Origin of the sequence: Acidovorax sp. BoFeN1 (genome assembly GCF_003345135.1) — a bacterium.
GTDB classification, from domain to species: Bacteria; Pseudomonadota; Gammaproteobacteria; order Burkholderiales; family Burkholderiaceae_C; genus Acidovorax; species Acidovorax defluvii.
In genome coordinates this window covers 1-57,082 of record NZ_QOZT01000014.1, presented here as the reverse complement: position 1 = coordinate 57,082, position 57,082 = coordinate 1, and the positions used below count along the sequence as shown (strand labels likewise).

Sequence of the window (57,082 nt, the reverse complement as noted above, 5' to 3'; positions counted from 1 at the left end):
GCGGCTTGTCTTCGGGCTGGCCCACCTCGATCCACACGCGCTTGCGGCCGGTGAAGTCGGTCAGCGAGGCATCGGGGTCATCGGGGTCGGACAGCCCCGCGCCAAAGGCCAGAGTGGCGTCGCCGTTGCACAGGCCATTGAGCTGGTGCGCGGCAATGGCCAGCGCCGCCAGCCGCACCATCATGCGCTCGTCGGTCTCGCTGGGGTGGCGGGCCAGCGTGAGCGCGTGGTCGGCGTAGTAGCCATGGTCGATGTCGGCGATTTGCAGGTTCGCCTTGAAGATGGTGGATTTGATGGCCATGGGCAGTACCAGTGAAATGGGGGGCGGGCGCAGACCCGAAAAAAGCAATGCCCTGGGGGCGCCAGGGCATCAAAACAATAGCTGCTCGCGCTTATCGGGTAAGCGCTAGAGGCCCAAAAGACTGCAAACTATTCGATTCACACCCGGCGCGCCAGCTCAGCCGCCTTGCCGGTGTAGCTGCCGGGCGTCATGGCCAGCAGGCGGTCTTTTTCGGCCTGCGGGATGTCGAGCGAGCGGATCAGGCCGTGCAGCGCCTCGGCCGTCACGGTCTTGCCACGGGTCACTTCCTTGAGCTTTTCGTAGGCGCCCTGCACGCCATAGCGGCGCATCACGGTCTGGATGGGCTCGGCCAGCACTTCCCAGGCGGCGTCCAGGTCTTCGGCCAGGGCTTCTTCGTTGAGTTCGAGCTTGTTCAGGCCGGTGAGCAGCGAGGCATAGGCCAGCGCGGCATAGCCCAGGGCCACGCCCATGTTGCGCAGCACGGTGCTGTCGGTCAGGTCGCGCTGCCAGCGGCTGATGGGCAGTTTTTCCGAGAGGTGGCGCAGCAGTGCGTTGGCCAGGCCCAGGTTGCCTTCGGCGTTTTCAAAGTCGATCGGGTTGACCTTGTGCGGCATGGTGCTGGAGCCAATCTCGCCGGCCTTCAGGCGCTGCTTGAAGTAGCCCAGGCTGACATAGCCCCAGATGTCGCGCGAGAGGTCTACCAAAATGGTGTTGGCGCGCGCCACGGCATCAAACAGCTCGGCCATGTAGTCGTGCGGCTCGATCTGGATGCTGTAGGGCTGGAACGTGAGGCCCAGGCCCAGGGGCTCGGGCGTTTCGATGACCTTCTTGCTGAAGGCTTCCCAGTCAAAGTCGGGCCAGGCCGAGAGGTGGGCGTTGTAGTTGCCCACGGCGCCGTTCATCTTGCCCAGGATCTTGACGGCGGCAATGCGCTCGCTGGCGGCCTGCAGGCGCATGAGCACGTTGGCCATTTCCTTGCCCACGGTGGTGGGGCTGGCGGTCTGGCCGTGCGTGCGGCTGAGCATGGGCACGTCGGCAAAGGCGTGGGACATTTCGCGCAGTTTGAGGATGATGCGGTCCAGCCCCGGCAGCACCACCTGGTCGCGGCCCGAGCGCAGTTGCAGGGCGTGGCTGGTGTTGTTGATGTCTTCGCTGGTGCAGGCAAAGTGCACGAATTCCGATGCTTTTTCGAGCTCGGGGCGCGCTTCAAACTTGGCCTTGATCCAGTATTCGACGGCTTTCACGTCGTGGTTGGTGGTTTTCTCGATCTCCTTGATGGCAGCCGAATCGGCCTCGGAGAAGTTCTTGATCAAGCCCAGCAAATAGGCGCGGGCGCCCGTGGTGAGGGGCTTGAACTCGGCAAAACCGGCATCCGACAGCGCGATAAACCAGGCCACCTCCACCTGGACACGGCGCTGCATGTAGCCGTGCTCGCTCATGATGGGCCGAAGTGCGGCAAGTTTTGTGGCATAACGGCCGTCAAGCGGCGACAGGGCAGTGATGGTGGACAGGCTCATGGCGCAAGATTGTAGGCCGCGCACCACCGTGGGTTTCCGGGGGGCGGCTGCCGATAGAATCCAACGCGTATGGACCAGCCCACCCCGCGCAATGGAAGAAACATGAAACTGATCGGTTCCAACGCCAGCCCCTACGTACGCAAGGTACGCATCGTGATGGCAGAAAAAAAGCTCGACTACCAGTTCGTGCAGGAAAACGTCTGGGCTGATGAGACCGGCATTTCCAAATCCAACCCGCTGGGCAAGGTGCCCTGCCTGGTGATGGAGGGCGGCGAGGCGGTGTTTGATTCCCGTGTGATCGTGGAATATCTGGACACGCTGTCGCCCGTGGGCAAGCTTATTCCTGCGCAGGGACGCGAACGCGCCGAGGTCAAGACCTGGGAAGCGCTGGCCGATGGAATGGTGGACGCGGCCATCCTGGCGCGCCTGGAAGCCACCTGGGCGGGCCGCAAGGACAGCGAACGCAGCCAGGCCTGGATCGACCGCCAGCTGGGCAAGGTGCACGCCAGCCTCAAGTCCATGAGCCAGGGCCTGGGCGACAAGCCGTTTTGCAGCGGCATCCACCTGAGCCTGTCGGACATCGCTGTGGGCTGCGCGCTGGGCTGGCTGGAGTTCCGGTTTCCCCAGATCGCCTGGCGTGCCGAATATCCCAACCTGGACAAACTGCTCGACAAGCTGATGCAGCGCGCAAGCTTTGCGGATACCAAGCCGGTCTGAGCACTAACGGGCTTGATGCCACCCAAAAAGATGCCGGCGCAAGCCGGCATTCTTGTTTCTGAGACAGGCGCAAAGCGCTATTGCGCCGCGCGCCGCCGCAGCCAGCGCATCAGCGCGCCCACCACGGGCAGTTTTTCGTACAGCTCTTCGGCGGCATCCCAATAGTCGCGGTGCAGCACGATCAGGCCTTGAGTGTCCAGCACCAGGTGCGAGGCGCCGCGCACCGTCTGGGGTTCGCCGCGGTGAAAGTTCTTGAATTCAAACAAGAAATCCCAGGTCAAAAAACATTGCTGCCCCTGCACCACGCGGCCGGTGACCACAAAGCGGGGCTGGTCGAGCGCCACATACATGTGCTCAAAAATCTGCTGAATGGGCTTGACGCCGCAAACCTCGTTGAACGGATCTTTAAAGCGTGCATCGGGCGCATAGATGCGATCAATGGCTGCCAGGTTGGCAGGCGTGATGTGCTCAAAGAAGGCCACCACGCGGGTAACGGCGTCTTCCATGCTGGGGGCGTCGGGGTGTGGCATCAAAGTCCCGTAAAGCGGCGCACTGCCGGAAAATACCACCGGTACGGTAACACCCGCAGTAGTTTCATCACCCGCGTAAAGCGTTTGGGGAAGTGGATGTCGAAATGCCCCCGCTCCCAGCCCTGCACGATGGCGGCGGCGGCGGCCTCGGGCGAGATGAGCGCGGGCATGGTGAAGTCGTTGCCTGCCGTGAGCGGCGTGGCCACAAAGCCGGGGTTGATCACGCTCACGCCCATGCCCAGGTCGTGCAGATCCAGGTACAGCGCCTCGGCCAGGTTGATGAGCGCGGCCTTGGTGGGCCCGTAGGCCAGGCTTTTGGGCAGGCCCCGAAAGCCCGCCACGCTGCTGATCACGCTGATATGCCCGGGGCGCCCGGCCTGTGCCGCCGTCAGCATGGGCGGCAACACGGCGGCCAGCACATGCAGCACGCCGTTGTAGTTGATGTGCTCGTGGCGCAGCATCACGGCCAGATCGAAATCGGTGGCGCGTATGTCGCGGTAGTAGCCTGCGCAGTAGCACACCAGGTCGGGCGCGCCGCCGGCCAGCACCTGGGCCGCGGCGGCCTGCACCTGTTCGGGCTCTGCCGTGTCCATCGGCATGGCCATGCTGCCGGGGTGCTGGGCGACAAAGGCATGGAGCGCATCACCGTTGCGCGCTGACACGATGACCTGCGCACCGCGCGCATGCAGCGCGGCGGCCGTGGCCCGGCCAATGCCGCTGCTGGCCCCGATCAGCCAGGCACGGCGGCCACGCCAGTCGCGCAGGGGGGGGTTGAGGCTCATGCTGCGCGTTTGGTGAAGGACAGTGTGATCTCGCCCAGCCGGAATCCGAGCTTGCTCATGGTGGCGCGGTTGAGCATCACGCGGTCGTCAATGAGGTACATCCAGTCGTCCAGATCGACGTTGTAGACCTTGCCATCCACGGGCAACGCCAGCGTGTAGGTCCAGCGAAAGGCGTTGCCGCGCGTTTGCCCGTTGGCCGTGCCCACCACGTCGTCGGCGGTGCCGGTGTAGCGGCCGTCAGCGTGCTTTGTCAGGCGCCAGATGCGCCGCTGCGTGGTGCCGTCCGAGTAGGTGAAGGCCTCGTCCAGTACGCCCTGGTTGCCCTTCCACTCGCAGTCCATGACCACGGTGAAGCGTTTGACGATGCGGCCGCCACGGTCCTGGAAGATGCCATGCGCGTCAATGGTGCCGTTGAAATACTGCGCAAGGTCCAGCACCGGTTTTTCGCTGGCATAGCCGTCAATGCTCTGGCTGGCGCAGCCAGACAGGACCACGGGCGCAGCCACAGCGGCCGAAAGGAGGAGGCGTCGTTGCATCATGGTGGGGTGCCTTGGGGTCGGTTCGTACAAAGGGTTGGCGTGGCCTGCAGGGGCCGAAGGATGAGCGCATACAGTGCTGCCGCCGCCATCAGCTTGAGCAGGCAGGGCAGCACCGCATAGGCCAGGCCCAGGGTCTGCAGGCCGTCTTCGCTGCGGGTGCCGGGCGTGTAGCCCAGCCAGCCCAGCAGCGGTAGCGCCAGGCCTGCGGCCAGCGCCAGGTTGAGCTTGGTCGCAAAGTTCCACCAGCCAAAATAGGCGCCTTCGTGCTGGCCGCTATCGCCCTCGGCCGCAATCACGCCGGCCAACAGGGCGCTGGGCAGGGCCAGGTCGGTGCCAAGCGCCACGCCGGACAGCGCACAGACCACCAGGAACGGCAGGGTGTCGCCCGCCCCCAGAAAGGCGGTCCACACAAACACCGCAATCGCGAGCAACATGCCGGCCAGCCAGGTGCGCGCCAGACCAAAGCGGCCCACGGCGTGCAACCACAGCGGGATGGACAGTGCGGCGCAGACGAAATACGCCGCCAGGAACATGGGCTCTTGTGCGGGCGGGGCCTGCAGCCGGTCCTGGATGAAAAACAGCACCAGCGTGGCCGGGATGGCGCTGGCAATGCCATTGAGCATGAACACCGCCAGCAGGCGGCGGAACGCGGGGCGCCCCCACGGCCGCCACAGGCTGGCGCGTTGCGGCGGTCGATAGACCCCGGCCACGGCGCCCCCATGGGCCGCAGGGCGCGGCGCCTGCGTCCAGGCCCACCAGCCCAGCAGCAAGGTGATGGCAAACACCGCCAGCATGACCGGCAGGCCCAGCAGCGCGGGCAACACCGAGGCCAGCACCACCCCCACCAGCGCAGCGCCCTCGCGCCAGGCCACGATGCGGCCGCGCTGCAGCTCGTCGCCACCCAGGCGCGCCCCCCACGACTGGTGCGCAATGCTCAGCTGGCTGTAGGCGGTGTAAGTGATGAGCAGCGCGATGAGCGCCCAAGCCACGAGCGCATCGGGGCCGCGCACCGCCGGAAAGAACAGGCTGATCAACCCGAGCGCCAGCACCCCGGCCGACAGCGCGCCCACACCCAGCACCGCCCGCACCGAGCGACCAAACAGGTGGTCGGACAGGCGGCCCAGCAGCGGGTCGGAGATGGCATCGAACAGTCGCGCCGCCAGCAGCACCGCGCCCAGCGTGGCCAGCGGCATGCCGAACTCGCGTGCGTAGTGGTTGGGCAGCAGCACATACAGCGGCAGCGCCACAAACGCCAGCGGCAGGCCAAGCAGCCCGTAGGCCAGGCCGTGGCGGGCACGCAGTGGCGCTGCCTGGGGTGTCATGGCTGGCCTGCGGCGCCGCGCGTGGCGGCCACGAGTTCCTGGCGCAGCCCGGGTTCGGAGGTCTGGGGCGACAGCCAGATGCCGAAGAACAGGCGCGAGAAGTCGGCATCGGGCACCTCGCCCACCACACGACCGCCCATCTTGAACACGGCGCCCGCGCCGGGCTGGTACAGGCCCAGCAGCCGATCCCCCGGCTTCACATCGGGCAGCGCGGCAGCCAGTGCCTGCTGCCAGCGCGTGGCCTGCTGGGGCGTGAAGCTGCCCACGCGGCGCATCTCCTCGATCGAGCGCTTGGCGATGGCGTCGGCGGTGAAATTGCGCTGGTAGGTGAGCTCCAGCGCCAATGGCTGGGCAGCGTAGTTGTCGGCATCAAAGCCGGGTTGCACCCACAGGCGCGCGCGGTAGATCTCGAAGCCCAAAAACCGCAGCACGCCCTCGCCTGCCATGCGTGTGCCCGCCAGCGGTGGGGTGGCGGCCAGGGGGGACGCATGGGCCGGGGCCACCTGTGCCAAAGCAAGATTTGAATGAAAAGTGGCTGTAGCGCTTATCAATAAAGCGGTAATAGCTATTATTTTCATAGTGAAATCACGCCTTGACCAAGGTGTACTGCACGAGGTCGATGTTGCGCATGGCAAACGCGGCTTCGCAGTAGGCCAGGTAGAACTCCCAGATGTGCATGAAGCGCTGGTCAAACCCGAGCTGCAGGATCTGCGTGCGCTGCGCCAGAAAGCGCTCGCGCCAGCGTTTGAGGGTTTCGGCGTAGTCCTGGCCAAACGCAAACTCGTCCACCACGCGCAGGCCCGCCGCCTCGGCCTCGCGCCGGAACTCGCGTGGGCAGGGCAGGCAGCCGCCCGGAAAGATGTACTGCTGGATGAAGTCGGTGGAGCTGATGTAGCGCGCAAACAGGCTGTCGTCGATAACGATGCTCTGGATGCAGGCCTTGCCCCCGGGCTTGAGCAGGCGGTTGACCGACTGGAAATAGGTGGGCCAGTATTCGCGGCCCACGGCCTCGACCATTTCGATGGAGCAGACCGCGTCGTAGGGGCCGTCGTCGATGTCGCGGTAGTCCTGCAGCCGCAAATCGGCCTTGTTCTCCACCCCATGCGCCGCCATGCGCTTTTGCGCAAACGCGAGCTGCTCGGTCGAAAGCGTCACGCCCGTGAGGGATGCCCCAAACTCGGTGGTAGCCATCTCGGCCAGGGCGCCCCAGCCGCAGCCGATCTCCAGCACGCGGTCACCTGCCTGCACGCCCGCCATGCGCAATGCGCGGCGCACCTTGGCGTGCTGGGCCACGCGCATGTCGCCGCCCGCATCGCCTTCGAACCAGGCGGACGAATAGTTCATCGTGTCGTCCAGCCACAGCGCGTAAAACGCGTTGCCCAGGTCGTAGTGGGCATGGATGTTTTTCTGGCTGTTGGCGCGCGTGTTGCGGTTGAGCAGGTGCTTGATGCGGTACAGCAGCCGCCCGGCCCAGGTGCCGTAGATCACGCCTTCGACCTGCTGGCGGTTGGCGATGAAAAGCTTGAGCAGGTCGGTGAGGTGCGGTGTGGTCCAGTCGCCCGCAATGTAGCTTTCGGCAAACCCGATATCGCCCGACCGGAGCGCGGCGCTGCACACGTTCCAGTTCTTGAGCGTGATCGCGGCCGATGGGCCGTTGCCGTGCCCGAAATGCTGCAGCGTTCCATCGGGCAGCTGCACGGTGAGGTGGCCATGCTGCAGCCGCTGCAAAAGCCTGAGGGCCGTGCGCGCCGCAGCGGGTGTGCCCGCAGGCAGGGCCTGGGCAGAGCGGGGAGCGGTGGTGGTGTTCATGGCGGTCTCGCGGGACTGGGGCGACATGGAGATCAACGGGTCACGGTGGAGGCGGGTGCCTCGGGTTTGCGATGGAACCGCACGCGCTTGAGCCAAAGGCGCAGCGCATGCCAGTGAATACGGGCCACAACGGCCAGCGTCATGGCGGGGTAGCCCCACAGCGCATGGCGCAGGGTCTGGGCGGTGATGGCGTGCAGGGTGCCGCTCACGCTGGTCTGGATCAGCGGGCCGGTGTCGTCGTCGTGGTCGATGCGCACCACGGTGCGGCCTGCGTCGGCCGCGCTGGCGGGCGTGCGCATGAAGCGAAACCGGTAGCCCCCGCTCACCTCGCAAAACGGCGACACATGGAACACCTTGCGCGCCTGCAGTTCCACGCCGTATTGCGGCGCATCGAGCAGGTAGCAGTGGCGCTCGCCAAAGGTGTTGTTGACCTCCACCACGATGGCGCGCAGGCTGCCATCGCTGCGGTGGCAGTACCAGAAGCTCACGGGCTTGAAGGTGTAGCCCAGCACACGCGGGTAGCAGTGCAGCCAGACCTCGCCGGTGGCTTCGGTGATGCCTTCGGTGCGCAGCAGTTCGTCGAGCCAGGCCAGCGCCCCGCCCTGTGCGGCGCTGCGGCCGTCGCCATGGTCCACGTCATGAAAGCTGATGGCGCCACGCCGGTTCACCGCCAGCCTGCCGTGCGCGCTGGGTGCTCCGGCCAGGCTGCGCATCGGCAGCATGAGGAAGAACGTGCGGTAGGCAAACGCGTGTTTCTTGGGCCGCAGCCGCGTGTGACGCACCTGGCCAAAGCCGATCAGGGGCAAGGTGGGCGTGGCGGGCGCTGTCATGCGGCCTCCGCCAGCGTGGCGGGCATGGCTGCCAGCAGTTGCTGCGCCACGGCCAGGCCCGATTTGAGACCGTCCTCATGGAAGCCATAGCCCGTCCAGGCGCCGCAGAACCAGGTGTGCTGCTGCCCCTGCAGCGTGCCCACCTGCTGCTGCGCGCGGATGGCGGCCATGTCGAACACCGGGTGGGCGTATTCGTAGCTGCCGATCACGTGCTCGGGTGTTATGTCGCGCACCGGGTTGAGCGACACCACCACGGGCTGGGCAAAGGGCACGGGCTGCAGCTGGTTGATGAGGTAGTGCAGACACACCCGGGCCGACTCGCGGCTTGTCTGCTGGGCACGCTCGTAATTCCAAGCGGCCCACGCGGCGCGGCGCCGGGGCAGCACGGACGTGTCGGTGTGCAGCACGGCGCGGTTGGCCTGGTAGCGGATGGCGCCGAGCACGGCGCGCTCCTGCGTCGTGGGCTGGGCCAGCAGCGCAAGCGACTGGTCCGAATGCGTGGCCAGCACCACCTTGTCGAAGTGCTCCACCCGGCCGTCGGTGACTACGCGCACGCCAGCGGCATCGCGCTCGATGCGGCGCACGGGCGTGGACAAGCGCTTGTCGGCAATGCCCGCCACGATCTTGTCCACATAGTGGCGCGCGCCGCCGGCCACCGTCCACCACTGCGGGCGATTGCTGACCTGGATGAGACCGTGGTTGTGGCAGAACCGGATCATGGTGGCCACGGGGAATTTCAGCATCTGGTCGGTGGGGCAGCTCCAGATGCAGCCCAGCATGGGCAAGAAGTACCAGTCGCGGAAGGCATCGCCAAAGCGGTGCTGCTTAAGGAAATCGCCCAGCGGCTGCATCAGCGCCGCATCGGCCTGGGCGTGTGCAATGCGCGTGCACAGCTTGTTGAAGCGCAGCAGGTCGCGCAGCATGCCCAGAAAGCGCGGGTTGACCAGGTTGGTGCGCTGGGCAAACACGGTGCTGAGGTTGGTGCCGCTCCACTCCAGCGTGCGGCCGCCGCCCGAGCCACCCAAGGCGCCCGGCACCTGCACCGAGAAGGACATGTCCGACTTGGCGGTCTCCACGCCCAGATCGGCCAGCAAACGGATCAGGTGCGGGTAGGTGCGCTCGTTGAACACCAGAAATCCGGTGTCCACGCCGTGCGTGACGGGGGCGCCCGACGCATCGGGCAGCGTGACGTCCACGGTGTGGGTGTGGCCACCGAAATAGTCGCCCGCTTCATACAGGGTGATGTCGGCCTGGCCGCGCAGCTGGTGCGCGACAGAGAGGCCGGAGATGCCAGAGCCAATGATGGCGATTTTCACGGCCGGCCCCCTCTGGCCGGCGCCTGGAATAAAAGCGTTGCGAAGCGTCCCGAAACGAATAAGAGAGGGAGGGAGGAGAAGCGCTTCAGGAGGTCAGTCGGAACCCGGAGGGCCGAAAGGCTTCGCAACGTCAAAACGGTAAGGCGCTCAATGCGTCCTTGCAATAGACAGAATGGGGTTGTACCTCCAAAGTTCCAGCCCCGGGGGTGAAAAATATCAGAAAAACGTAACGAGGTCATGGAAATCACTTGGGTTGGGGTGCTGCCAGCTGCTGTTCGATGGCTCGCACCAGGCCCTTGCTGTCGGGCGCCGTCAGGCTCGAATAGCTGTCCACCAGCTGGCCGTTGCGCCCCAAAAGGTATTTGTGGAAATTCCAGCGTGGCGCCGTGCCCGACAACTGCGCGAGCTGGCGGTACAAAGGCGAGGCCTCTGGGCCCTTGACGCTGCTTTTGGCAAACATCGGAAATTTCACGCCAAAGGTGTTCTCGCAGAAGTCGGCAATCTGCTGATTGCTGCCGCTTTCCTGGGAGAAATCGTTGGATGGGAACCCGAGCACCACCAGCCCCTTGTCCTTGTAGCGGGCATACAGATCTTCCAGCCCCTTGTACTGGCCTGTGAAGCCGCAGTAGCTGGCGGTGTTGACGATCAGCACCACCTTGCCGCTGTACTGGCACAGCGACTGCGGCTTTTCGTCCTGCAGCCGGTCAAAGGTGTGCTGCAGTGTTGCCGGGCAGGCCTGCACCTCGCCAGCGTAAGCCGCACCACCGGTCAGCATCAACCCGGCCACGCCCGCAATGCGAAGGGCCATGGAAAGGCGAGAGAGGGATTTCATAGCGGGTTTCATGGTCGATTTCCTGATGGTTTGACTATTTCATCACAAATTGCCCCGTTTGGTATTTATTTATACCAAATAGTATGCGTGGCCGGGGTGCCATTGCCGTGGATTTTTTGCCCACGCTGTTTTTGTGGGGCCTGCGCTGCCGCGCAGTGGAGTCACATCGAGACGGGATTCACGACGCCAAAGCGGCGAGGAATGCGCCAGAGGGGCGGCGTGGGCGAACCGCGGCCGTGCGCGCGCACGTGGTGTGACGTTTTCCGGTAAGGGGCTGAGAACGGGGCGCACAGGAAAGGGCCCCTGCACGGTGGGCTACACCAGTGCCAGCAAGCGGTTCAGGGGGAGTTGCACCCGGATATCCCGGTAGGCCACCACGCCGGTGATCTTCCAGGTGGCTTGCGAGGTATCGCGTGGAATCATCTCGCCCGTGGGCATTCCGTCGCGGTTCATCACCACCGCCACGCGGGGCGTTGTGGCCGTTGCGCCCCGGCGGAGCACCACCGCCACTTCCTGGGTGGCCAGTCGGACAAAGGCACCGGGCGGATAGACGCCCAGCGTTTTCACCAGCGCGGCGCCGGCCTCATCGACGTGGTGCTCTTCGTCGTAGTAGCTGGCCTGCATGGCGGCAGTGACCGGCATGGGCGAACGTGCCACGCGGGGGGCCAGCCGCGCACCAAAGATGTCAGCACGCTGCACCAGCCGTGCCATTTGCTGGGCGTCCGACTTCTTCGCCATCGGGCCGGGGGCGCGGTGGTGGTGGCACCGCACCGCCTCCAGCCAAACCGGGTCGGCCACCCCCAGGCGGCGAAGCAACTGCTCTGACCGGCCGGCATGGTCTTCTACCGCGACGATCTGCTGGGACGTGAGGGGCTGTGATTGCTGGGTTAGCTGGTCCTGCAACTCGGTCATCGCGATGTTCATGGTGAGCGCGGCACTACCCACCTGCAGCACCCGGGCATCGGGCCAGTGCAGCATTTCACGCGCCACCACCATGCACACACAGCTCACCAGCATGACGTGGGTGGCGCTGTACATGCGGGTTTCCTGCGCCGAAAGATAGACCAGGGCCAGCAGCGTGGCATCTGGCGTTTGCTCGCAGTTGCGAGCCAGTTCGCCAAGCAATGACTGAAAACGCCCCCCGAAATCGCCAGCCAGTGGTGCGCGCAGCAACTGGCTGGCGCGCAACTGCAATTCCGGCCAGTCCAGCACATGCCTTCCACCGCGTTCTCTGCCAGTCTGAGCACCTGCCTGCATCGTCATCGCGGCAATCTGCCCCAGGGAGGTGTCGGACATCAGCATTTTTTGCAGCTGTGCCAGATACGCGCGGTGGCTTTCGCCCGACTCATCTGTGTCCACGCACAGCTTCAAGCCGCGCGACACCAGCGAATCCAGCTCGGCGCGGGTGCGAATGACATAGCCCTTTTGTGCCAGCAACGTTCCATCCGCACCGCGCAGCACAAATGGCAACGGGTGACCCAACTGGATGCTGTCGATGTTCAGTGCAACAAGGTTCATGGTGCTCGTTACATTATCTAACAATCATGCCCGCAGGCAAGTGGGAACAACCCCCGGTCACCGGAGCGCTGTTCAACGGGTCGACATGCGGGCCGGAGCCCTCACCCCGGTCTGCCCTCGCCTTGGCATCGCCTGCAGAAAGGCACCCGGCGAATACCCTACACGGCCTGCGCAGCGCGCGAATCCAGGGGTGCACCACCCCCGCAAATTGCCACGCCACGCTGACCGTCACGCGTGAGCTTCTCACGGCCCAAAGAGTGAGAAGCTCACGCCTTTGCGGAAACTGCGGAGTTCTCGCCAAAAACCGCGTGCCAGAGGTCCAGCACAGCATGTTGTTCTGCCTGCAATGCCGGTGGCGTTACCTCGGTGGGCACTTCATCGAGCCGTGCACGGTGCTGCACGCGGCGCAGCTCGCGGTAGGCGTCAGCCGCCGCGTGGCCCACACCGGCAGGCAACAAGCCCACCTGCTCGGCACGTTGCAGCAGCGCGATGTTGCCCACGTTGCCCACCAGTTCCGGATGGCTTGCGGAATTCGCCAGCACCAGGTATTGCACGGCAAATTCGGCATCCACCATGCCGCCCGGGCTGTGTTTCACATCAAACTGCCCGTCGCGCGTGCGGTGGGCAGAGCGCACGCGCTCGCGCATGGCCACAATCTCCGCACGCAGCGCTGCAGGGTCTCGCGGCGAGGTGATCACAGCCTCTCGCACCGCATCAAACCGCGCCTGCAGGGCAGCACTGCCCAAAACAAAGCGCGCCCGCGTCATCGCCTGGTGTTCCCAGGTCCATGCCGTGTTGCTGCCGCGTTGCTGCTGGTAGGCCGCGTAGGCATCGAAACTGGTGACCAGCAGGCCGGAGCTGCCATTGGGGCGCAGGGCAGTGTCGATTTCGTACAGATCGCCCTCGCCGGTCTTCACGGTGAGCCAGTTGATCAGCTTGCGCACAAACGCCGCATAGATCTCGGGGGCGCGTTCATCGTCATCGTCAAACACGAAAACGATGTCGAGGTCGCTGCCATAACCCAGCTCCTTGCCCCCCAGCTTGCCGTAGCCAATGATGGCAAATTGCGGTGTTTCGCGGTGCCGGTTCTTGAGGCGGCTCCAGCACCACTGTGCAGAGATGCGCAGCACGCTGTCGGCCAGGGCGCTGAGGTCGTCGGCCACCTGTTCGACCGTGATCCGGTGCTCCACGTCGCGTGCCAGCGTGCGAAAGGTTTCCGCGTGCTGAGCGCGGCGCAGCAGGTTCAGCAGGGTTTCGTCGTCGTCCTCGCCGGTGGACCGCAGCGCGGCCAGTCGCAGGGTGAGCTCGCGTTCGAAATCGGCCACCACAAAGCGCTCGGCCAGCAGCGCGTCGCCTACCAGTTCATCGATGACGCCGGGGTGTTGCAACAGGTAGCGTGCGGGCCACCGAGCGGCGCCCAGAAGGTGCAGCAGCTGCTCGTGCACCGAGGGGCGTTCCAGCAACAAGGCCAGATAACTTTCGCGGCGCAGCAGGGGTTCGAGCCAGTTCACGAGGCGCACGGCTGCTTCTTCGGTGACGCGGCCTTCGCCCAGCCACTGCGCCGTGCGCTGGATCAGCCGGAACAGCCGAGCGCGTGCTTCGTCGCGCAGCGCCGTCACGCGGGGGTGCGTGCGCCACTCGGCCACGCGCTCGCGAAAGCCGGGAGGCAGCTGTTCTAGCAAGCCTTCCAGCTCGGGCGGAGGTGCGGCAACTGCGCGCGGCCCGCTGCATCCACCGCCGTTGCATTCCTTTTTGCCATTGCCGCCCAGCAGGGTGTCGAACTCTTGCGCCACCAGTTCACGATGGGCATCGAGCGCATGCAGAAAACCGCAGCAGTCGGTGTGGCCCATGGTGCGGGCAATCCAGGCCAGATCGTCATCGCACGTGGGCAGCACATGGGTCTGCTGGTCGTCGAGGTACTGGATACGGTGCTCCACACGGCGCAAAAACACATACGCCCGCGCCAGTGCATCGGCCGTCTCCTGGGGCATGAGCCCGGCCTGGGCGAGCCGTTGCAGCGCATCCAGCGTGGGCCGGCGACGCAATTCGGGGAACTGTCCGCCGCGCACCACCTGCAGCAGTTGCACGGTGAACTCGATTTCGCGGATGCCGCCGCGCGACAGCTTCACATCGTTGGCGCGCTCCGGATGTCCTGCGCTGCGCTTGGCGGCGTGCTCGCGGATCTGCCGGTGCAGGGTGCGCAGCGCGTCAAACACGCTGTAGTCCAGATAGCGGCGGAACACGAACGGCAACACCACGCTGCGCAGCGCCAGCACTTCTGCGCTGCCGATAGCGCTTTGCGGCGCCACCACCCGGCTCTTGAGCCAGGCAAAACGCTCCCATTCGCGGCCCTGTACCTGCAGGTATTCCTCCAGCGCCGCCAGCGACACCGCTGCGGGGCCGGAATTGCCATGGGGCCGCAGGGCCAGGTCCACCCGGAAGACAAAACCATGTTCGGTGGTGTCGCCGACCAGGCTGTAGATGATCTTCACCGCATGGGCAAAGTACTCATGGTTGGAAATGCGGCCGCGCCCCTCGGGGTTGCCGGCCGTTTCTCCGTCCTGTGCATACACATAGATCAGGTCGATGTCGCTGGACACATTGAGCTCGCGCGCACCGAGCTTGCCCATGCCGATCACCCACAGGGGCACGGGCTGCCCGTCGGGCGAGAGCGGTGCGCCGTGGCGGCTGTCCAGCTCGCGGCGGGCGTGAAGGCACGACTGGTCCAGCGCGAACTCTGCCAGTTCGGTGACCGCGCGGGTAATGTCTGACAACGGGGCCTGGGCATCGCAATCGAGCCGGATGAGCCGCTCCATGACCAGTTGGCGCAGGACGCGCAAGGCGGTGGCGGTGTCGGATCCTCGTGCCTGTAGTGCGGCAAACGCCTGCGTCATCGCCGCTTTGTCCGGCGCACCGGGCGGCAGCAAGACCAGGTCTTGCGCGTACCGGCGTTGCAGGCGCTGAAAAAACCGCGAATACCCGGCCTCACCGATCGGGGGGGCGCAAGTGCCGGAGGGCTCAGCGGGAGAATGGGTCATGGCAGAGGGAGCGGCAAGTTGCCATATACATAAGGACACCGGTTTTGACTGAACCCACCCTTTGGTCGCGGGTCATAATTCCTGCCACATTCAACCCCGTCAATGATCGAACCATTAAATCGCCCCACACACCTGCTGCGCTTCGTCGCCGGGTTGGCGCGATGGTCGCTGGGATGCCTGCTGGCCTTGTGGCTGCTGCTGGCCGTCGCGTGGGGGGCACTGCATGGCTGGATTGTGCCGCGTATTGGTGAATTTCGCCCGCAACTGGAGGCGCAGGCCGCACGGGCGCTGGGGTTGCCTGTGCGCATCGGGGCCATCTCGGCGCGGTCCGAGGGGCTGATCCCCACCATTGAGCTTCTGGATGTCGCGCTGCTGGATGCCCAGGGGCGGGTTGCGCTGCTGCTGCCGCGCGTGGTGGTGGCACCTTCCCCGCGCTCGCTGCTGAACTGGGGTTTTGAGCAGCTTTACATCGAACACCCCGATCTGGATATCCGCAGACAGGCCGACGGCCGCATTGCGGTGGCGGGCCTCACCTTTTCTGAGACCGCGGGCGAGAACAATGCAGCAGCAGACTGGCTTTTCTCCCAGGGCGAAGTCGTCGTCAAGGGTGGCAGGCTGCGCTGGACCGACGAATTGCGCGGTGCCCCCGAACTGGCGCTGGAAAATGTTGATGTGCTGTTGCGTAATGGCAGCTGGCAACACAACATGCACTTTGCGGCCACACCGCCGCCGACTTGGGGCGACCGGTTCACGCTGACCGGGCGGTTTCGTGCGCCACTGCTGCGTGCACGCGACGGCAACTGGCAGCACTGGAGCGGCCAGCTGTTTGCCGATTTCTCGCGTGTGGATGTCTCCCGGCTGCGCCACCATGCCGACCTGGGTGTGGAGGTGGCGCAAGGCCGGGGCGCCGTGCGCGCATGGGCCGACGTGCAGCGTGGCCAGATCGTGGGCGGCACGGCCGACCTGGCACTGACGGAAGTCAACGCCACGCTGGGCCCGCAACTCAAGGCCCTGGTGCTGCCGTCCATTCAGGGGCGGATGGGTGGCCGGCGGCTGGCAGGCGGCTTCGAGTTCTACACCCAGGGGTTGCAGTTTCAAACCGACGATGGCCTGGTGTGGCCCGGCGGGAACCTGCGCCTGCAGCACACGGGTGCTGCAGGCAAGGCGCCCGCCCAGGGCGACCTGCGAGCGGACCGCCTGGACCTTGCCGCGCTGGCCCAGATCGGCAGCCGTCTGCCACTGGGGGCGGCCGCCCACAGCGCACTACAAACCTACACCCCCCAGGGCCTGGTCAATGAGGTGCATGCCACCTGGCGCGGCCCGCTGGAGACGCTGCAGCAATACCAAGTGCGCGGCAAGGTGACGGGGCTGGCCCTGGCTGCCGGGGCGCGGGAGGCGGGCAACACGCTTCCCGGCCTGAGCGGTGCGAGTGTGGACGTCGAAATGACCCAGGCCGGTGGCAAAGCCAGCCTGGCCATCGCGTCGGGGGGGCTGGTCTTGCCGGGGGTTTTTGAAGAACCTGTCCTGCCGCTGGACCAGCTGAGCGCAGAGGTGCGCTGGCAGGTGGATGGGCCACGCCTGGCGGTACAGGCCAGCAATGTCCGGTTTTCCAACGCGGATGCGCAGGGCGAATTGCGCGCCAGCTGGCGCACCAGCGACGCCGGCCAGGGCCCCCGTTTTTCGCGCTTTCCCGGTGTGATGGACCTTGCGGGAACGCTGGTGCGTGCCGACGGAACCCGCGTGCACCGTTATCTCCCACTGTCCCTTCCGGCCGAGTCGCGCCACTATGTGCGCGACGCCATCCTGAGCGGCAGTGCCAGCGACGTGCAGTTTCGGGTGAAGGGTGATCTGCGCGACCTGCCCTTCAATGACCCCAGCCAGGGAGATTTCCGCATTGCAGCCCGCGTCAGGGACGTGACGTACGCCTATGTTCCGCCCCGGCTGCAGCCCACCGGCGCGCTGCCCTGGCCGGCGTTGACGCAACTGGCGGGTGAGCTGATTTTCGAGCGCTCGTCCATGCAGGTGCGCGGCGCTACCGGCGGCTTTGCCGGCACGCCGGGCGTGCGGCTGGCCAAGGTGGAGGCGCAGATTCCTGACCTGTCCCACACCGTGGTAGCGGTCAATGCCGATGCGCGCGGGCCGCTGACTGAGCTGCTGACCATCATGCGCACCTCCCCGCTTGCGCGCATGACGGGTCAGGCCCTGGACCAAGCCAGCGGCACGGGCAATGCCGATTTGCAACTGCGATTGAGCCTGCCGATCAACGATATCGAAAAATCGAAAGTGCAGGGCAGCGTGGTGCTTGCGGGCAACGATGTGCATATCACCCCGGAAACGCCCCCGCTGTCACGCGCCCGCGGCACTGTGCAATTTACCGACACCGGTTTTTCGGTGAACGGCGTGCAGGCGCGCGCGCTGGGGGGCGACCTGCGCCTGGAGGGCGGAATGCGCGCCCTGCCCTCCGGTGCCGGTCCCGTCGAGTCCGCCATACAACTGCGGGCGCAAGGCACGGCCACCGCCGAGGGGCTTCAGCAGGCACGGCAACTGGGCATGCTTTCGCAGCTGGCCCGCAGCGCCACGGGCAGCACGCCCTACACGCTGGCGCTGGCGTTTCGCAGGGGTGTCCCCGAGATCCTGGTTGCCACCAACTTGCAGGGACTGGGGCTCGCGCTGCCCGCGCCGCTGGCCAAGACCGCCGACGCACTCCTGCCGGTGCGCTTTGAAACCCGGGTCGCCCAGGAGTCCCTGGCCGCGGTGCCCGCAGGTGCGGCCCCCCCGCCCTTGCGCGACCAGATGACACTGGACCTCGGATCGCTGGGATCGGCCAGCTTTCAGCGCGAGCACCAGGGCAACCAGACGCGCGTGTTGCGCGGCGCCATCGGCATCGGTCTTGGCGTGGGGGAGGTCGCGCCCTTGCCGGTGGACGGCGTGGCGGCGAACATTCGTGCAGAGCAGATGGATGTGGATGCCTGGGAAAAGGTGTTGACACAGGCCGCCATCGCCGAAGCAGCCCCTGCCGCCTCCGCCGTCGCTGTCGGGCCAGACCGCACGACGGCGGGCGTGGCGCAAGACTATCTTCCCACCGCCGTTGCCGTGCGTGCCCAGGCGCTCACCGTGCAGGGGCGCACATTGCACAACTTGGTGGTGGGGGGCTCGCGCGATGGCTCCACCTGGCGTGCCAACCTGGACGCCAGCGAACTCAATGGCTATGTCGAATACCGGCAGGCAGGTACCCGCGACAACCCGTCGGGCCGCCTGTTTGCCCGTCTGGCGCGCATGAAACTGCCCCAGAGTGCCGCCACGCAGTTTGAGACCCTGCTGGACGAGCAGCCCGGTACCCTACCCGCACTGGACATCGTGGTGGACGATTTCGAACTGCGTGATCGCAAACTAGGGCGAGTGGAAATCGAAGCGCAAAACCGGGGCGGCGAGACGGTCCAGCGCGAGTGGCGGCTGAGCAAGTTCAACATCGTGGCCCCCGAAGCCACCTTCACCGGCACGGGCAATTGGGCGCTGCTGGCTGGCAGCGAAAAATCGCTGCGCCGCCGCACGGTGATGAATTTCCAGCTGGACATCCGCGACTCGGGCGACCTGCTTGCCCGTTTTGGCATGGAAAATGTGGTGCGCCGCGGCAAAGGGCGCATGCAGGGACAGGTGGCGTGGATGGGCGCGCCCATGAGCCCGGATTACCGCTCCATGAGCGGGCAGATCAATCTGAACGTGGAATCGGGCCAGTTCCTCAAGGCAGATCCGGGGCTGGCCAAGCTGCTCGGTGTGCTGAGCCTGCAATCCCTGCCGCGGCGCCTGACCCTGGATTTCCGCGATGTGTTCAGCGCGGGGTTCGCGTTCGACTTTGTGCGCGGCGACGTGCGCATTGAGCAGGGTGTTGCCATCACCAACAATCTGCAGATGAAGGGCGTCAATGCAGCCGTGCTGATGGAAGGCAGTGCCGATATCGACCAGGAAACCCAGGACCTGCATGTGGTGGTGGTTCCGGAAATCAACGCCCTGACCGCCTCGCTGGTGGCCACGGCTATCAACCCGGTCGTTGGATTGGGCAGCTTTCTGGCCCAGGTGTTTCTGCGCGGCCCCCTGATCGAGGCCGCCACCCAGGAGTTTCACGTGGATGGCACCTGGACGGATCCGCACATCGAGCGCATTCCCCGCCGCAGCCGGGAATCGGGCAGCGCCCCTGCGCCCTCGGGGGCTGCGCAAGTGCCCGGCACACCGCCTTTGTCCGCAGGAGAGCCCTCATGAAGGTTGCAGCCTTGCAGATGGTCTCTGGCACGCAACGCAGCGACAACCTGGCCATGGCCCGCCGCCTGCTGGAGCAGGCCGCAGAGGCAGGCGCCGAGCTGGCCGTGCTGCCTGAGTACTTTTGTGCCATGGGGCTGCGAGACACCGACAAGCTGGCATTGCGCGAAACCCCCGGCGAGGGCGTTGTACAGGCGTTTCTCGCCCGCGCTGCACAGGAGCTTCAGTTGTGGGTGGTGGGCGGCACGCTGCCCATGCAAACCGCAGATCCGGCGCGCGTGCGCAACACCACACTGGTGTATGCACCGTCGGGCGAATGCGCTGCCCGTTACGACAAGATTCACCTCTTCCGGTTTGACAACGGGCGCGAACATTTTGACGAGGGCCGGGTGATCGAGGCGGGGGCTGAGCCGGTGCAGTTTGACCTGCCATCGCGCAGCGGCCACACCTGGCGCATCGGGTTGAGCGTTTGCTACGACCTGCGGTTTCCCGAGCTCTATCGCCAGCATGCCCGAGCAGGTGCCGACCTGCTGCTGGTGCCGAGCGCCTTCACCCACACCACCGGGCAGGCCCACTGGGAACTGCTGTTGCGTGCACGCGCGGTGGAAAACCTGGCCTATGTGCTGGCGTCCGCGCAGGGCGGAGTGCATGAAAACGGGCGCCAGACATGGGGGCACAGCATGCTGGTCGATCCCTGGGGCGATATCGTCAATGCACTGGCGCAAGGCCCCGGCGTGGTGCTGGGCGAACTCGATGCCGGGCGCGTGCGCCAGGTTCGCGCACAACTGCCCGCACTGGAGCATCGCGTCCTGTGATGATGCCACCGCGTCATCGCACTCCCTGGCAGCGCTGGCGCAGCGCATGGCGCCGGTGGTCGCTGTGGACCTTGCTGGTGGTCCTGGTGGTGTCCATGCTGGTCACCCTGGTATGGCTGGCCGGGCGCTACGAAGCCAGCCAGGTGCAGTCCCGGCTGGAGCGGGATGCCGCCGACGCGGGCTCCGACATCCGCTCCGCGCTCTCGCGCAACGTGCAGAGTCTGCAGGCACTTCAGGCGGGCGACCCTGGTCTGCTGGCCTGGGAAGTCAATGCGGCCGAACTGCTGCGCCAGCGCCGTGAACTGGTACGCATCGAGTGGCGGGATGGCAACCTGCGTCTGCGCGCCTATGCCCAGACGCCCTACCGTCCCGTGTCGTGGGACAACGCCAGCCGGGAGGGATCGCATTCCGATGCGGCCCTGGCCTGTACCAACGCGCGCCGGCTGAGCGCACCCGCCTATTCGGGCAGCTATTTTCAGCCCCATGGCGACGGTCTGGGCTCGGAGATGATGGAGCTGTGCCTGCCCCTCACCAATGCCGGGCGCCCCGCGGGTTTTCTGGTGGCCACCTATGCCCTGCAGGAGATGCTGGTGGACCTGGTAGGGCACAACCTGACCCGCAGCCAGGAGGCCTCGTTCACCGAGGCAGATGGCACCCGGCTGGCAGTGCTGGGCGCCGCCCGGCGCGGCACGCGCATGTTCACGGCACAGCAGCTGCTCGACCTGCCGGGCACCACGCTGGTGTTGCGCATGGACCGCTGGCACGGCGCCCCCAACCTTTTCCCCAACGTGCTGACTGCGCTGGTCACCGCCATGTCGATTGCCTTGGTGACCGTGATGGTGGTGCTGGTGCGGGACAACCGCCGCAGGCTGCGCGCAGAGCGTGACCTGGCGGACGCCCTGGCCTTTCGCAAGGCCATGGAAGACTCTCTGGTGACCGGTTTGCGCGCCCGCGACCTGCAGGGGCGCATCACCTACGTCAACCCCGCGTTCTGCGCCATGGTGGGGTTCAGCCCGCAAGAACTGCTCGGGCAAAGCACGTCCGCACCCTACTGGCCGCCGGAACTCTCCGAAGAATACCGGCAGCGCCAGGCCAAGCGCTTTGCCGGTGGCATGCCCCCGCGCGAGGGCTTCGAATCGGTCTTCATGCGCAAGGACGGCACGCGGTTTCCGGTGCTGATCATCGAGGCCCCGCTGATCAATGCCTACGGGCTGCACACCGGTTGGATGAGTGCCTTCCTGGACATCAGCGAACAGCGCCGCATCGAGGAACTCTCGCGCGCCTCGCAAGAGCGCCTGCAGGCCACGGCGCGACTTGCCACCGTGGGCGAAATGGCCTCGCTGCTGAGCCACGAACTCAATCAGCCCCTGGCAGCCATATCCAGCTATGCCACCGGGTCGCTGAACCTGCTCGATTCCAACGCCCCCGGCACCGCCCATGCGGGCGACCTGCAGGACGTGCGCATGGCGATGCAGCACATTGCCCGTCAGGCCGAGCGCGCCGGACGTGTGATCAAGAGCGTGCATGATTTTGTGCGCCGCCGCGACCAGACGCGCGAGGCCGTGCCGCCCCAGGAGTTGCTCGATGCCATCCTCCCGCTCATCAGCCTGCAGGCGCGCAAGCTGGGCGTGCGCGTGCAGACCACGGTGGAAGCCCAGCTGCCTTATGCGCTGTGCGACCGCACCATGGTCGAGCAGGTGCTGCTGAACCTGGCCCGCAATGCCATGCAGGCGATGGACGACGCCGCCATCGAGCCGCGCATCCTGGACATCCGGGTGCGGCGGGGCGCGTCCAACGCCTACAGCAGCTGGCTGGAGTTTTCTGTGACGGACTGCGGGGTGGGCATTGCGCCCGAGGTGGCGCAGCAGCTGTTCACGCCGTTTTTCACCACGCGCGCCGAGGGCATGGGGCTGGGTCTGAGCATGTGTCGCACGGTGGTCGAGCAGCACGGTGGCGTGCTTGCCTACGAGCCCCACGCGCCGCGTGGTACGGTATTCACCTTCACCTTGCCCGTCTGTCAACCGGCCTCACCCTGATGGAACCCATATCCAACGCCATTGTGTACATCGTGGACGACGACGCGGGCGTGCGCGAAGCGCTCGCCTGGTTGCTGCGCTCACGCCGACTGCTCAGCGAGTCGTTTGACAGCGCCGAAGCTTTTGACGCGATGCTGAAGGCGCAAGCCGCACCGTGCCGACCCTGCTGTCTATTGCTGGATGTGCGCATGCCGGGCATGAGCGGCCTGGCACTGTTCGACCTGCTGCTGGCGCGGGGCGAACTGGCCGCCATGCCCGTGATCTTCCTGACCGGCCATGCCGACGTTCCCACGGCGGTCGATGCGGTCAAGCGCGGGGCTTTTGACTTTTACGAAAAACCATTTTCCGACAACGCACTGGTCGATCGCATCGAACAGGCGCTGGCGCAGTCTGGCGCCCACCTGGAGCAATTGCGCCAGCGCAGCAGCCTGCAGGTGCGACTGCACGATCTGACCGAGCGCGAGCGCGATGTCATGGACCTGGTGGTGGCCGGCTTGCCCAACAAGCTGATTGCCGACCAGCTGGAGATCAGCGTGCGCACCGTCGAAGTGCACCGCGCACGCGTGTTCGACAAGATGCAGGTGAAGTCAGCGGTGGAGCTGGCCAACCTGCTGCGCGCCAACTCCTGAACCTGCAGGGGCGCGGTGCGCAGGGTTTACGGTTTAGCCGCGGGGGCGCTCACCCACATAAATTTCGACCCGGCGGTTGCGGCTGCGGCCTTGTGCCGTGTCGTTGGTGGCAATGGGCTGGCGTTCGCCCATGCCTTCGATTGCAATGCGGCGCCCGTCGACGCCACGGCCCGTAAGGTAATTTCGCGTGCTGGCAGCGCGCTCCAGCGACAACGGGTTGTTCACGGCATCGCTGCCGGTGTTGTCGGTGTGGCCGATGATGCGAACGTCGGTGTTCGGGTTGTTGCGCAAGCCTTCAGCAAACCGGTCAAGCACCGGCGCAAAGTTGCCCTGGATGTCCGAACGGCCCACGGCAAAGGAAATGTCGCTCGGGATGTCCAGCTTGAGCTGGTTGTCTTGCGTTTGCGTCACGGCAATGCCCGTGCCCTGGGTAGCCTGCTCCATCTCGCGCTTTTGGCGCTCCATGTTCTGCGACCAGATGTAGGTGCCCAGTGCGCCCACACCCGCACCCACCACGGCGCCTGTGCCTGCGCGACCGCCGGTGGCCGAGCTGAGCACGGCACCTGCCAGTGCACCCACGCCCGCGCCGGTGGCGGTGCGGCGCTGGGTATCGCTCATTTCGGCACACCCAGTGGCCAGAATGACAACGGCGGCAACGCCGGTAATGAGGTATTTGCGCATGGCTAGGCTCCTTGTAAATGATGGGACGGAATGAAAATCCGATGTTGAGTCGGGAGTGTTCACTCTACGCCTTCACAAGGGTATAGGCCAGTCGGCAGGCGCCTTGTAGGACGAAACCTTGCAAACGTCGGGCCCGCGCTCAGTGCGTGGGCGGTTCGGTATTTTTGTCCGGCGGCGGCGCCTTCAGCTCGCCGCCCTTGCGCCCGGAAAACATCGTCCACCACACGATCAACCCCAGCACCACCAGCGCCAGCAGCGCTTCAAGCAAAATCAGCCCCATGAAATTGACACTCCTGCGCCTTGTGATGACGGCGCTGATTGTAGGAACGCTGGCCGCCTGCTCCACCCCACCCGCGCCAAGCCCCGCGCAGCCAGGGGCCATCGCGCCGACGCCGACCACCGCCGGCGCGGCCATGACGGGCGACACCGGGCCGCTGCCGTCCTCCATGTCGCAGCCCAAGAGCCGCTGGATTGCGGTGCGCTGGGCCGAGCTGCCGGGCTTTGCCGACGACGCGTTGCACGAGGCCTGGAATGCCTGGATCAAGGGCTGCGAGCGCCCCCAGCCCCCCTTCACCGTGTTGTGCAGCGAGGTGCGCCAGCTCAGCATTGCCAGCGGTGACGAGCAGCGCGCCTGGATGGTGCGGCGCCTGCAGCCCTACCGCGTTGAAGCTGCCGACGGCAACGCCGAGGGCCTGCTGACCAGCTACTACGAGCCCATGATCGACGCCGCCCGGCAGCCCGGCAACGGCTACACCGTGCCGGTTTACGGCCTGCCCGCCGGGCACGGCAGCCGCAAGCCCTGGTACACGCGCCAGCAGATCGACACCCTGCCCGAGGCGCAGGCGGCGCTGCAGGGGCGGGCGATTGCCTGGCTGCGCGACCCGGTCGAATCCCTGGTGTTGCACATCCAGGGCTCGGGACGCCTGCAGATCACCGAGGCCGACGGCCGCGTTACCACCGCGCGGGTAGCCTATGCGGGCACCAACGACCAGCCCTATCAGAGCGTGGGCCGTTGGCTGCTGGACCAAGGCGCAACGCGCGATGCCACCTGGCCCGGCATCCGCGCCTGGCTGGCGCAAAACCCGCAGCGCACCAACGAGTTGCTGTGGAGCAACCCGCGCTACGTGTTCTTTCGCGAAGAGCCCTTGAGCCCGCTGGATGCCCAGTTTGGCCCGCGTGGCGCGCAGGGCGTACCGCTCACGCCCGGCCGGTCGATCGCAGTGGACCGCCAGAGCATTCCGTATGGCACGCCGGTGTGGCTGGCCTCCACGGGTCCGCAGGTGTCGATGCAGCGCCTGGTGATGGCACAGGACACCGGCAGCGCTATCGTGGGCGCGGTGCGGGCCGACTATTTCGCCGGCTGGGGTGCCGAAGCGGGCGAGCTGGCCGGGCGGCTCAAGCAGGGCCTGCGGTTGTGGGCCCTGTGGCCGCGTTGAGCGGGCTACACCGGGGCCTTGCCACTGCCTGGCATTACACGCTGTTTTTATATCAAAACAGCCTCTAGTGCTTGCTGCATAAGCGCTTATAGCTATTATTTAAGGAGCTATTCAATGGCGCGGAAACGGACGCCTCCGAAGGATCAGCGCTCCATGAGGTAGCGCACCACCGCGGGCGGCGATTCGCCTCGGTGGAAGGCCAGCTTGCGCTCGCGCAGCGCCACATCGGACGCGGTCACCCGGTCAAAGCGGCGCAGGTGCTCGGTCCACGACTCGTCCACGATCTGCTCCACATAGCGCGCCGGATCGGCCAGGTCGTGCAGCAAATCGCACGACAGCGCCCCCTGGCGCAAGCGGCTGCGGCGGCTTTCCTGCATCAGGGTGCGAAATTCTGCGGCGCGCGCCGGGTCGATGGTGTATTCGATGGTGACCACCACGCGCCCTGCCTGCGGCGGCGTGGTTGCCACCGGTGCCTTGAAGGCCTGCGAGGGGCTCAGGTCTTCTTCCATGTGGCGATCGGTCACCAGGCGCTGCACCAGGGCCATGGCCATCACGCCCGTCAGCGCGGCCAGCGCCAGGCTCAGGTGCACCGACGTCACCGTGGCCACCTGCCCCCACACGGCAGCGCCCAGCGCGGTGGCACCCATGATGGACATCTGAAAGATGGACATGCCGCGCGCGCGCACCCAGTTGGGCAACGCCAGCTGGGCCGACACGCTGAGCGAATTGGCCGTGGTGATCCAGGCCATGCCCGCCAGCACCATGGCCGGCACGGCCACATAGATATTGGGCGCAATGGCCATCACCGCCATGGCGGCCGCCTGCAGCAGCGTGCCGCGCAGCACCAGCACATCGCGCGCCATGGCCTGGCGCAGGCGCGGCAAGAACATGGCGGCAACGATGGCACCCGCCCCCATGCTGGCCAGCAGCAGCGTGAACATGCCCGCGCCGCCGCCGTCAAGCCCCCTGGCCACCAGCGGCAGCAGGGCCATCAGCGCCGTGGCGTGCAGAAAAAACACGGCAATGCGCCACAGCACGGCCCGCAGGCGTGGCGACTGGCGCACAAACTGCAGGCCCACCCGCATCGCGCTGGGCAGCTTTTCGCGCCCCAGCGGGCTGGGCACATGGGTGCGCTTCCAGCGCATGATGACGAGACCCGAGATGACCGACAGCACCGCGTTGAGCACAAACACCCAGGCGCTGCCCGCGCTGGCGATGATGGCGCCAGCTACCAGCGGGCCGATGATGCGCGAGGCGTTCATGGCCACGCCGTTGAGCGCCAGGGCCGCAGGCAACTGCGGGCGGCTGACCAGCTCGGGCACGATGGCGGCAAACACCGGCCAGCGCATGGCCAGGCCGATGCCGTTGGCAAAGGTGAGCGCCAGCAGCAGCGGCGCCGTCATGCCGCCGGCCAGGATGGCCACGCACAGCACCAGCGCCACGGCCGCCACCCAGAACTGCGTGGCAATGAAATACCTGCGGCGGTCCAGTATGTCGGCCAGCGCGCCACTGGGCAGGCCCAGCAAAAACACCGGCAGCGTGGAGGCCGACTGCACCAGCGCCACCAGAATGGGCGAGGTGGTGAGCGTGGTCATGAGCCAGGCGGCCGCCACGTCGTTCATCCACATGCAGGTGTTGGCGGCCACCCAGGTCAGCCAGAGCATGCGGAACACGGGGACAGACAAGGGGGCCAGCGGCGAGAGGGAGACGGCTGCGGTGGCTGCCGGCGCGCCTTCTTCCAGCTTTGCGGTCACGGATGTCTCTGTGCCGTGGGCGAGGGCGGCGCGGTCTGCGGCCGCATCAGACTGCGGCGGGGTGGCCGGGTTCTGCGTGGACGGGTCCTGCAAGGGCGGGGGTGCAACGCTGCGCGTGCTTTCGTGGGACGGCAATGGGGGCATGTCCGCCGATTGTGCGACGGCTTGCCGCGCGGCGCAGCGGCCCCCGGGCGCGACCCGTACCCGGTCATGGCCATGGCTTGCACAGTAAAGAATATGGGTCAAAACAGGCTCTAACGCTTATCCATAAAGCGCAAATAGCTATGAATTAAATAGCAATTACAGCCGCGGCCGTGCCAGGTGGGTGAGCGGCAGGGCGCTGCTGGCCTTCACCTCGCCCAGCGAAAAGCTGGTGTGCATGTCTTTCACATTCGGCAGGTTCAACAGCACGTCGCGCGCAAACAGCGAAAAGCTGTCCAGGTCGCGTGCCACCACCTGCAGCTCGAAAGTGCCAGTGCCGCTGATGTAGTGGCATGTCACCACTTCCGGAATCTGGCGGATGGCCTCTTCCATGGCACGGGTCAGGTTGCCGGTGCTGCGGTCGGCGTCCAGCCGCACAAAGGCCAGTACCCCCAGGCCAATCTTGTGCCGGTCGATCTCTGCGCGGTAGCCCTTGATGAAGCCTTGCTCCTCCAGCGCACGCACACGGCGCCAGCATGGTGCAGCCGACAGGCCGACGCGCTGGGCCAGTTCGGCGTTCGTCAGGCGCGCGTCGGTTTGCAACTCGCTCAGGATGGCGATGTCAAATTTGTCTAAATCATTCATGATTTCCCGATTCTAAGAAAGATCCTTTCTAAATCGAGGGTAAACGCGGCATGAAAACGCAAGCACATAGCGCGGCACAGTGCATAAACTGCCCGCAGCCACCCAAGACGTTGCCCGCCACCGCCCACCCGGCGGCGGCGGTGCGCGCCCCACCACTGGAATCAGCCATGAACGCCCCATTGCCCGAACACATCCGCAAGGCCCTCGAAACCGTGAGCCTGGAAGACAAATACACCCTGGCCGAAGGCCGTGCCTTCATGAGCGGTGTGCAGGCCCTGGTGCGCCTGCCCATGCTGCAGCGCCAGCGGGACGCGGCGGCAGGTCTGAACACGGCGGGTTTCATCAGCGGCTACCGGGGCAGCCCGCTGGGCACCTACGACCAGGCGCTGTGGGCGGCCAAGAAGCACCTGGCGGCCAACCACATCGTCTTCCAGCCCGGTGTGAACGAAGAACTGGGCGCCACGGCGGTGTGGGGCACGCAGCAGCTCGACCTGTACCCGCAAAGCAAAAAGTTCGATGGCGTTTTCGGCATCTGGTACGGCAAGGGCCCGGGCGTGGACCGCTGCTCGGACGTGTTCAAGCACGCCAACATGGCGGGCACTGCCAAGCATGGCGGCGTGATCGCCATTGCGGGTGACGACCACATCAGCAAGAGCAGCACCGCGCCGCACCAGAGTGACCACATTTTCAAGGCCTGCGGCACGCCGGTGTTCTTTCCGAGCAGCGTGCAGGACATCCTCGACATGGGCCTGCACGCCTTCGCCATGAGCCGTTTTTCAGGCGTGTGGTCGGGCATGAAGACCATCCAGGAGGTAGTGGAGTCGTCCTGCAGTGTGAGCCTCGACCCCGACCGCGTGAAGATCGTGATGCCCGAGGACTTTGCCATGCCGCCGGGCGGCCTGCACATCCGCTGGCCCGACGCGCCGCTGGAGCAGGAGGCGCGCCTGATGGACTACAAGTGGTACGCGGCCCTGGCCTACGTGCGCGCCAACAAGCTCAACTACAACGTGATTGAGGGCCAGAACGACCGCTTCGGCATCATCGCCAGCGGCAAGGCCTATAACGACACGCGCCAGGCGCTGGTGGACCTGGGGCTCGATGACGACACTTGCCGCCAGCTGGGAATTCGGGTGCACAAGGTCAACGTGGTGTGGCCGCTCGAAGCCACCATCACGCGCAGTTTTGCCCAGGGGCTGCAGGAGATCCTGGTGGTGGAAGAGAAACGCCAGGTCATCGAATACCAGGTGAAAGAAGAGCTGTACAACTGGCGTGCCGATGTGCGCCCGCATGTGCTGGGCAAGTTCGACGAACCTGAAGGCGACATCTCGGGTGGCGAGTGGTCCATGCCCAACCCCAGCCAGAACTGGCTGCTGCGCGCCAAGGCCGACCTCACGCCCGCCCTCATTGCCAAGGCGATTGCCAAGCGGCTGAAGAAGCTCGGTGTCTCGGCAGACATCGTGGCCCGCATGGACGCGCGCCTTGCCATCATTGAAGCGAGCGAACGCGCCATGACCGAGCTCAAGGCCGACACCGGCGAGCGCGCTCCGTGGTTTTGTAGCGGCTGCCCGCACAACACCAGCACGCGCGTGCCCGAGGGCTCGCGCGCCGTGGCGGGCATCGGCTGCCATTACATGACGGTGTGGATGGACCGCAGCACCTCCACCTTCACGCAGATGGGCGGTGAGGGCGTGTCGTGGGTGGGGCAGTTCCCGTTCACCGAGGACAAGCATGTGTTCGCCAACCTGGGTGATGGCACCTACTTCCACAGCGGCTTGTTGGCCATCCGCCAGAGCATTGCTGCGGGTGTGAACATCACCTACAAAATTCTCTACAACGACGCCGTGGCCATGACTGGTGGCCAGCAGATCGGCGAGCGCCCCGAGGGGCACTCGGTGCTGCAGATCATGCACAGCGTCCAGTCCGAGGGCGCCGTGAAGATTGTCATCGTGACCGATGAACCGCAGAAGTACGACGGCGTGCCGCTGGCCGATGGCGTGACGGTGCACCACCGCGACGAACTTGACCGCATCCAGCGCGAGCTGCGCGAAGTCAAGGGCTGCACCGTGCTGATCTACGACCAGACCTGCGCCACCGAAAAGCGCCGCCGCAGGAAGCGCGGCAAGCTCGCCACGCCCGACAAGACGGTCATCATCAACGAACTGGTGTGCGAAGGCTGTGGCGACTGTTCGGTCAAGTCCAACTGCCTGAGCGTCGAGCCGGTCGAGACGGAATTCGGCCGCAAGCGCCGCATCAACCAGAGCACCTGCAACAAGGACTACTCCTGCGTCAACGGCTTCTGCCCGAGCTTCGTCACCATTGAGGGCGGCAAGCTCAAGAAGCCAAAGAAAGAGAAAAAGGGCGACCTCTCCAGCCTGCCGCCCCTTCCCGAGCCGGTGCTGCCCGTGGCCGAGCAGGCCTGGGGCATCGTGGTGGGCGGTGTGGGCGGCACGGGTGTCATCACCATCGGCTCGCTGCTGGGCATGGCCGCGCACCTGGACGGCAAGGGCGTGGTCACGCAGGACGCGGGTGGCCTGGCGCAAAAGGGCGGCGCCACCTGGAGCCACATCCAGATCGCCAACCGGCAGGAAGCCATCTACACCACCAAGGTCGATACCGCCAAGGCCGATCTGGTGATCGGCTGCGACTCCATCGTGGCCGCGAACAAGGTCACGCTGGCCGTGATGCAGCCGGGCCGCACCTTCGTGGCCCTCAACACCCATGGCACGCCAACGGCCTCGTTTGTCACCAACCCCAACTGGCAGTTCCCGGGCGGCAACTGCGAGAGCGCCGTCGTGGCGGCGGTGGGCGCCGAGCTGGTGGGCAGTTTTGACGCCGAGCAGGTGGCGGTGCAACTGCTCGGCGATAGCATCTACACCAACCCGCTGCTGCTGGGCTTCGCCTGGCAAAAGGGCCGCGTGCCGCTGTCACACGCCGCGCTGATGCGCGCCATGGAGCTCAACGGCGTGCAGATCGACAACAACAAGGCAGCCTTTGAGTGGGGCCGGCGCTGCGCGCACGACTTGGCGGCGGTGCAGTCACTGTTTGCCGCCGCCCAGGTCATTGAGTTCGTCAAGAAGCCCGGGTTGACCGAGATGGTGGCCAAGCGGGTGGAGTTCCTCACGGGCTACCAGGATGCCGCCTATGCGGCGCAGTACCGCGCCTTCGTCGACAAAGTGCAGGCCGCCGAGGCCCGGCTGGGCAGCAGCACGCGCCTGGCCGAGGCCGTGGCGCGCTATCTGTTCAAACTCATGGCCTACAAAGACGAATACGAAGTGGCCCGCCTTCACACCGACAAGGCCTTCACCGACAAGATCGCCGCGATGTTCGAGGGCGACTACCGAATCGTGCACCACATGGCGCCACCCCTCATGGCCAAGCGCAACGAGAAGGGCGAGCTGGTCAAGCAGTCTTTCGGCCCCTGGCTCCGGCGCGCCCTGGGCGTGCTCGGCGGGCTCAAGGGCCTGCGCGGCGGCGTGCTGGACCTCTTTGGCAAGACGGCCGAGCGCCAGATGGAGCGTGCGCTGATTCAGGATTACCGCGCCTGTATCGAGGAACTGCTCGGCGGCCTGACACCCGAGCGGCTGGCGCTGGCGGTGGAGATTGCGCGCATCCCCGAAAACATCCGGGGCTATGGCCACGTGAAAGAGCGCCACCTCAAGGCCGCGCGCGCCCAATGGGACGGCCTGATGGCCCAGTGGCGTGGCAGTCCGACAGCCGAGCCCCGGCGCCAGGCGGCCTGAGCCGTGGCGCAGGTGCCACGGTTCGCCTGCAGTGCCAGCATTCGCGTGGGTGTGTTTGCTATATAAATAATAGCTATTTACGCTTACTCATAAAGCGCTAGAGGCATATTTGACCTGTTTTTTCCGGTGACCGGACGCCGATTGGTCCTGCGCGGCAAACACCCGGCGCCGGCCTGGGTCTTGGTACTTTGGCGCGGCGCAGGGGGCCGCATACAATGATCCGTTTCGCCACGGCACGGCGGGTATTGCGTGCCGGTGGTGGGTTGTGTGTGTTTTGACCATCCTTTGTGGAGTTCTGTCCGTGTTTATTTCTTCTGCTATTGCCCAGACCGCACCCGCCGCTGCCACTGGTGGCGGCGACATGATGTCCTCGCTCACGGGCATGTTGCCCCTGGTGCTGATGTTCGTGGTGCTGTATTTCGTCATGATCCGCCCCCAGATGAAGCGCCAGAAAGAACACCGCGCCATGATCGACGCCATCGCCAAGGGCGATGAAGTGGCTACGGCCGGCGGCATCATCGGCCGGGTCACGCGCCTGTCCGAAGGTTTTCTGCACGTCGAAATTGCCAGCGGTGTGGAAGTGCAGGTCCAGCGCAGCGCCGTGGCGCAGGTGCTGCCCAAGGGCACGGTCAAGTAAGTTTCCAAGTCCAATGCATGGCGGTGGCAGGCCTTGCGTCTGCCACCCGTTGAAGCTGTCTGTGAGATAAGAGCGCGATCATGAACCGTTATCCGGTCTGGAAGTATGCGATCCTGGTGATCGTGCTACTGGTGGGGGTTTTGTACACCCTGCCCAATTTTTTTGGTGAAGCGCCTGCCGTGCAGGTTTCGTCGGTCAAGACCACCGTCAAGGTCGATGCGGCCGTGCAGCAGCAGGTGGAAGAAGTGCTCAAGGCCGCCGGCCTCACGCCCGACCTCGTCACGCTGGATGGTGGCTCGGTGCGCGCGCGCCTGGACACCCCCGACAACCAGCTCAAGGCCCGGGACGCCCTCCAGAAGGCCCTGGTGCCCGACCCCGCGAATCCCTCCTACATCGTGGCCCTGAATCTGGTGTCGCGCTCGCCGGCCTGGCTTACGGCCCTGCATGCGCGCCCCATGTACCTGGGGCTGGACCTGCGTGGCGGCGTGCACTTCATGCTGCAGGTGGACATGCAGGCCGCGCTGACCAAGAAGGCCGAGTCTTATGCGGGCGACATTCGCACCGCCCTGCGTGACAAGAACATTCGCCATGGCGGCATCAGCCGCGATGGCCAGACCATCGATATCAAGGTGCGCGACGAAGCCACGCAGACGGCGGCGCGCAACCTGATCGCCGACCAGTTCGCCGACCTGCAGACCGTCAGCACGCCCGATGGCAACGAGTTCCGGCTGCGCGCTACCATCAAGCCCGAGGCCACGCGCCGCGTGCAGGAGCAGGCGCTCAAGCAGAACATCGTGACGCTGCACAACCGTATCAACGAGCTGGGCGTGGCCGAGCCCGTCATCCAGCAGCAAGGGCTGGATCGCATCGTGGTGCAGCTGCCCGGCGTGCAGGACACCGCCAAGGCCAAGGACATTTTGGGCCGCACTGCCACGCTGGAAGTGCGCCTGGTGGACGAAGGCACCGAAGCACGAGCAGCAGAATCCGGCCGGGGCCCGGTGCCGTTTGGCTCCGAGCGCTACCTGGAGCGCAGCGGCCAGCCCGTCATCGTGAAAAAGCAGGTCATCCTGACCGGCGAAAACCTCACCGATGCCCAGCCCGGCTTTGACGGTCAGACCCAGGAACCGACCGTCAACCTCACGCTCGATGCCAAGGGCTCGCGCATCTTCCGCGACATCACCCGCGAGAACATCGGCAAACGCATGGCCATCGTGTTGTTTGAAAAGGGCAAGGGCGAGGTGGTCACGGCCCCCGTGATCCGCAGCGAAATCGGCGGTGGCCGCGTGCAGATCTCCGGCCGCATGACCACGGCCGAGGCCAACGACACCGCACTGCTGCTGCGCGCCGGATCGCTGGCCGCACCGATGGAAATCATCGAAGAATTCACCATCGGCCCGAGCCTGGGCGCTGACAACATCGAGCGCGGCGTGAACAGCGTGGTGTGGGGCCTGGTCGCCATTGCGATTTTCATGTGCGCCTACTACATGCTCTTTGGCGTGTTTTCCAGCATTGCACTGGGCATGAATGTGCTGCTGCTGCTGGCCGTTTTGTCGATGCTGCAGGCCACCCTGACGCTGCCCGGCATTGCGGCCATGGCGCTGGCGATTGGTGTGGCCATTGACTCCAATGTGCTCATCAACGAACGCATCCGCGAAGAGCTGCGCGCGGGCGTCAGCCCGCAGGCAGCCATCCACACAGGCTACGAGCGCGCCTGGGCAACCATTTTTGACTCCAACGTGACCACGCTGATCGCCGGCCTGGCGCTGCTGGCGTTTGGCTCGGGTCCGGTGCGCGGGTTTGCCGTGGTGCATTGCATCGGCATCCTGACCAGCATGTTCTCGGCTGTGTTCTTCTCGCGCGGACTTGTGAACCTGTGGTACGGGCGCCAGAAGAAACTCAAGAGTGTGTCGATCGGTACGGTCTGGAAGCCAGAAGCCGGCACCGACGTGGCCAAGACGAACTAAAGGACAGCGGCCATGAGATTGTTTGCTCCGGTATCCCCTGTGCGTTGCGCATACGCGCCTCTTCTGAAAACTCCAAATAAGGAATAGAGATCATGGAGTTTTTCCGCATCAGAAAAGACATTCCCTTCATGAAGCACGCGTTGATCTTCAACGCGATTTCCTTCATTACCTTCGCGCTTGCCGTGTTTTTTCTGCTGACCCGCGGACTGCACCTGTCGGTGGAGTTCACGGGCGGCACGGTCATGGAAGTGGCTTACAGCCAACCTGCCGAGCTGGCCAAGGTGCGCGAGACGGTGTCGGGCCTGGGGTATGCAGACGTGCAGGTGCAAAACTTTGGCACCGCCCGCGACGTGATGATTCGCCTGCCCGTTCAAAAGGGCGTGTCGTCGGCCCAGCAAAGCGAGCAGGTTCTGGGTGCGCTCAAGGCGGTCGACCCCGCGGTGACGCTGCGTCGCACCGAGTTCGTTGGCCCGCAAGTCGGCGAGGAGCTGGTGCAAGGGGGCCTCATGGCCCTGGCCATGGTGGTGGTGGGTATCGTGATCTACCTTGCCATGCGGTTTGAGTGGAAGTTCGGCGTGGCCGCCATCATCGCCAACCTGCACGACGTGGTGATCATCCTGGGGTTCTTTGCGTTCTTCCAGTGGGAGTTTTCGCTGTCGGTGCTGGCCGCTGTGCTGGCTGTGTTGGGCTACTCGGTGAACGAGTCGGTGGTGATTTTTGACCGGATCCGCGAGGCCTTCCGCAAATACCGCAAGATGAACACCGCCGAGGTGATCGACCACGCCATCACCAGCACCATGAGCCGCACCATCATCACTCACGCCTCCACCGAGGCCATGGTGCTCTCGATGTTGCTGTTTGGCGGCCCCAGCCTGCATTACTTTGCACTGGCGCTCACTATCGGCATCCTGTTCGGCATTTACTCGTCGGTGTTCGTGGCAGCCGCCATTGCCATGTGGCTCGGTGTGAAACGCGAAGACCTGATCAAGACAGTCAAAAAAGAGGATGAGGATCCGAACGATCCCAACGCAGGGGCTACGGTCTGACCCACTACCATTAAGGTATGCCTACACCGCCTCCTTCCGTTCCGCAGCGTCGCCTGGCTCGCCAGGCGCGTCAGAAATTTGTGGAAGGGATCTGCGCAGGACTGCCTGAGGTGGACAAGACCGTCCTGGACTTTCTGTCCCAGCTGATGTCCCAGACCGGCACGCAACGCGAAATGCATTCGCGGCGCGATGCCTGGCAGTTGTACCAGCAGCACCACACCGACTGGATTGCACGCACGGACCGAAGCCTGCGTGAAGCGCTGGCGCCGCACATCAGCACCACACGCGGCACCCAGATGGGCGGCGGTCATTTCGAGTTGCTCAGCGACGATGTGGTGGAAAACAAGATCGCAGCCTCCCGCATGGCGCTCACGATCACCGAACAGGTCAGCCATCAGCTCGACACGGTGCGGCTGCGAACGCAGTCGCTCGAAGGCCAGGAGCTCGACAGCAATGACATTCTTCGCCCCGAGGCCGTCTGTCTGATCGCCGTTGAGCAGTGGGTCGAATCCGGCCTGCCGCGCACCGACCTGCTGACCGTGGTGGGCCCCCTGCAGCGCGAGTTGGCCAACCTGCTGCAAAAGCAGTACCAGGCGGTGAACGTGTTTTATGTGGAGCAGGGCATCACGCCGCAAAACGACCTGCGGTCACGCGTGCGCCGGACCGAGGGCGGTGCGGTGGCCAACCGGGACTCTGGCGCAAGCGGACTTGCATCGCAGGCGTTGACGCAAACCCGGGAGGCCATGGCCGCCGGGCGCGCCGCACCACCGCGACAGGGCCAGCCCCAGGGGATGGCTCCAGTCTTTGCCACAGGCATGACGCCACTGTCGCGCGCACGCCAGCGCGCGCAGGGTGTCATGGGGCAGCTGCGCCGGCTGTTGACCCAGCCCGCCACCGGCTTTGATCTGGTCAACGCGCCACCCGCATCGGCGGCGCTGGCGCATGCCCTCACGGCCCACCGCGTCCAGGCCGACACCTACTACAGCGGTGTCGCCACGCTCATCGAAGACTACAGCCCCGCCGCCGTGGTGCAGCTGGCGGGCGCGGTACGGGAGCGTTCCACCGAATTGAAGAAAAAGGCCTCCACGGCTGGCGAGAAGGCCATCATCGAGGTGGTAGCGCTGATGTTTCAGAGCATTCTGGCCGAAGACCGTATTCCCCCGGCCGTGCGCGTCTGGTTTGCGCGGTTGCAGGTGCCGGTGCTGCGCGTGGCCCTGGCAGAGCCCGAGTTCTTCAGCAACATCGCCCACCCGGCCCGCCAGCTCATTGACCGCATGGGGGCGTGCGTCATGGGATTTGATGCGACGTCGATCAATGGCAGCGCCCTGGAGGCGGAGATTCGCCGCGTGGTGCAGGTGATCGAGCAATACCCTGAGACCGGGCGGCGGGTTTTTCAGCTGGTGTACGACGAGTTCGAAAAATTCCTGTCGAAGTTCCTGACCGAAAAGCAGGCCACCTCGCGCCTGGTCAGCGTGGCGCAGCAGGTGGAGCAGCGGGAAACGCTGGCCATCCAGTACACGATCGAGCTGCGCACCATGCTGCGCGACATGCCGGTGCGCGACGAAATCCGGGAGTTTCTCTTCAAGACCTGGGCCGAGGTGCTGGCCCTCTCGGCTGTGCGCGATGGCCCTCAGCATGCCGATACCATCACCTTCAAGCGCACGGCCGCCGATCTGGTGTGGGCAGCCAGCGCCAAACCCCATCGCAGCGACCGGGCACTGGTGATCCAGAGCCTGCCCGGCCTGCTGCAACGCCTGCGCCAGGGGCTGGCGCTGATGGGGATCGCCGCTGCCGCGCAGGATGCGCAGATCAAGGTGCTGACCGACACCCTGGCCGATGCCTTCCTGTCCAAGACGGCATCCATTCCGCAGGCGCATATCGAAGCCATGGCCAAGCGGCTGGCCAACCTCGAAGACTTCATCGGGGACGCCACGCTGGGAGACATGCCGCTCAATGCCGACAACATCGAGATGATGCTGGGCATTGATGCCTCGTCCATCCATGTGATTGCGGACAACGGGGCGCCGGTGGACGAAGCCATGGTGGCCTGGGCTCAAGAGCTGCAACGGGGCACGTGGTTCACCTTGGACCACAACGGATCGTCGGCCCAGGTGCAATACGCCTGGCAGAGCCAGCGCAAGCAATTGCACCTTTTTGCCGCCACGGACGGCAGCAGCTACCTCATTCAGCTGCGCCGCCTGGCGGCGTATCTGCAATCCGGGCTGCTGGTGCCGCAGGACGAAGAGGGTCTGACGTTGCGCGCCACGCGCGATGCCTTGGCCAAGCTGGATGCCAACCCGGAGCGGTTGCTGGGCTGACCCGCACGCCCAAACCCAAACGCCCGCACCTACGACAGTGCCGGCTGCCTGAGGGCCATTCCTGCGCAGTTGCTGTCAGAGCGAAAACTAGGCGAAGCAGCGCAGGGGGAGGGGGCTGCGAATCCTGCTCAGGCGCTGCCCATGCGCTGAAACAGGCCACCCGGAAGGCGTGCCACCACGCCTGCCAGCTCCAGTTCGAGCAGCTCCACCTGCATGGCGGCGGTGTCCATGCCGGTGCGTGCCATCAAGGCATCCAGCCCCACAGGGTCAAATCCCATCGCCTGGAGCAGTGCGCTTTCGGGTGGAGCGGCGGGGGCGCTGTCAGTGGGGCTCAGGCCGCAGGAGGCGGGTTGCGATGCAGCGCCTGGAACGGGAAGGTGCAGTTCTTCCAGCACATCCTGTGCAGATTCCACCAGCTTGGCGCCTTGCCGTATCAGGGCATGGCATCCGCGCGACTGGGGTGCATGGATGGAGCCAGGAATGGCAAATACTTCACGCCCCTGCTCCACCGCCAGCCGGGCCGTGATCAACGAGCCGGATGCCAATGCGGCCTCCACTACCAGTGTGCCCTGGGACAGTCCCGCAATGATGCGGTTGCGTTTGGGGAAATTGGCCGCCAGGGGCGGTGTGCCGAGGGGGTATTCGCTGATCAGGATGCCGTGGGCGGCAATGCGCCGCGCAAGTCCCAGGTTCTGGCGGGGGTACACCCTGTCAAGTCCCGTGCCCACCACGGCAATCGTGGCGGGAGCGTTGACATGGGCCAACGCGCTGTCCAGGGCTCCTTCGTGTGCGGCGGCGTCCACGCCCAGTGCCAGCCCGGACACGATGGTCAGACCGGCTGCATGCAATGCACGCGCAAACTGGCGCGCGTTGTCCGCGCCCTGGGCGGTGGGGTTGCGGCTGCCCACGATGGCCAGGCAACGCCCGGCGGGAAAAGGATTGGCCGCCCACATCGCTGAAGGGCCGATGCCATACAGCGCCAAGGGAGGGTCTTCCGTGTCGAGCAGTGCCTGCGGGTAACGCCCATCGCCCAGCGTCAGAAAAACCCGAGCGGGTCCGTCGGGCACCGTGTCCTGCAACCACGCCCAGGTGGTTTCCAGTTGCTGTGCCAGACCGTCCGGAACCAATCGCAGGGCACGCGCCTGTGAGGGCGTAACGCACTGCGTCAGCGCACCCTCCGGTTGCTCGAAGATGGCCTCAGGAAGACCAAAGGCCGCCAGAAGGCGGCGGGCGGTGCCGTTGCCTACGCCCGGGGTCAGGGTCAGTCGCAACCAGCCGGCGAGTTCATCGCGGTCCATGGATGGGGTGGGGTCGAGGCGCGCTTGCAGACGAAACGACTGCGCGGCCTCCGGTTCCGTCCTTAGTCGGGATTGACCAGCCGGTCACCCACTCGCACGCCGGTGCTGATTTCCAGAATCAATGCGTAGGAAACACGGTCAAACGTGCGGAACACCATGACGTGGCCATTGCGCTCGCTGGGCAGTTTGATCACGGTCTTTGCCTCGTCCGTGCTGTCCTTGATGCGGTCGCCCATCGTCATGATGTGGAGAACCTGGCCGGCCTCCATGCCATCCTGGGAGCCCCTGTTGATCGCAACGACCTGGTTCTGTGCCGCGTAGGTCACGGAATTGCCGCCATAAATCGAGACCACCCGCGCATCGACTTCCATCTGGGGTGCGCGCGGCGTGTAGCTGACAAAGGCGCGCGCCGGCGCTGGCAGCAGCCGGTCGCCCGCACGAACCTCTTGTTTGGTGGCGGTCAGCTCGACCGTGGCGGGTACGTACTCGACCACTTTGCCACCTTTGCCATCGGCCGTTTCTTCCAGCGACTCGCCCCGCACAAGTTCGGCTTTTCCGACGTATTGCGCTTCGTAGCCCAGGATTTCACCCGTCACCGGATCTTTGAGTGCAATGGCGTCCCGGAAAATCCGGTAGTGGCGGGGCGCACCTGGCTCCATGCGCAGCGGAGTGGCGGCATCGCCACGGGCATAGGCCCGGTCGCCGTCCGCCATCAGAACGCGGTGATCCACCGTGGCCACGATGCGTGGCGCGCGTTCCAGCACCTCGGCATCCACCACCAGCGGCTCCACCAGGAAGGGCTCGATGAGGTGGGGCTTGAGCGTGGGCAGGGCGGTGTCGGAAAGGCTGTCGCTGCGCGTACGCGGAGACACCCGCACCGTGTCAGGCTCGCCACGGGCGCTGGTGCGAAGACGTGCATAGCCGCCATCCTTTTCCAGGTACAGCGTCTGTCCCGGAAAAATCAGATGCGGGTTGGGCAGGGCCTTGAGATTCATGCCCCACAACTCGGGCCAGCGCCAAGGGCGCTTGAGGTACATGCCGGAAATGCCCCAGAGGGTGTCACCACGTTTCACTACATAAGTGTCGGGAGCACCCGGAGCCAGCTCGGAAAGAGGAACCCCACGTTCGGCCACCTGCTGCGCCGTTGCCCGCTGGCCACTGGAAACCGGGAAGTTCTGCGCTTGGGCCGGAGCGACAAGCAAGGCGCCGGCAAATACTGTCAACGCGCCCAAGGCGTTTTGCCGCACGCGGGTGAATGCCGTCATGTTGTTCCTTTTTTGATGCATTGTGAAACGCCCCCTCACTGGCGCCGCGGTCGATTGCGTCATGCAAGCCGCCGGGCAGATACGTTACAAACGATCTGAGATTCTCTGCTCAAGCCCTTGATTGGGCAACGAATATTGCGGTCAGGGGCTGCAGCGGGCGCCAAAAGTGGCGAAAATAGCGACAGCTTTCACCTTCATTCATGGCAATTCTTCCCATTCTCTGTTACCCGGATCCTCGTCTTCACAAGGTTGCACAGCCGGTTCAGGCCGTCGATGCACGCGTCCAGACGCTGGTTGAGGACATGCTCGCCACGATGTACGACGCCCACGGCATCGGCCTGGCGGCCACGCAAATCGACGTGCACGAGCGCATCGTGGTCATCGATGTCTCCGAAGAGCGCAACGAACCGCTGGTGCTGATCAATCCCGAAATCGTCTGGGCCAGCCCGGAAAAGCATGTGGGCGACGAGGGCTGCCTGTCGGTGCCGGGCATCTACGACGGCGTCGAACGCGCTGCTGCAGTGCATGTGCGCGCCCTGGACGCCCAGGGGCAATCGCGCACCCTCGAAGCCGAGGGACTGCTGGCGGTCTGCGTCCAGCACGAGATGGACCACCTCATGGGCAAGGTGTTTGTGGAATACCTCTCCCCCCTCAAGCGCAACCGCATCAAGACCAAGCTGCTCAAGCAGCAGCGGGACGCGCGCGAGTGAGCACCTGGAGGCGACGCCTTGGTATCGGCGCTGTTGCGCTGGTCGCCGGGGTGTTGCTGTCGGCCTGCGCATCGCCCGACCTGGAAAAGCCGGGAGCCCGGCGAGCAGATGTGCTGGCGCGGCTGGGCGCATCGCACAGCACGACTGCCCTGGAGGGCAACCGGGAGCGCCTGCTGTATTCCACCCTGCCCGCAGGCCGCCGGGTATTTCATCTCGACTTTGATGGCGCCGGGCGTCTTGAACGCGTCGAGCAGGTGCTGACCTTGGCCCGCTTTTCGGGCGTTGCACTGAACACATGGACCCAGGCCGATGTCGAGCGCACCTTCGGCCCGCCGATGCTGGTCGAACGGGTTGCCCGTTTTGACGGCGACATCTGGACCTACCGGTTCATGGACGACTACGAACCGCGCATGGCGCACATCCACATCGACCGCGCCGGCACCGTGCGCCAACTGGTTTTCTCCGATGACCAGCCGCCGGGTGACGACAGGGATTTCTGACAGCCGCCACCGGGCCCTTCTTCATGAAAATCATTTTTGCCGGAACCCCTGAATTCGCCCGTGTCGCATTGCAGCGCCTGCTGAGCGCCGGGTTCACCGTGCCCCTCGTTCTCACGCAGCCCGACCGGCCCGCAGGCCGGGGCATGAAGCTGCAGGCCTCGCCCGTCAAGCAATGCGCGCTCGAGCAGGGCATTGCCGTGGCCCAGCCCCGCAGCCTGCGCCTGGACGGCAAATTCCCCGAAGACGCTGCTGCCGCCCGTTCGGCGCTGCTGGCCGCCCAGGCCGATGCCATGGTGGTGGCGGCCTACGGCCTGATCCTGCCGCAGTGGGTGCTGGACCTCCCGGCCAGGGGTTGCCTCAACATTCACGCCAGCCTGCTCCCGCGCTGGCGCGGCGCCGCACCCATCCACCGTGCCATTCAGGCGGGCGACACCGAGACGGGCGTCACCATCATGCAGATGGATGCGGGGCTGGACACGGGCGCCATGCTGCTGACCGAAAAGCTGCCCATTGGTCCCCGCGACACCACCGCCTCGCTGCACGACCGGCTGGCCGACATGGGTGGCCGCCTGATCGTGGAGGCCCTTGAGCTGGCCGCCTGCGGTGGTCTGCAGCCTGTCCCGCAACCGGAGCAGGGCGTGACCTATGCCCACAAGATCGAGAAATCCGAGAGCGCAGTGGACTGGTCGCTGCCAGCGCACGTGATTGGCCGGCAGATCCGGGCTTTCGATCCGTTTCCCGGGGCGAGCACCACGCTGGGCACCGAGACCGTCAAGCTGTGGGGCTACGAAATTAATAGCTATCAGCGCTTGTCAGATAAGCGCTGCGGGCAGATTTTATCGATAGACAGCACCGGCGTGCTCGTGGCCTGCGGTGAAGATGCCCTGCGCCTGACCACCTTGCAGCGGGCCGGAGGCAAGCGGTTGCCGGCCTCCGAGTTTCTGCGTGGCTTTCCGCTGCAGCCCGGCATGGTGCTGGGGGAGGCGCAGGCACCCGGCACCCCCGGCGCGCCGACAGCGCCATGAGCCTGCAGGCGGTCGGCCAGACCGTGCGCCACCCGGCGTTTCGCCTGGCCATCACCGACATGGCGGGCACCTCGCTGGGCATCGCCGCCTGGGGCATGGTGACCGGTGTGGCCATGGTCAAAAGCGGCATGTCGGTATCGCTGGCCATTTTCATGTCGCTGCTGGTGTATGCAGGCAGCGCCCAGCTGGCCGTGATTCCGCTGCTGGCCACCGGAGCGCCGCTGTGGGTGGTGTGGCTCACGGCGTCGTGTGTGAACCTGCGCTTCGTGATTTTCAGCAGCCTGTGGCGCAGCTACTTTGTGCACCTGCCGTTGCGCCAGCGGCTGGCCATTGGCTACTTCAGCGGCGACGTGATCTTTGTCGCCTTCATGAAGCGCTTTCCCGAGCCACGCCCCGCGCCCGAGCAGGTGCCCTACTTCTGGGGCGCCGCCACCACCAACTGGCTGGCCTGGCAGGTGCCTTCGATTGCCGGCATCCTGCTGGCCAACGCCGTGCCGCTGTCGTGGGGGCTCGGGTTTGCGGGTGTGCTGGCGCTGTTGGGGGTGTTGCTGTCGCTGCTGTTCGACCGCGCCACCTGGCTTGCTACGGGCGTGGCCGCTACGGCCGCCATTGCTGCTTTTGCCCTGCCGCTCAAGCTCAACATTCTGGTGGCCATTGCCGCCGCGATCGCGGTGGGCCTGCTGATCGAGGCCGTGGACCGGCGCCGCCACCGCCCCGAGGTGCTGCTGGTGCCGGCCGACAGCATGATCCCGGCCGACGAGTTCGAACAGGTCGAGGCCGGCGATGCGGTGGCGCTGCGCGAAGAGTTGCATCCATGAGCTGGGACTGGCTCGAACCCTTTCTCGCTGTGGTGGGCCTGGCTGTGCTCACCCTCGTGACGCGATCCTTCTTCATGATCCCCGAGCGCGAGATGCCCTTGCCCGACTGGCTCAAGCGCGGGCTCAAATACGCGCCCCTCGCCGCGCTCACGGCCGTCATTGCGCCCGAAATCTTCATGTCACACGGCGAGTTCATCACCACGCTGAAGGACGCGCGCCTGCCCGCCGTGCTGTGCGCCAGCGCCTACTACTTCTGGCGCCGGGGCATTCTGGGCACCATCGTGGTGGGGATGCTGGTGTACCTGCCCCTGCACATCGGCTGGGGCTGGTGAACATCGTGCTCCCCCTGAGCCGCTGCGCGGCTTCCCCCTGAGGGGGACGCCGCCAGTGGCCTGGCAAAGCCAGTTCCACGGCGCCCGCTGGCCTCGGGCACGCCAGTTCGAAAGGCTCGCTCACTAAAATGGTGGCCCTCATTCCATTCCCTCCCAACCGCTGACGCCTTCCTCCATGAACATCCTTCGTTTTTCCGATCTGTGCGCCCAGGGCAAGGCCCGCAACCAGCGCGTCTTCATCCGTGCCGACCTGAACGTCCCGCTGGACACCGCCGGTCACATTACCGAAGACACCCGCATCCGCGCCTCGATTCCGTGCATCCGCATGGCCCTAGACGCGGGCGCCGCCGTGATGGTGACCAGCCACCTGGGCCGCCCCACAGAAGGCGCGTTCAAGCCCGAAGACTCGCTCGCTCCCGTGGCCCAGCGCCTGTCCGAGCTGCTGGGCCGCGACGTGCCGCTGCTCGCCGACTGGGTGGACGGCGTTACCGTGGCCCCGGGGCAGGTGGTGCTGCTGGAAAACTGCCGCGTCAATGTCGGCGAGAAGAAGAACAAGGAAGAACTGGCCCGCAAGCTGGCTGCCCTTTGCGATATTTTTGTGAACGACGCATTTGGCACGGCCCACCGCGCCGAGGGCACCACCTACGGCATCGCGCAATACGCCCCCATTGCGTGCGCCGGCCCGCTGCTGTCGGCCGAAATCGACGCCCTGACCAAGGCCCTGGCCCGCCCCCAGCGTCCACTCGCCGCCATCGTGGCCGGCTCCAAGGTGTCCACCAAGCTCACCATCCTGCAAAGCCTGGCCGACAAGGTAGACCAGCTCATTGTGGGCGGCGGCATTGCCAACACCTTCATGCTGGCCGCCGGCCTGCCCATCGGCAAAAGCCTGGCCGAACCCGATCTGCTGGACGCGGCCAGGTCCGTGATGGCCGCCATGAAGGCGCGCGGCGCCGAGGTGCCGATTCCTACCGACGTGGTCACCGCCAAGGCCTTCGCGGCCGATGCGCCCGCCACCATCAAGGCCGCCACCGATGTGGCCGAGGACGACCTCATTCTGGACATCGGCCCCGACACCGCCGCACGGCTGGCGGCGCAGCTCAAATCGGCTGGCACCATCGTGTGGAACGGGCCCGTGGGCGTTTTCGAGTTTCCCGCCTTTGAAAACGGCACGCGCGTGATTGCCGACGCCATTGCCCAGTCGCCCGCATTCAGCATTGCCGGCGGCGGAGACACCCTGGCGGCCATTGCCAAATATGGCATCGAGCAGCAAGTGGGCTACATCTCTACCGGCGGTGGCGCGTTTCTGGAGGTGCTTGAAGGCAAGACACTGCCCGCGTTCGAGATTCTTGAAAAACGGGCTGCCGCGCAATCCTGAGTGCACGGGTTTTCGACGCCGCGGTGGCTGGCACGCCCGCCCGCGTGCCCGTTGGGGGCCAGCGCGCCGACAGCGCAAGCGCGGCATTGACTCACTCTGCTGCCCGATACTTGGGCACACACGGTAGGCGGCGCTGCCTGCACCGGCATTCCGGCGCAGGCGTAGTGCACCCCATGGTTGAAGGAATGGCGCGTGAAATCTGCAAGTGATACCTGGTTCGACGAGGCCTACTACCAGCGTTACTACTTCGACAAGAAAACCAGCGTGATTGACCCCGAACACGCCGAGCGGCTGGGCGCGTTTGTGTGCAGCTACCTGCAGTACCTGCGCGTGCCGGTGAAGCGGGTGCTGGATGTGGGCTGCGGCATCGGCCTGTGGCGTGCGGCGGTGGCGCGGCATTTTCCCGATGCCAGCTACCACGGCGTGGAGTTCAGCGACTACCTGTGCGGGCGTTTCGGCTGGGAGCGCGGTTCGGTGGTGGACTACCAGGCCCATGACCCGGCCGAGCCTTTTGACCTGGTGATCTGCCAGGGCGTGCTGCCCTACCTGAACCCGTCCGACCTGAAACTGGCCCTGCGCAACCTGGGCCGGTTGAGCCGGGGCGCGCTGTATGTCGAAGCCGTCACGCGCGAGGACTATGAGCGCGACATCCTCGACGAAGACCTGACCGACCCGCGCCTGTTTCGCCACCGGGCCGAGCTGTACCGGCGCGGCCTGCAAGAGGGCTTTACCGAGCTGGGCGGCGGCGTGTGGCTGAGCCGCCAGTCCGAGGTGCCGCTGTTCGAGCTCGAATGCGCAGGTGGCCGATGACCGTGGCTATGGCGCCCGTGATTCCCCATGCCGTCTCGCGCCAGCGCACCGAGCGCCTGGCGCGCAGTTCCAAGCCCTTTCTGGCGCGCGGTGGCCCGCGCGGCGAGCGCTGCGCAGGCTGCCGCCTGCTGCCCAGCCACTGCCTGTGCGCCCTGCGCCCGGCCGTGCCCACGCGCGCGGGGGTGTGTTTGCTGATGGGCGACGTCGAGGCGCTCAAGCCCAGCAACACCGGCTGGCTGATCGCCGACGTGGTGGCCGACACCTTTGCCTTTGGCTGGGCGCGCACCGCCGTGCACCCGGATTTGCTAGCCCTGCTGGCCGACCCGCAGTGGCAGCCGGTGGTGGTGTTTCCGGGTGACGACGTGGCACCTGAGCGGGTGCTGACCGGTCTTGCCTGCAACGCAGGCCCCGCTGCCCCGCACAGCGCCAGCGGCAAGCGCCCGCTGTTTGTGCTGCTCGATGGCACTTGGCCCGAGGCGCGCCGCATGTTTCGCAAAAGCCCTTATCTGGACCGCCTGCCCGTGCTCACCCTGCAGCCGGGGCAACGCTCGCGCTACCGCCTGCGCCATGCGCTGCACGATGACCACCTGTGCACCTCCGAGGTGGCCGCCCTGTGCCTGGAACTGGCGGGCGAGACCCGCGCGGCGCAAACCCTGGAGGCTTACCTTGACGTGTTCACGCACCACTATCTGCAGGCCAAAAACCAGCTGCCGGTGGACGAGAACGACGCGCTGCACCAACGCCTGCGCGATCTGGGCGCGCAGGCCTGAGATCGTGAACACGTTCTGAGCCACGTCCCACCCGGCACCAGCACCCGGTGCCGCGCCAGGGGATTGCGCCCCGGGCGCAAAATGCCCCCATGAAAGCACCCCCCCGCCTGCAGTCCCTCATTGAGGAAGGCCTGATCGACACCGTGGTCCGCCAGCTCATGAGTGGCAAGGAAGCCATGGTTTTTGTGGTGCGCTGTGGCGATGAAACCCGCTGCGCCAAAATCTACAAAGAGGCCAACAACCGCAGCTTCCGCCAGGCCGTTGATTACACCGAAAACCGCAAGGTCAAAAACTCGCGCTCGGCCCGCGCCATGGCCAAGGGCAGCAAGTTTGGCCGCCAAGAACAAGAAGCCGCCTGGCAAAGCGCCGAGGTCGATGCGCTATACCGCCTGGCCGCAGTCGGCGTGCGCGTGCCGCAGCCCTATAACTTTCACGACGGCGTGCTGCTGATGGAGCTGGTGACCGATGCCCACGGTGACGCCGCCCCGCGCCTGAACGATGTGAGCTTTACGCCCGAAGACGCCCGCACACACCATGCCACCCTGGTGGCCGAGGTGGTGCGCATGCTGTGCGCGGGCGTGGTGCACGGAGATCTGTCGGAGTTCAACATCCTGCTGGCGCACTTGCCGGGCGTGGATGGCGCAGAAGATGCGGATGGCCCCGTCATCATCGACTTGCCCCAGGCGGTGGACGCCGCAGGCAACAACCACGCCCAGCGCATGTTGCTGCGCGACGTGGCCAATCTGCGCGATTTTTTCGGCCAGTTCGCGCCCGAGCTGCGCAGCACGCAATACGGCCCCGAAATCTGGAGCCTGTACCAAAGCGGCCTGCTGAGCAACGAAACCCCTTTGACCGGCCGCTACGCGCCAGACCATGTCGACGTGGACATGCAGGCCGTGCTGCGCGAGATTGACGATGCCCGCGACGAAGACGCGGCGCGCAGGCTGCGCATGGCCACCACGGTCTGAGGGCGCGGGGGCCTGCCAGCAGGCCTTTGTGCACAGGGCATCGCACCCGTGCTTTACAGTAGCCGCCCCGCAGCATGCAAACCAACACACCAGCCCACGATGGCTGCACCCTCTATGACCAAAGACCTGGCCCGACAGAACGAACTCAAACCCATGGCGCTGTGCGAGCCCTGCCAGGGCATCCAGCGCAACTGGCGCAAGGCGCCCGGCCACGCCGAGCTGGTGCAGCGCGGCAACCGCAAGGAAGACCGTGAACAGGGCCCCGTCACCATCACCCGCTATGTGTGCGACCGCTGCGGCACGGCGTGGGAGTATGAGAACGACAAGGACAACCAGAAAGCAGGCTGGTCCGTGGTGGGCCGGTAGTTGCACGGCAACGCGTTGCTATCAAAATTGATAGCTATCAGCGCTTGATGGATAAGCGCTAGAGGCCATTTTTGCCTTAACCTTTGGCCGCACAAGCCGATGGACCGTGTCCATCGCCTCGGCAAAGCGCTACGCCTGCGGCTTTGCGAGCAAGCCGGGCGCATGGTGGGTGAATGGATCAGCCCATCAAATCGCCCATGAATCAACAGCTTGCACCGTTGCGTGAATGGATACGCCGCCACGGCCCGCAGATGCGGCACCTTTTCACCTGGCCCGTGTCCCACCTCCGTTCAAGGAGATATTCCCCATGCTGCATCGCAGACGATTTCTGACCACCGCCTCCAGCGGCTTGGCCCTGGGCGCAGTGGCGCTGCTGCTGGGGCGTGGCGCGCTGGCGCAGCCCAGCTACACCGTGCCGTTGGCGCAGTTGCAGGAGATGGTGGCGCCCAGGTTTCCGCGCAGCGTGCCCGTGCAGGGCTTGTTTGACCTGACCCTGCAGGTGCCGCTGCTGCGCCTGCTGCCCGAGGTGAATCGCCTGGGCGCAACCATGGCGGTGGATGCCGCAGGCCCGGCCCTGCGGCGCAGCCATGCAGGCTTGTTCGATGTGGAATTTGCGCTGCGCTACGAGGCCAGCGACCGCACCCTGCGCGCCCACCAGATCCGGCTGGGGCGGCTGGATTTTCCGACCTTCAAGCCCGCTGTTGCGCAGCTCCTCAATGTCTACGCCCCCGTGCTGGCCGAGCAATCGCTGCGCGAAGTCACCCTGCACCAGCTGCGCCCGCAGGACACGGCCATGTTCGACGGCCTGGGCCTGCAGCCGGGGCCGATCACGGTGACGGCCAAGGGGCTGACGGTGGCTTTTGTGGGCACGCCGCCTTGAGGTGGATTTTTAATCAAAAACAATAGCTGTATGCGCTTGCTGAATAAGCGCTTGAGGCTGTTTTAGCTTAAATTTTGCCGCCAGCGCTGTGTGTGAGATGGCGGGCGTTGTCACAGGGCCATGCGCCACTGTCCTGCGCCTTGCACTGCACTGTTCCACGCAGCGACCTTTTTCGCGGCGTCTGAGGCCTTATCTTTCACAGACGCGCTGCCCGATCGCGGATGGCGCAAATCCAAGGAGCCCCCCATGCCGTCCACCCCCGTGTCTTTGTCTGCCGCCCAGCCCATCGTGCAAGCCCAGGCGCTGGGCCCGCTGTGGCCCACGATAGACCCGTTTTTGTTCTGCGCCCACCACGACGATGCCTACCCCGCAGGCAACACGGCGTTCGGACCGGCCGTGCCCATCGATGATCGCCAGATCGGCAGCGACTTCAGCCGCAAAGACGGCTGGAGCATGTACCACGGCGACACCGTGCCGGGCTTTCCGGGCCACCCGCACCGCGGCTTTGAAACCGTGACGCTGGTGCGCAAGGGGCTTATCGACCATTCGGATTCGCTGGGCGCGGCCGCGCGCTTTGGTGGCGGTGATGTGCAGTGGGTCACCGCCGGCAAGGGCATCGTGCACTCCGAGATGTTCCCGCTGCTCAACGCCACCGAGCCCAATCCGCTCGAACTCTTTCAGATCTGGTTGAACCTGCCTGCCAAGAGCAAGATGGTGGAGCCCCACTTCACCATGCTCTGGAACGAGCGCATTCCGCGCCTGGTGCGGCATGACGCGGCAGGCCGCACCACCACGGTGACCGTGGTGGCCGGTGCCCTGCCCGGCGCGCCCGCCCCGCTGGCGCCGCCCCCCGAATCCTGGGCCTCGCAGCCTGAGGGCGCTGTGGCCATCTGGACCTTGCACATGGAGCCTGGCGCACAGTGGACGCTGCCGGCCGCACAAGGCCAGGGCACACGCCGCATGCTGTATTTCTTTGGGGGTGACAGCCTGCGTGTGGGCCCGCAGGACGTGGGACAGCACGCCGCGCTGGAGCTGGTGGCAGGGCAGGACTGGCCATTGACCAACACCGGCGCAGCGCCCGTGGAATGCCTGCTGCTGCAAGGCCAGCCCATTGGCGAATCCGTGGCGCAGTACGGCCCGTTTGTGATGAACACGCAGGCCGAAATCATACAGGCCATGAACGACTACCGCCGCACCCAGTTTGGCGGCTGGCCCTGGGCCGAGCAGGACCCGGTGCATGGCACCGAGGCGCGGCGGTTTGCGCGCTACCCGGGGCAGACGGACGAAGAACGCCCTGCTCAGTCCGTGGCTGCCGGGTAGGTCCACCTGCTTTCGGCCCCACAGTCAGCGTGTTTTGGGGCCCGGGCGGCGCCTCGTGGACAATCCACGCTTTCCATGCACGCGCGGGTGCCGGGGTTGATCCTGCTGCACCGCCGCGCCGCTTCCCCGACCGAAACCGCAAACACCACCATGGCCACCATCACCAAAGACACCGCTGTCACCATCACCTACAAAGTCACCACGCCCCAGGGCAAGCCGCTGGACGGCGGCAGCCTGTCGTACCTGCATGGTGGCTATGAAAACATCTTTCCAAAGGTGGAGGCCGCCCTTGAAGGGCAGGCGGTGGGCTTCAGCACCGCGCTGGACCTGGCCGTGGAAGACGCCTTTGGCGCCCGCGATGAAAGCCTGGTGCGTACGATCCCCAAAGCCGAGTTCCCGCCCGGCGTGAAGGTCGGTGGCCAGCTGCAGGGTGTGGGCGCAGACGGCCAGCCGGCCGTGTTCAACGTGGTCAAGATCAAGGGCCCCGAAGTGCACCTGGACGGCAACCACCCGCTGGCAGGCCAGGCGCTGAAATTCAGCTGCAAGGTGACCGAAGTGCGCGCCGCCAGCGCCGAAGAGATTGCGCACCGCCATGTGCATGGGGCCCACGGCCACCAGCACTGAAGCGCTGCGAGCCCCCCTGGGCCCGTCGGTGCACTAGCTGCAGGCCGCTGTAGCAGCGCCGGAGGCCCAAGCCGGTGCCCACGCCCCCGTGCTGCCCCGCCGCCTGCACCTGCACCTGCACCTGCACTTGCACTTGCACTTGCCCATTGGCGCGCCGGTCGTCACCCACCCGCCCGTCGCCCGCTTTTCCCCACCCCAGACCACCACCGTCTCGCCACCAGGAGCTTTTCATGCACCGCACCATATTGGAAGAGAACGCCATCCACCCCGCCATTCGGGCGCAAGTGGCAGCGCTCCACCGCGAGTTGATCGACGAGGTGCAGACCACCGTCCGCGCCCATGCGGTGGTGGTGATCGGCATGTCGGGCAACCCGTTTGTGGGCAAGGCGCGCAAGGCGCTGGATGCCGCCGGGGTGCCGCATGAATACCGGGAGTTTGGCAGCTACCTCTCGCAATGGCGCCGTCGCAACGCCCTCAAGATGTGGACCGGCTGGCCCACGTTTCCCATGGTGTTCGTGCGCGGCGTGCTGGTGGGCGGGTGTGACGATGTGCGGGCGCTCATCGCCTCGGGCGAGCTGGCCAAGTTGCTGGCCGCTTGAGTCCGCTGGTGTGCCCCGGCTGCCGGGTAACGGCGAACGGCGGGGCGTTTTGCCGGGCGGGCTGGTGCAGCCTAGCCTCTGCCTGGCTGATCTGTCCGAAGGTCGGGAGCGCAGCATTTCGCCCGATGAACCGTCCGCATTGACGCGTAACCCCGTCGACACGCGAAGGCACGAGGTGAAGTGGTGCCTGGGGTTTTTGTGGGGGCTGCGCACCGAATAGCCTGCGGGCTGCTCCAATCGCTCCCATGCAACTTCACGACGACATGACCCTGCGGGTGACCGCACTGCCTGCCGATGCCCAGTGGGCGCCCTCGCCCCTGGCGGGTGTCGAGCGCCGCATGCTCGACCGATCGGGTGGCGAGGTGGCGCGGGCCACCAGCATCGTGCGCTATGCACCCGGTGCGCGCTTTGACCGCCATGTTCACGGCGGCGGCGAGGAAATTCTGGTGCTGGAAGGGGTGTTCTCCGACGAGTCGGGTGACCACCCGGCGGGGACCTACCTGCGCAACCCGCCGGGCAGCGCCCATGCCCCGTTTTCGCGCGAGGGCTGTGTGTTGTTCGTGAAGCTGTGGCAGTTCACCGCGGGTGACACGGCACCGCTGCGCCTGGACACCCGCGCGGGAGAGTGGCGGCAGGGCCTGGTGCCCGGCCTGACCGTACTGCCGCTGCATTCGCATGACGGCATTGACACCGCGCTGGTGCGCTGGGCGCCCCACACCCGGTTTCAACCCCACACCCATCCGGGCGGCGAAGAGATTTTGGTGCTGCAAGGGGTTTTTTCTGACGAATGGGGCCACTACCCGCAGGGCAGCTGGCTGCGCAGCCCGCGCTGGAGCCAGCACGCGCCGTTCACCGAGGCCGAGGGCGCGCTGATTCTGGTGAAGGTGGGGCACCTGGGCGTGACGTTTCTGGCACCCTGAGGTGCGGTAGTGCATTGCCGCCGTGGTGGTGGCAACCTCTTCGCCAGTCCCCCCTCTCGTTGTTGTTGTAGAAGTCTCCGTGGCCGTCGCAACTGTGGTGGCTGGTTTGCTGCGCAGGCCTGGCGGCCGGTGCCCCTGCAATCCGCCGCTGGGGCACGGTGGTCTTGGCAGCCACCATCTGGGCGCTGCGCTGGTGCGCGGTTTGGGTCAATGCGCTGATCCGGGCCGCCTCGGGCAGATTGCGCCAGTAGCGCGTGGGCATCTCTTCTTTTCACCATGTTCGGCTTGGGCCGCGCGGGGGTGAAGAGGTGGCGGTAGTCGGTGTGTCACAGCGCGGGCCATGTGGTGCGCCTGCAGGCGGGCGGCGTGCAGCGGGTCGTGGCGCAATCAGCGGCAGTGCGCGCGCCGCGTCGGGCTTGGGCGCTTGAGGTTCAGGGCGGCCTCGGTGCTTGGCTGCGGCTTGCACGCAATGGCAGGGATGAAGTGCAATTCACTCCCACGAGGTGTGACATCGGCGGGCGCAGTCTGCGCCGCATCGGCGCGCCTTTCAGACCGGTCCGTCGGCCCGCTATGGCGCCGCCGCCTTGTCTCTGCGCAACGCACTGCGCAGCAGCCTCGTCGCCCGATCCCGTAGCCCCGCAGGCTGGTCCCGCCGCGCCAGCGGGTTCGCCTTGGCTTGTGCACACGCCGCCAGAAAGTCGTTGAGGATGGCAGTGTCGTCCAGCGTGTCCGAACCGGCCCGGTGGAACTCGGGGTGCCACTGCGTGGCCGCGATGTAGCCGCGCCCCGGCGCGGGTTTGAGGCGAATCGCTTCGGGCACGCCGTCGGGCTCGCTCAGCGCCTCCACCACAAAGTCGGGCGCCACGCGCTTGATGCCCTGGTGGTGGATGCTGTTCACGCGCGCGCGCGGTGTGTTGGGGTAAAGCTTTGCCAGATGCGAGTCGGCCACGATGTGGATATCGTGGAAGTGCTGGTCGTACGTGGTGGCATTGCGGTGCTGCAGTGCACCGGGGTGCTGGGTCTGCAGGTCCTGGTAGAGCGCGCCGCCAAACGCCACGTTGATGAGTTGCAGGCCCCGGCAGACACCGAAAATGGGTTTGCCCACTTCGGCAAACGCTTTCACCACGGCCAGGTCGTAGAGGTCGCGCACACGGTCGCCCAGCCACTCCTCGCGCAGAGGCTCCTCGCCGTAACTGCCGGGCCACACGTCGGCGCCACCGTGCATGACCACACCGTCCAGCCACTCGGCATAGTGCGCCAGCGTCACATCACCGCGCGCTGTCTCGCCCGTGGGGCAGGGCACCATGACCACCATGGCCCCGGCGGACATGATCCAGTGCGCAATGGACTGCTCGACGTACTGCAGGGTTTTGCCCGTGAACAGCGGGCGCGCGGGGTCGGCGTGCTGAAAGCAGGCGGAAAGACCAATCTTGAGGCGGCGGGAGGCGGGCATGAAGAAGCTCCGAGGGGAAACACTGGGGCAGCGTGCAGCAAGTCCCGGCGTGGGAATCGTGCAATTATCTTTGTAGCACTCCGCCCCCACCACGTCTGTAGGAAAGTGCCGCACATGCCCAGCGCAGTGCCAGCCCGGACGCTCGGTGTGGTGTTTGCCACGAAATCGCCTAGACGCGACGGCCGTTTCTCTGGCTTCGACATGCGGCGGTCAGCGCGTTGCTGCGCCATGGCGTCTTGATCCCTGTTGGCTGGTGTGCCATTGACTGTCATCAAGCTCCAGAATCCGGTTGCGTGCATGATGCACACATACCGATGGCCGTGATTGCGTTGCCATGTCGTTGCAATTTCACAAGGAGAGCTCAATGCAAGTACAAGTACACACCGATGACCATATCCATGGCGGAGAGTCCCTGGCGCAATGGATTCAAGACGAGTCTGGCACCCGGCTTGCGCGTTTTCGCGAAAACATCACGCGCCTGGAGGTGTTTCTGACCGATGTGGATGCAGGCAAGTCCGGGGCGGAAGACAAGCGCTGCCGCATCGAGGCCCGCGTGGCCGGCCGTCAGCCGGTGGCCGTGACGGCCGAGGCCGACAAGATGGCCACTGCGTTCATCAGTGCGGTGGACAAGCTCACACGCGCACTGGATGCAGACCTGGGCCGGGTGAAAGATCGCCACGGGCGCGACACCATCCGTGACGCACAGGAATAAACCACAGGCCCCTGCACACTGAGCCCGGTCTGCCGGGGTCAGGCAGAAAAAAACGCGCCCTGGGGCGCGTTTTTTTGTGGGGGATTGCCGTGCTTACTTGGCCGTCACCACGCGCACCATTTCCAGGCACTTGTTCGAATAGCCCCACTCGTTGTCGTACCAGCTCACGACTTTCAGGAAGGTGCCATCGAGGGCAATACCGGCATCGGCGTCAAAGATCGATGTGCGGGTGTCGCCACGGAAGTCGGTGGCCACCACCTTGTCTTCGGTGTAGCCCAGCACGCCCTTCAAGGCGCCTTCGGACTGGGCCTTCATCTCGGCCTTGATTTCTTCGTAGGTGGCAGCCTTTTCCAGCTCCACCGTCAGGTCGACCACCGACACGTCGGAGGTGGGCACGCGGAACGACATGCCGGTCAGCTTCTTGTTGAGGGCTGGAATCACCACGCCCACGGCCTTGGCTGCGCCAGTGCTCGAAGGGATGATGTTCTCCAGAATGCCGCGGCCACCGCGCCAGTCCTTGTTGCTGGGGCTGTCCACCGTCTTTTGCGTGGCGGTGGCTGCGTGCACGGTGGTCATCAGGCCGCGCTTGATGCCCCACTTGTCATTGAGCACCTTGGCCACGGGGGCCAGACAGTTGGTGGTGCACGAGGCGTTGGACACGATGGCCTGGCCTGCGTAGGTGTCGTGGTTTACGCCAAACACGAACATGGGGGTGTCGTCTTTGGAGGGGGCCGACAGGATGACCTTCTTGGCGCCGGCATCAATGTGCTTCTGGGCCGAAACCTTGTCCAGGAACAGGCCGGTGGATTCGATCACCACGTCGGCGCCGACTTCGTTCCACTTCAGGTTGGCCGGGTCGCGCTCTTGGGTCAGGCGGATCTTCTTGCCGTTGACGATCAGGGTGTTGCCCTCGACCGACACGGTGCCCTGGAAGCGGCCGTGCACCGAGTCGTACTGCAGCATGTACGCAAGGTACTCAGGTTCCAGCAGGTCGTTGATGCCAACGACTTCGATGTCGCTGAAGTTCTGAACAGCCGAGCGCAACACGTTGCGGCCGATGCGGCCGAAGCCGTTGATACCAATCTTGATCGTCATAGCCTGAGTTTCTCCAAAGTTGATAGCGGAACCAATATGTCTTACTTGCGCTTGAGCGCCGCGAGCACCGTGGCCGCAACGTTCTCTTCGGTGAAGCCGAAGTGTTTGAACAGCACGGGTGCGGGCGCCGACTCGCCGTAGGTGTCGATGCCCACCACGGCGGCGCAGCCGTATTTCCACCAGCCGTCGGTCACGCCCATTTCCACGGCAACGCGCGGGAGGCCCGTGGGCAGCACGGCTTTTTTGTACTTGGTGTCTTCGCGGTCGAACGTGGTGGTGCTGGGCATGGACACCACGCGCACGGCCACCTTCTTGTCGGCCAGCAGGCGCTGGGCCTTCAGGGCCAGCTGCACTTCGGAGCCGGTGGCAATGATCACGGCCACGGGCTTTTTCTTGAGGCCCACGTCCGAAGGGTCGGACAGCACATAGGCGCCGCGCGAGATGTCGCCCAGGTCGCGCTTGGGTGCATAGGGCAGGTTCTGGCGGCTCAGCAGCAAGGCGGTGGGTTTGTCCCGGTTGGACAGGGCCACGCTCCAGGCCACGGCGGTTTCGGCCGTGTCGGCGGGGCGCCACACATCGAGGTTGGGGATGAGGCGCAGGCTGGCGGCGTGCTCCACCGACTGGTGCGTGGGGCCGTCTTCACCGAGGCCGATGGAGTCGTGCGTGAAGACATGGATCACGCGCTGCTTCATCAGCGCGGCCATGCGGATGGCGTTGCGGCTGTAGTCGCTGAAGGTCAGGAAGGTGCCGCCGTAGGGGATGAAACCACCATGCAGCGCAATGCCGTTCATGATGGCGGCCATGCCGAACTCGCGCACGCCGTAGTTGATGTGGCGGCCACCGACCTTCTGGCCACCTTCCAGCTCGGTCTGCACCACATGGCCCTGTGTGTCAAAGCGCAGGTTGGGTGTGCTTTTGGTGTTGGTGAGGTTGGAGCCGGTCAGGTCGGCGCTGCCACCCAGCAGCTCGGGCAATGCGGCGGTGAAGGCTTCCAGCGCCAGCTGGCTGGCCTTGCGGCTGGCCACGGTCTCGCCCTTGGTGTGGGCGGCGACCACGGTGTCCACGGCCACCTGGGCAAAGTTGGCTGGCAGGTTGCCTTCCATGCGGCGCTTGAACTCGGCGGCCAGCTCGGGGAAGGCCTTGCTGTAGGCGTCAAAGCGCTCGTTCCAGACAGCCTCAAAACCTTCGCCATTGGCCTTGGCATCCCAGTCGGCGTACACGTCTTCAGGAATCACGAAAGGCTCGCTCGTCCAGCCCAAGGCTTCGCGGGTGAGTGCAATTTCTTCCGCGCCCAGCGGCTCGCCGTGGGCCTTGGCCGTGTTGGCGCGGTTGGGGCTGCCCTGGCCGATGTGCGTCTTGCACACGATGAGGGTGGGGCGCTCGGACTGCTGCTTGGCCTCTTCGATGGCTGCGTCCACCTTGTCGGCGTCGTGGCCGTCGATGGGGCCGATCACGTTCCAGCCGCTGGCCTCGAAGCGCAAGGGGGTGTTGTCGGCAAACCAGGGAGCGACCTGGCCATCGATGCTGATGCCGTTGTCGTCATACAGCGCGATCAGCTTGTTGAGCTTCCAAGCGCCAGCCAGCGACACGGCTTCGTGGCTGATGCCTTCCATCAGGCAGCCATCGCCCAGGAAGGTGTAGGTGTGGTGGTCCACCACGGTGTGGCCTTCACGGTTGAACTCGGCCGCCAGCAGTTTTTCTGCCAGCGCAAAGCCCACTGCGTTGGTGATGCCCTGGCCCAGTGGGCCGGTGGTGGTTTCGACGCCGGGCGTGTGGCCGACTTCAGGGTGGCCCGCCGTGCGGGAGCCGAGCTGGCGGAAGTTCTTGAGCTCCTGCATGGGCAGGTCGTAGCCCGTGAGGTGCAGCAGCGCATACAGCAGCATCGAACCGTGGCCATTGCTCAGCACAAAACGGTCGCGGTCAAACCACTGGGGGTTGGCCGGGTTGTGCTTGAGGTGGCGGCCCCACAGCGCCACGGCCATGTCGGCCATGCCCATGGGGGCGCCGGGGTGACCGGAATTGGCTTGTTGAACTGCGTCCATGGCCAACGCGCGGATTGCGTTGGCCATCTGGTGGGATTGCTGGGTGTTGGCCA

The 57,082-nt window shown here is 65.6% G+C and carries 49 protein-coding genes (1 of these 49 cut by a window edge); 27 read left to right on the top strand and 22 right to left on the bottom strand.

The genetic code is table 11. From position 1 onward, the window contains the following. Both DTW89_RS05770 and purB read right to left on the bottom strand, forming a co-directional pair. Positions 1-301 carry the 5' portion of a YaeQ family protein gene (locus tag DTW89_RS05770; protein ID WP_114655246.1) on the bottom strand. The gene continues 260 nt to the left of window position 1, outside the view, so the window shows 301 of its 561 coding nt (coding positions 1-301); its start codon is at positions 299-301; its stop codon lies beyond the left edge, outside the window. Between the two features lie 137 nt (positions 302-438). Then, positions 439-1,818 carry an adenylosuccinate lyase gene (gene purB / locus DTW89_RS05765; protein WP_114655234.1) on the bottom strand — a complete coding sequence of 460 codons (1,380 nt, stop codon included), beginning with the start codon at positions 1,816-1,818 and terminating at the stop codon, positions 439-441. Positions 1,819-1,920: 102 nt separating this feature from the next. Between purB and DTW89_RS05760 the strand changes: the two genes are divergently transcribed. Then, positions 1,921-2,535 (top strand): glutathione S-transferase N-terminal domain-containing protein, encoded by a 615-nt coding sequence (locus DTW89_RS05760; protein WP_114655245.1) that lies wholly within the window; start codon positions 1,921-1,923, stop codon positions 2,533-2,535. Positions 2,536-2,612: 77 nt separating this feature from the next. On the opposite strand, the gene DTW89_RS05755 is transcribed toward DTW89_RS05760, so the two are convergent. From DTW89_RS05755 to glnE, 11 genes are all read right to left on the bottom strand, one after another. Then, a complete protein-coding gene (locus DTW89_RS05755; protein WP_114655233.1) occupies positions 2,613-3,065 on the bottom strand; it encodes a nuclear transport factor 2 family protein in 453 nt (150 codons plus the stop codon). Further along, entirely contained in the window at positions 3,065-3,847 is a 783-nt protein-coding gene (locus tag DTW89_RS05750; protein WP_114655232.1) for an SDR family NAD(P)-dependent oxidoreductase, read from the bottom strand. Before DTW89_RS05750 ends, DTW89_RS05755 begins: the two co-directional genes overlap by 1 nt. Further along, positions 3,844-4,386 carry a DUF3833 domain-containing protein gene (locus DTW89_RS05745; protein ID WP_024813370.1) on the bottom strand — a complete coding sequence of 181 codons (543 nt, stop codon included), beginning with the start codon at positions 4,384-4,386 and terminating at the stop codon, positions 3,844-3,846. Before DTW89_RS05745 ends, DTW89_RS05750 begins: the two co-directional genes overlap by 4 nt. Then, positions 4,383-5,708, bottom strand: a complete 1,326-nt coding sequence (locus tag DTW89_RS05740; protein WP_114655231.1) for an MFS transporter — start codon at positions 5,706-5,708, stop codon at positions 4,383-4,385. The genes DTW89_RS05745 and DTW89_RS05740 overlap by 4 nt, the downstream gene beginning before the upstream one ends. Beyond that, positions 5,705-6,220, bottom strand: a complete 516-nt coding sequence (locus DTW89_RS05735; protein WP_442858097.1) for a chalcone isomerase family protein — start codon at positions 6,218-6,220, stop codon at positions 5,705-5,707. Before DTW89_RS05735 ends, DTW89_RS05740 begins: the two co-directional genes overlap by 4 nt. Before the next feature lie 73 nt (positions 6,221-6,293). Next, positions 6,294-7,517, bottom strand: a complete 1,224-nt coding sequence (locus DTW89_RS05730; RefSeq protein ID WP_114655229.1) for an SAM-dependent methyltransferase — start codon at positions 7,515-7,517, stop codon at positions 6,294-6,296. A gap of 32 nt (positions 7,518-7,549) precedes the next feature. After that, complete coding sequence (locus tag DTW89_RS05725) at positions 7,550-8,347, bottom strand: DUF1365 domain-containing protein (protein ID WP_114655228.1); 798 nt, start codon at positions 8,345-8,347, stop codon at positions 7,550-7,552. Then, a complete protein-coding gene (locus DTW89_RS05720) occupies positions 8,344-9,663 on the bottom strand; it encodes an NAD(P)/FAD-dependent oxidoreductase (RefSeq protein ID WP_114655227.1) in 1,320 nt (439 codons plus the stop codon). Before DTW89_RS05720 ends, DTW89_RS05725 begins: the two co-directional genes overlap by 4 nt. Positions 9,664-9,907: 244 nt before the next feature. After that, on the bottom strand, positions 9,908-10,495 hold the full coding sequence (locus DTW89_RS05715; RefSeq protein WP_442858096.1) for a glutathione peroxidase: 588 nt from the start codon (positions 10,493-10,495) through the stop codon (positions 9,908-9,910). A 315-nt stretch (positions 10,496-10,810) separates the two neighbouring features. Further along, positions 10,811-12,013 carry an HD-GYP domain-containing protein gene (locus DTW89_RS05710; RefSeq protein WP_114655226.1) on the bottom strand — a complete coding sequence of 401 codons (1,203 nt, stop codon included), beginning with the start codon at positions 12,011-12,013 and terminating at the stop codon, positions 10,811-10,813. A 266-nt stretch (positions 12,014-12,279) separates the two neighbouring features. Then, positions 12,280-15,051 carry a bifunctional [glutamate--ammonia ligase]-adenylyl-L-tyrosine phosphorylase/[glutamate--ammonia-ligase] adenylyltransferase gene (gene glnE / locus DTW89_RS05705; RefSeq protein ID WP_114655225.1) on the bottom strand — a complete coding sequence of 924 codons (2,772 nt, stop codon included), beginning with the start codon at positions 15,049-15,051 and terminating at the stop codon, positions 12,280-12,282. 102 nt (positions 15,052-15,153) lie between these two features. Here glnE and DTW89_RS05700 point away from each other — a divergent pair, with 102 nt between their 5' ends. The 4 genes from DTW89_RS05700 to DTW89_RS05685 are packed head-to-tail and all read left to right on the top strand — an operon-like array spanning position 15,154 to position 22,785. Next, positions 15,154-19,308 carry a YhdP family protein gene (locus DTW89_RS05700; protein ID WP_114655224.1) on the top strand — a complete coding sequence of 1,385 codons (4,155 nt, stop codon included), beginning with the start codon at positions 15,154-15,156 and terminating at the stop codon, positions 19,306-19,308. Continuing rightward, positions 19,305-20,120 carry a carbon-nitrogen hydrolase family protein gene (locus DTW89_RS05695; RefSeq protein WP_114655223.1) on the top strand — a complete coding sequence of 272 codons (816 nt, stop codon included), beginning with the start codon at positions 19,305-19,307 and terminating at the stop codon, positions 20,118-20,120. The genes DTW89_RS05700 and DTW89_RS05695 overlap by 4 nt, the downstream gene beginning before the upstream one ends. Then, complete coding sequence (locus DTW89_RS05690; RefSeq protein ID WP_114655222.1) at positions 20,120-22,156, top strand: two-component system sensor histidine kinase NtrB; 2,037 nt, start codon at positions 20,120-20,122, stop codon at positions 22,154-22,156. Before DTW89_RS05695 ends, DTW89_RS05690 begins: the two co-directional genes overlap by 1 nt. Then, positions 22,156-22,785, top strand: coding sequence for a response regulator transcription factor (locus DTW89_RS05685; protein ID WP_114655221.1), 630 nt, complete (start codon positions 22,156-22,158; stop codon positions 22,783-22,785). Before DTW89_RS05690 ends, DTW89_RS05685 begins: the two co-directional genes overlap by 1 nt. A 33-nt stretch (positions 22,786-22,818) precedes the next feature. On the opposite strand, the gene DTW89_RS05680 is transcribed toward DTW89_RS05685, so the two are convergent. Further along, on the bottom strand, positions 22,819-23,466 hold the full coding sequence (locus tag DTW89_RS05680; protein ID WP_114655220.1) for an OmpA family protein: 648 nt from the start codon (positions 23,464-23,466) through the stop codon (positions 22,819-22,821). A gap of 139 nt (positions 23,467-23,605) precedes the next feature. Next, complete coding sequence (locus DTW89_RS19485; RefSeq protein ID WP_162150969.1) at positions 23,606-23,746, bottom strand: hypothetical protein; 141 nt, start codon at positions 23,744-23,746, stop codon at positions 23,606-23,608. On the opposite strand from DTW89_RS19485, the gene mltA reads away from it, so the two are divergent. Then, the gene (gene mltA / locus DTW89_RS05675; protein ID WP_236637044.1) at positions 23,745-24,902 is read left to right on the top strand and encodes a murein transglycosylase A; all 1,158 of its coding nucleotides are present in this window, start codon (positions 23,745-23,747) and stop codon (positions 24,900-24,902) included. The genes DTW89_RS19485 and mltA overlap by 2 nt on opposite strands. A gap of 143 nt (positions 24,903-25,045) precedes the next feature. On the opposite strand, the gene DTW89_RS05670 is transcribed toward mltA, so the two are convergent. Together DTW89_RS05670 and DTW89_RS05665 are read right to left on the bottom strand one after the other, a co-directional pair. Beyond that, positions 25,046-26,800 (bottom strand): MFS transporter, encoded by a 1,755-nt coding sequence (locus DTW89_RS05670; RefSeq protein WP_114655219.1) that lies wholly within the window; start codon positions 26,798-26,800, stop codon positions 25,046-25,048. A 156-nt stretch (positions 26,801-26,956) separates the two neighbouring features. Beyond that, the gene (locus tag DTW89_RS05665; protein WP_114655218.1) at positions 26,957-27,442 is read right to left on the bottom strand and encodes an Lrp/AsnC family transcriptional regulator; all 486 of its coding nucleotides are present in this window, start codon (positions 27,440-27,442) and stop codon (positions 26,957-26,959) included. 167 nt (positions 27,443-27,609) lie between these two features. Here DTW89_RS05665 and DTW89_RS05660 point away from each other — a divergent pair, with 167 nt between their 5' ends. From DTW89_RS05660 to DTW89_RS05640, 5 genes are all read left to right on the top strand, one after another. Continuing rightward, entirely contained in the window at positions 27,610-31,182 is a 3,573-nt protein-coding gene (locus DTW89_RS05660) for an indolepyruvate ferredoxin oxidoreductase family protein (RefSeq protein WP_114655242.1), read from the top strand. Positions 31,183-31,483: 301 nt separating this feature from the next. Next, the gene (yajC, locus tag DTW89_RS05655; RefSeq protein ID WP_024813352.1) at positions 31,484-31,819 is read left to right on the top strand and encodes a preprotein translocase subunit YajC; all 336 of its coding nucleotides are present in this window, start codon (positions 31,484-31,486) and stop codon (positions 31,817-31,819) included. Between the two features lie 80 nt (positions 31,820-31,899). Beyond that, complete coding sequence (gene secD / locus DTW89_RS05650; RefSeq protein WP_114655217.1) at positions 31,900-33,783, top strand: protein translocase subunit SecD; 1,884 nt, start codon at positions 31,900-31,902, stop codon at positions 33,781-33,783. Positions 33,784-33,875: 92 nt separating this feature from the next. Continuing rightward, positions 33,876-34,829: a protein translocase subunit SecF gene (gene secF, locus DTW89_RS05645; protein ID WP_114655216.1), complete on the top strand. Its 954-nt coding sequence runs from the start codon at positions 33,876-33,878 to the stop codon at positions 34,827-34,829. A gap of 17 nt (positions 34,830-34,846) precedes the next feature. After that, positions 34,847-37,147, top strand: coding sequence for a DUF1631 domain-containing protein (locus tag DTW89_RS05640; protein ID WP_114655215.1), 2,301 nt, complete (start codon positions 34,847-34,849; stop codon positions 37,145-37,147). A 128-nt stretch (positions 37,148-37,275) separates the two neighbouring features. Here DTW89_RS05640 and dprA read toward each other — a convergent pair whose 3' ends face one another. Next, complete coding sequence (gene dprA / locus DTW89_RS05635; RefSeq protein WP_114655214.1) at positions 37,276-38,445, bottom strand: DNA-processing protein DprA; 1,170 nt, start codon at positions 38,443-38,445, stop codon at positions 37,276-37,278. A gap of 62 nt (positions 38,446-38,507) precedes the next feature. Further along, positions 38,508-39,710 carry a LysM peptidoglycan-binding domain-containing protein gene (locus DTW89_RS05630; RefSeq protein ID WP_114655213.1) on the bottom strand — a complete coding sequence of 401 codons (1,203 nt, stop codon included), beginning with the start codon at positions 39,708-39,710 and terminating at the stop codon, positions 38,508-38,510. Positions 39,711-39,910: 200 nt separating this feature from the next. On the opposite strand from DTW89_RS05630, the gene def reads away from it, so the two are divergent. The 15 genes from def to DTW89_RS05555 all read left to right on the top strand — a co-directional run bounded on the left by def (position 39,911) and on the right by DTW89_RS05555 (position 51,727). Then, complete coding sequence (def, locus tag DTW89_RS05625) at positions 39,911-40,420, top strand: peptide deformylase (RefSeq protein WP_111867650.1); 510 nt, start codon at positions 39,911-39,913, stop codon at positions 40,418-40,420. Next, on the top strand, positions 40,417-40,920 hold the full coding sequence (locus DTW89_RS05620) for a hypothetical protein (RefSeq protein WP_236637043.1): 504 nt from the start codon (positions 40,417-40,419) through the stop codon (positions 40,918-40,920). The genes def and DTW89_RS05620 overlap by 4 nt, the downstream gene beginning before the upstream one ends. Before the next feature lie 23 nt (positions 40,921-40,943). Then, entirely contained in the window at positions 40,944-41,945 is a 1,002-nt protein-coding gene (gene fmt, locus DTW89_RS05615) for a methionyl-tRNA formyltransferase (RefSeq protein ID WP_114655212.1), read from the top strand. Further along, the gene (locus DTW89_RS05610) at positions 41,942-42,763 is read left to right on the top strand and encodes an AzlC family ABC transporter permease (protein WP_024813343.1); all 822 of its coding nucleotides are present in this window, start codon (positions 41,942-41,944) and stop codon (positions 42,761-42,763) included. Before fmt ends, DTW89_RS05610 begins: the two co-directional genes overlap by 4 nt. Next, positions 42,760-43,095: an AzlD domain-containing protein gene (locus DTW89_RS05605; protein ID WP_114655211.1), complete on the top strand. Its 336-nt coding sequence runs from the start codon at positions 42,760-42,762 to the stop codon at positions 43,093-43,095. Before DTW89_RS05610 ends, DTW89_RS05605 begins: the two co-directional genes overlap by 4 nt. A gap of 175 nt (positions 43,096-43,270) precedes the next feature. Next, complete coding sequence (locus DTW89_RS05600; protein WP_114655210.1) at positions 43,271-44,470, top strand: phosphoglycerate kinase; 1,200 nt, start codon at positions 43,271-43,273, stop codon at positions 44,468-44,470. Positions 44,471-44,662: 192 nt separating this feature from the next. Continuing rightward, positions 44,663-45,280, top strand: a complete 618-nt coding sequence (locus tag DTW89_RS05595; RefSeq protein WP_024813340.1) for a class I SAM-dependent methyltransferase — start codon at positions 44,663-44,665, stop codon at positions 45,278-45,280. Further along, on the top strand, positions 45,277-46,050 hold the full coding sequence (locus DTW89_RS05590) for a tRNA-uridine aminocarboxypropyltransferase (RefSeq protein WP_114655209.1): 774 nt from the start codon (positions 45,277-45,279) through the stop codon (positions 46,048-46,050). The genes DTW89_RS05595 and DTW89_RS05590 overlap by 4 nt, the downstream gene beginning before the upstream one ends. An 89-nt stretch (positions 46,051-46,139) precedes the next feature. After that, entirely contained in the window at positions 46,140-47,018 is an 879-nt protein-coding gene (locus tag DTW89_RS05585) for a PA4780 family RIO1-like protein kinase (protein WP_114655208.1), read from the top strand. A gap of 114 nt (positions 47,019-47,132) precedes the next feature. Further along, complete coding sequence (locus tag DTW89_RS05580; protein WP_111867660.1) at positions 47,133-47,384, top strand: hypothetical protein; 252 nt, start codon at positions 47,133-47,135, stop codon at positions 47,382-47,384. A 307-nt stretch (positions 47,385-47,691) separates the two neighbouring features. Continuing rightward, on the top strand, positions 47,692-48,264 hold the full coding sequence (locus tag DTW89_RS05575; protein WP_114655207.1) for a DUF1439 domain-containing protein: 573 nt from the start codon (positions 47,692-47,694) through the stop codon (positions 48,262-48,264). Between the two features lie 246 nt (positions 48,265-48,510). Beyond that, positions 48,511-49,584 (top strand): pirin family protein, encoded by a 1,074-nt coding sequence (locus DTW89_RS05570; RefSeq protein ID WP_114655206.1) that lies wholly within the window; start codon positions 48,511-48,513, stop codon positions 49,582-49,584. A gap of 150 nt (positions 49,585-49,734) precedes the next feature. Beyond that, complete coding sequence (locus DTW89_RS05565; protein WP_024813334.1) at positions 49,735-50,208, top strand: FKBP-type peptidyl-prolyl cis-trans isomerase; 474 nt, start codon at positions 49,735-49,737, stop codon at positions 50,206-50,208. Positions 50,209-50,438: 230 nt separating this feature from the next. Beyond that, complete coding sequence (locus DTW89_RS05560; RefSeq protein WP_114655205.1) at positions 50,439-50,807, top strand: glutaredoxin domain-containing protein; 369 nt, start codon at positions 50,439-50,441, stop codon at positions 50,805-50,807. A gap of 245 nt (positions 50,808-51,052) precedes the next feature. Next, entirely contained in the window at positions 51,053-51,727 is a 675-nt protein-coding gene (locus tag DTW89_RS05555; protein ID WP_114655204.1) for a cupin domain-containing protein, read from the top strand. Positions 51,728-52,295: 568 nt separating this feature from the next. On the opposite strand, the gene DTW89_RS05550 is transcribed toward DTW89_RS05555, so the two are convergent. Continuing rightward, on the bottom strand, positions 52,296-53,180 hold the full coding sequence (locus DTW89_RS05550) for a gamma-glutamyl-gamma-aminobutyrate hydrolase family protein (protein ID WP_114655203.1): 885 nt from the start codon (positions 53,178-53,180) through the stop codon (positions 52,296-52,298). 364 nt (positions 53,181-53,544) lie between these two features. On the opposite strand from DTW89_RS05550, the gene DTW89_RS05545 reads away from it, so the two are divergent. Next, the gene (locus DTW89_RS05545; protein ID WP_024813330.1) at positions 53,545-53,892 is read left to right on the top strand and encodes an HPF/RaiA family ribosome-associated protein; all 348 of its coding nucleotides are present in this window, start codon (positions 53,545-53,547) and stop codon (positions 53,890-53,892) included. A 93-nt stretch (positions 53,893-53,985) separates the two neighbouring features. Here DTW89_RS05545 and gap read toward each other — a convergent pair whose 3' ends face one another. Both gap and tkt read right to left on the bottom strand, forming a co-directional pair. After that, positions 53,986-54,987 carry a type I glyceraldehyde-3-phosphate dehydrogenase gene (gene gap, locus DTW89_RS05540; RefSeq protein ID WP_024813329.1) on the bottom strand — a complete coding sequence of 334 codons (1,002 nt, stop codon included), beginning with the start codon at positions 54,985-54,987 and terminating at the stop codon, positions 53,986-53,988. A 41-nt stretch (positions 54,988-55,028) separates the two neighbouring features. Beyond that, positions 55,029-57,082, bottom strand: a 2,054-nt coding sequence (gene tkt / locus DTW89_RS05535; RefSeq protein WP_236637042.1) for a transketolase, incomplete at its 5' end; no start/stop codon positions are given.

Excerpts from the sequence above, each read along its gene's own strand:
- purB (WP_114655234.1), bottom strand. The coding sequence starts at position 1,818 with ATGAGCCTGTCCACCATCACTGCCCTGTCGCCGCTTGACGGCCGTTAT.
- DTW89_RS05760 (WP_114655245.1), top strand. The coding sequence starts at position 1,921 with ATGAAACTGATCGGTTCCAACGCCAGCCCCTACGTACGCAAGGTACGC.
- DTW89_RS05755 (WP_114655233.1), bottom strand. The coding sequence starts at position 3,065 with ATGCCACACCCCGACGCCCCCAGCATGGAAGACGCCGTTACCCGCGTG.
- DTW89_RS05750 (WP_114655232.1), bottom strand. The coding sequence starts at position 3,847 with ATGAGCCTCAACCCCCCCCTGCGCGACTGGCGTGGCCGCCGTGCCTGG.
- DTW89_RS05745 (WP_024813370.1), bottom strand. The coding sequence starts at position 4,386 with ATGATGCAACGACGCCTCCTCCTTTCGGCCGCTGTGGCTGCGCCCGTG.
- DTW89_RS05740 (WP_114655231.1), bottom strand. The coding sequence starts at position 5,708 with ATGACACCCCAGGCAGCGCCACTGCGTGCCCGCCACGGCCTGGCCTAC.
- DTW89_RS05730 (WP_114655229.1), bottom strand. The coding sequence starts at position 7,517 with ATGAACACCACCACCGCTCCCCGCTCTGCCCAGGCCCTGCCTGCGGGC.
- DTW89_RS05725 (WP_114655228.1), bottom strand. The coding sequence starts at position 8,347 with ATGACAGCGCCCGCCACGCCCACCTTGCCCCTGATCGGCTTTGGCCAG.
- DTW89_RS05715 (WP_442858096.1), bottom strand. The coding sequence starts at position 10,495 with ATGAAATCCCTCTCTCGCCTTTCCATGGCCCTTCGCATTGCGGGCGTG.
- DTW89_RS05710 (WP_114655226.1), bottom strand. The coding sequence starts at position 12,013 with ATGAACCTTGTTGCACTGAACATCGACAGCATCCAGTTGGGTCACCCG.
- glnE (WP_114655225.1), bottom strand. The coding sequence starts at position 15,051 with ATGACCCATTCTCCCGCTGAGCCCTCCGGCACTTGCGCCCCCCCGATC.
- DTW89_RS05700 (WP_114655224.1), top strand. The coding sequence starts at position 15,154 with ATGATCGAACCATTAAATCGCCCCACACACCTGCTGCGCTTCGTCGCC.
- DTW89_RS05695 (WP_114655223.1), top strand. The coding sequence starts at position 19,305 with ATGAAGGTTGCAGCCTTGCAGATGGTCTCTGGCACGCAACGCAGCGAC.
- DTW89_RS05690 (WP_114655222.1), top strand. The coding sequence starts at position 20,120 with ATGATGCCACCGCGTCATCGCACTCCCTGGCAGCGCTGGCGCAGCGCA.
- DTW89_RS05685 (WP_114655221.1), top strand. The coding sequence starts at position 22,156 with ATGGAACCCATATCCAACGCCATTGTGTACATCGTGGACGACGACGCG.
- DTW89_RS05680 (WP_114655220.1), bottom strand. The coding sequence starts at position 23,466 with ATGCGCAAATACCTCATTACCGGCGTTGCCGCCGTTGTCATTCTGGCC.
- mltA (WP_236637044.1), top strand. The coding sequence starts at position 23,745 with ATGAAATTGACACTCCTGCGCCTTGTGATGACGGCGCTGATTGTAGGA.
- DTW89_RS19485 (WP_162150969.1), bottom strand. The coding sequence starts at position 23,746 with ATGGGGCTGATTTTGCTTGAAGCGCTGCTGGCGCTGGTGGTGCTGGGG.
- DTW89_RS05670 (WP_114655219.1), bottom strand. The coding sequence starts at position 26,800 with ATGCCCCCATTGCCGTCCCACGAAAGCACGCGCAGCGTTGCACCCCCG.
- DTW89_RS05665 (WP_114655218.1), bottom strand. The coding sequence starts at position 27,442 with ATGAATGATTTAGACAAATTTGACATCGCCATCCTGAGCGAGTTGCAA.
- DTW89_RS05660 (WP_114655242.1), top strand. The coding sequence starts at position 27,610 with ATGAACGCCCCATTGCCCGAACACATCCGCAAGGCCCTCGAAACCGTG.
- secD (WP_114655217.1), top strand. The coding sequence starts at position 31,900 with ATGAACCGTTATCCGGTCTGGAAGTATGCGATCCTGGTGATCGTGCTA.
- secF (WP_114655216.1), top strand. The coding sequence starts at position 33,876 with ATGGAGTTTTTCCGCATCAGAAAAGACATTCCCTTCATGAAGCACGCG.
- DTW89_RS05640 (WP_114655215.1), top strand. The coding sequence starts at position 34,847 with ATGCCTACACCGCCTCCTTCCGTTCCGCAGCGTCGCCTGGCTCGCCAG.
- dprA (WP_114655214.1), bottom strand. The coding sequence starts at position 38,445 with ATGGACCGCGATGAACTCGCCGGCTGGTTGCGACTGACCCTGACCCCG.
- DTW89_RS05630 (WP_114655213.1), bottom strand. The coding sequence starts at position 39,710 with ATGACGGCATTCACCCGCGTGCGGCAAAACGCCTTGGGCGCGTTGACA.
- def (WP_111867650.1), top strand. The coding sequence starts at position 39,911 with ATGGCAATTCTTCCCATTCTCTGTTACCCGGATCCTCGTCTTCACAAG.
- fmt (WP_114655212.1), top strand. The coding sequence starts at position 40,944 with ATGAAAATCATTTTTGCCGGAACCCCTGAATTCGCCCGTGTCGCATTG.
- DTW89_RS05610 (WP_024813343.1), top strand. The coding sequence starts at position 41,942 with ATGAGCCTGCAGGCGGTCGGCCAGACCGTGCGCCACCCGGCGTTTCGC.
- DTW89_RS05605 (WP_114655211.1), top strand. The coding sequence starts at position 42,760 with ATGAGCTGGGACTGGCTCGAACCCTTTCTCGCTGTGGTGGGCCTGGCT.
- DTW89_RS05600 (WP_114655210.1), top strand. The coding sequence starts at position 43,271 with ATGAACATCCTTCGTTTTTCCGATCTGTGCGCCCAGGGCAAGGCCCGC.
- DTW89_RS05590 (WP_114655209.1), top strand. The coding sequence starts at position 45,277 with ATGACCGTGGCTATGGCGCCCGTGATTCCCCATGCCGTCTCGCGCCAG.
- DTW89_RS05585 (WP_114655208.1), top strand. The coding sequence starts at position 46,140 with ATGAAAGCACCCCCCCGCCTGCAGTCCCTCATTGAGGAAGGCCTGATC.
- DTW89_RS05580 (WP_111867660.1), top strand. The coding sequence starts at position 47,133 with ATGACCAAAGACCTGGCCCGACAGAACGAACTCAAACCCATGGCGCTG.
- DTW89_RS05575 (WP_114655207.1), top strand. The coding sequence starts at position 47,692 with ATGCTGCATCGCAGACGATTTCTGACCACCGCCTCCAGCGGCTTGGCC.
- DTW89_RS05570 (WP_114655206.1), top strand. The coding sequence starts at position 48,511 with ATGCCGTCCACCCCCGTGTCTTTGTCTGCCGCCCAGCCCATCGTGCAA.
- DTW89_RS05565 (WP_024813334.1), top strand. The coding sequence starts at position 49,735 with ATGGCCACCATCACCAAAGACACCGCTGTCACCATCACCTACAAAGTC.
- DTW89_RS05560 (WP_114655205.1), top strand. The coding sequence starts at position 50,439 with ATGCACCGCACCATATTGGAAGAGAACGCCATCCACCCCGCCATTCGG.
- DTW89_RS05555 (WP_114655204.1), top strand. The coding sequence starts at position 51,053 with ATGCAACTTCACGACGACATGACCCTGCGGGTGACCGCACTGCCTGCC.
- DTW89_RS05550 (WP_114655203.1), bottom strand. The coding sequence starts at position 53,180 with ATGCCCGCCTCCCGCCGCCTCAAGATTGGTCTTTCCGCCTGCTTTCAG.
- DTW89_RS05545 (WP_024813330.1), top strand. The coding sequence starts at position 53,545 with ATGCAAGTACAAGTACACACCGATGACCATATCCATGGCGGAGAGTCC.
- gap (WP_024813329.1), bottom strand. The coding sequence starts at position 54,987 with ATGACGATCAAGATTGGTATCAACGGCTTCGGCCGCATCGGCCGCAAC.